Below are 55,883 nucleotides of genomic sequence, written 5' to 3'. Positions count from 1 at the left end.
GTCTTCAGGCCCTCGGCCGCGGCGTCGGCGACGATGCGGGTCAGGAGACCGACGGAGCGGATCGCGTCGTCGTTGCCCGGGATCGGGTACGTGATCTCGTCGGGGTCGCAGTTGGTGTCGAGGATGCCGATGACCGGGATCCCGAGCTTCTGCGCCTCGTCGATCGCGAGGTGCTCCTTCTTGGTGTCGACGACCCAGAGCGCGCTCGGGGTCCGCGTGAGGTTGCGGATACCACCGAGGGTCTTGTGGAGCTTGTCCAGCTCGCGCTTCTTGATGAGGAGCTCCTTCTTGGTGAAGCCCTTCGTCGTGTCGTCGAAGTCGATCTCCTCGAGCTCCTTCATGCGCGCGAGGCGCTTGGAGACCGTCTGGAAGTTCGTGAGCAGACCGCCGAGCCAACGCTGGTTGACGTACGGCTGGCCGACGCGGGTCGCCTGCTCGGCGATGGAGCCCTGCGCCTGCTTCTTGGTGCCCACGAAGAGGATCGTGCCACCGTGCGCGACCGTCTCCTTGACGAAGTCGTACGCGCGGTCGATGTAGGCCAGCGACTGCTGCAGGTCGATGATGTGGATGCCCGAGCGCTCGGCGAGGATGAAGCGCTTCACCTTCGGGTTCCACCGACGGGTCTGGTGTCCGAAGTGGACGCCGCTGTCGAGCAGCTGGCGGATGGTGACGACGGCCATGCCGTCCCTCCTTGTTCTCGGCGCACGACTGTTGGGCCGTGCGCACGGTTGCGGTTGTGTCGGTCACGACCGGTGGTCGTGGCCCCTGGCGCCCTGCCCGCGCGGCCGCCCGCTCGCGAGAACGGGACCGGTGGCCGCGGGACGTGCCGTTGGACGAGCGGTGTCGTTGCAAGCACTGTGGACGCGCGAAGTCAGCGCGCTGGAGCGCGCTGCGGTGGCAATGCTAGCAGGTCCCGGTGACCTGCCCGACGCGGGATGGGATGCGGACCGTGGACGCACGGGAGGGGGGGGGGGGGGGGGCCCCCCCCCCCCCCCCCCCCCCCGGGGGGGGGGGGGGGGGGGGGGGCCCCCGGGGGGGGCGGGGGGGGGCCCCCCCCCCCCCCGCGCCTCCCGTCAGGTGGTGACGCCGGTGGACGCTACTTCGCCGAGACCGTGTCGCCCTCGGCCGAGATGCCCATCTCCTCGAGGGAGCGGCCCTTCGTCTCGGGGATCTTCGCGATGACGAAGAACAGGGACAGCAGGGCGAACAGCGCGTAGATGCCGTAGGTGACCGTCAGGTTGAAGCCGGACAGCACCGGGAAGGAGATCGTGACGAGGAAGTTCGCGATCCAGTTGGCCGCCGAGCCGACGCCCAGCGCGGTCGCGCGGATGCGGTTCGGGAACATCTCGCCGAGCAGCACCCACATGAGCGGACCCCAGGTCGCGCCGAACGACACGACGAAGAGGTTGGCGAAGACGAGCGCGATGAGGCCCCAGGCGCCCGGCAGCTTCGGCTCACCGTCGACGATCGTGGCCTGGGAGAAGGCGATCGCGACCATCGTGAGCGATACGAACATCCCGGAGGAACCGGCGATGAGCAGCGGCTTCCGACCGAGCTTGTCGACCGTGAAGATCGCGATGAAGGTGACGGCGACGTTCACGACGGAGGTGATCGTCGAGATGAGGAACGACTGCTCCTCCTTGAACCCGACCGCCTGCCAGAGGGTCGTCGAGTAGTAGAAGATCACGTTGATGCCGACGAACTGCTGCAGCACGGCGAGGATGATGCCGACCCAGACGATGGGCTGCAGGCCGAAGCGGTTGCCCCGGATGGAGCCCTTCTTCTCGTTGGCTTCCTTCTTGATGCCGTCCTGGATCTCCTCCAGGCTCGTGTTCACGGTGTCACGCGGGACGATCTTGCCCATGACCTCGCGGGCGTCGTCGGCACGGCCCTTCGAGAGCAGGAAGCGCGGGGACTCCGGCAGCGTGATCGCGAGCACGCCGTAGACGACGGACGGCACGACACCGACGAGGAACATCCAGCGCCAGGCGGCCAGGCCGAGGACCTGCTCCGACGCACCGCCGGCGGTCACCGCGAAGATCTGGTCGGAGAGCAGCGCGGCGAAGATGCCGAGCGTGATGGCGAGCTGCTGGAAGGACGCCAGACGGCCACGGATCGCCTTCGGGGACACCTCGGAGATGTACGCGGGGGCGATGACCGACGCGGTCCCGATGCCGAGGCCGCCGACGAGGCGCCAGACGACCAGGTCCCAGGTCGCGAACGCGAACGCCGAGCCGATCGAGCTGACGAAGAACAGCACCGCTGCCCAGAACATGACGCGGGTGCGGCCCCAGCGGTCGGCCAGGCGGCCGGCGAAGTAGGCGCCGAACGCGCAGCCGATGAGCGCGGAGGCGACCGCGAAGCCGCTCGCGGCCTCGGACAGGCCGAACTCGCCCTTGATCGCGTCGACGGCTCCGTTGATGACGGAGGAGTCGAATCCGAAGAGGAAGCCGCCGACTGCCGCCGCGATGGCGAACAGGGTGACCTTCCCCTTGAACGCACGGTCCTCGCCGTGCTGGGTGGACGTGTTCGACACGGTGCTCCAGGTTCTTGCCGCCGTGCTGGGTGGCGCACGGTGCCCCGGCGGTCGGCTGGTTCGCCGTCCGAGCGGCGTTGCGTGTTCCGGAGCGGCCCCGACTGTACTCGCTGGCGGCTCGTGGGGCACATCGAGGTGCGGCGGGGCGCGGCGGGCGGTGGGTCGTGCGGGGTCGCACGCGTTCTGGGGTCGTCGTGGATCGCGCGGGTTCTCCGACGTTGCGCGCGTCGATCGACGCGCGTCGTGTCGCAGCCGGCACCTGGCGCGCTGCTCCGCCGCCGCCCCTGCACAGGCCTGGAGGCAGCGGGCACCGTCCCCAGGTCGGCTCGCCGCCGCCGATGGGCCGGTCCGGCTCGACGACCCTCGTCACATGAGACGGTCACCGTTCCTCCTCCCCCGACCCGAGCGGCCGTTCGGGTTCCTCGTCCTCGCGGTCGCGCTCGTGGTCGCGCTCGTGGGCCCGCGTCTGCCGGGGCGTCCGGCGACCTCCGACGAGGCAGGCCGGTCGACTGCGACGATCGTGGCGGGCGAGGCCGAGGCCCCGCCGCCGTGGGTCTGGCCGACGGGCACGCGCGAGGTCGTCCGACCGTTCGAGGCGCCCGCGGACGACTACTCGGCCGGACACCGCGGCATCGACCTGGCGTCCCCACTCGGGGCCTCCGCCGTGGCCGTCGCGGACGGCACGGTGTCGTTCGCCGGCCAGGTCGCCGGCAGGGCCGTCGTGACGATCGACCACGGGGAGGGCCTCGTGAGCACGCTCGACTCCGTCGAACCCTCGGTGGCGCCGGGTGACGCCGTCCAGCAGGGGACGGTGGTCGGTGTCGTCACGGTCGGGCACTGCCCGGCCACCGATCCGTGCGTGCACCTCGGTACCCGGGTCGACGGTCAGTACGTCGATCCGCTGCGGTTCCTGTCACCGGCAGCCTGGCCCGTGCTGCTCCCGGAGTCGGCGTGGCCGGGGTGACGTGACGGAGGCCGCGAGGCGGTGCGGCGGGACGGCGTCGAGACCCCCGCCCGGCCGTTCGCCGTCAGGCGCGGGGGTGCGCCGTCCGGTAGACCTCGCGGAGGCGTGCGGACGACACGTGCGTGTAGATCTGCGTCGTGCCGAGGCTCGCGTGCCCGAGGAGCTCCTGCACGGCCCGGAGGTCCGCTCCCCCGTCGAGCAGGTGCGTGGCCGCCGTGTGCCGGAACGTGTGCGGCCCGCTCGGCCCGGCACCGGGCAGGTCCTCGAGGGCCCGCGCGACGACCCGGTACACGCTCCGGACCCCCAGCCGGCCGCCCCGGTCGCCGAGGAACAGTGCGTCGCCTCCGGAGCGCTGCGCCCGCACCTGCCCCGGGGACCGGTCCGGCGTCTGCGCCGCAGCCCGGGCCGCCAGGACCGGACGCCCCCGGTCGAGCCATGCGTCGAGCGCGTCCCTGGCGGGTACGCCGAACGGCACCACGCGTTCCTTCCCGCCCTTGCCGAGCACGCGGACGGTCAGTCGGGAACGGTCGACGTCCTCGACGTCGATGCCGACGAGCTCGCTCACCCGGATCGCCGCGGCGTAGAGCAGTTCGACGACCGCCAGGTCCCGGAGTGCACCCGGGTCGTCCGTCCCGGCACGGGCGGCGAGCCCGTCGAGCACCGACCGGACCTGGTCCGTCGACACGACGCGGGGCAGGTGTGCGGACCCCTTCGGCGCGCGGAGCCGAGCGGCCGGGTCGGTGTCGAGCACACCGGTCTCGCTCGCCCAACGTGTGAAGGCACGGACCGAGGACGACCGGCGCGCGATCGTGGACCGCGCCAGTCCGCGCTGGTCGGCGTCCCAGAGCCAGTCGCGGAGCGCCTCGAGCCCGAGGCCGGTGGTGGTGCCGATCCCCCGCTGCGCGGCGAACTCCACCAGCTGGTCGAGGTCGTTCGCGTACGCGCGGACGGTCTGCTCGCTGAGGCCACGGGCACTGCGGACGTGGTCGAGGAACGACTCCACCGCCGCCACGAGTCGCGCGTCCGTCTGCTCCGCCACGGGCCCAAGGGTAAGCGCCCACCGTCGTCACGACCTGGCCCACCCGCCGCCGGTGTGCCGGACGAGTCCCTGCAGCTCGGCCAGCGCGAGGGCGTCCGCCACCGCTCCGGTCGACATGCCCGACCGGACGGCGATCTCCTGCTCGCCGAGCGCCCGCCGTCCCAGCGCGTCGAGCACCCGGACCACCTCGGGGTCCTGCCGCCCACCGCCGAGCGGCTCGTCGCTCCGGGGCGCACCGCCCCGACGTGTCCAGCGGCCTCGGCCGGACCGGCCGCGCGGACCGACGACGGCGTCGACGGGGTCGTCCGGGCCCACGACGATCTGCGCGCGCCCCTCGGCGACCAGCCGGTGGCACCCCACCGACGCGGGCGACGAGAACGCACCCGGGACGGCGAACACGGGCCGTCCGAGCTGCGCGGCGTGGTGCGCGGTGTTCAGGGCTCCGGACCGGGCGCCGGCCTCGACCACGACGGTCGCTGCGCTGATCGCCGCGATCAGCCGGTTGCGCGCGAGGAACCGCCAACGCGTCGGTCGGGTCCCCGGCGGTGACTCCGCCAGCAGCGTCCCCTGCCGCGCCACGTTCCGGAGCAGCTCGACGTTGCCCGTCGGGTAGAGCTGGTCGATCCCGCCCGCCAGCACCGCGACCGTCGGGGTGCCTGCGGCGACGGCGACCCGGTGGGCGGTGGCGTCGATGCCGTACGCTCCACCGCTCACCACCGTGCACCCGGCATCGGCAGCGGTCGAGGCGATCTCCGCCGTCGCCTCGGCCCCGGCCGCGGTGTTCGCACGCGACCCCACCACGGCCAGGCCCGGCCCGGAGGCGCGCCGACCCGAGCGGGTCCAGAGCACGACGGGCGCGTGCGGGCCCAGGTCGTCGATCCCGGCCGGCCACGCTGCCGTGCCCGGGACGACGAGTCGCGCGCCGACCGTGCCCGCGGCGGCCAGCGTCGTCAGGACGTCCACCCGTCCGAGCCGCGGGTTCCACCGTTCGAGGGCGACCCGCAGCGTCCGGGCGAAGGACCCCGGGGACTCCGTTCCGGGCACCTGCCGATCGGCGCACGCGTCGAGCAGGTTCCTCGGCCCGTCGTCTCCGGCAGCGCGCACCAGCGCGAACGAACGCTCTGCTCCGAGCTCCTGCACGAGCAGTCCGGCCACGGCATCACCGGGCTCGACGACGGTCGACCACGCAACCCGTGCCGCTGCCTCGACCGGGTCGACCGCGTCGGCACCGCCCGGACCGAGGGCTGCCGCGACCGTCCCGAGCAGGTCCTGCGCCTCGTTCACAGCGCACTCCGCAGCGCGAGCGCCTCGCGCACGTGCCGTGCACCCGGACGGTCGTCGCCCTGCAGGTCGGCGAGGGTCCAGGCGAGCCGCATGGTCCGGTCCCAGCCGCGCATCGTCAGCGTGCCGAGGTCGAGCGCCCGGTCGAGTGGCTCCGTGGCGCCCGGCTCCGAACGCCCCTGGCCGCGGAGCCAGGCGCCGGACACCTCGGCGTTCCGGGTCCACCCCGTGCCGGCGAGCCGGGTCCGCATCGCGCCCCGCGCCGCCTCGACCATCGCCCGTGCCGCAGCCGTGGTGGGGGTCGTCCCGTCTTCACCGCGGATGAGCCCGGTCGTCACCCGCGGGACGCGCACCCGGATGTCCATGCGGTCGAGCAGCGGCCCGGACATGCGGCCGAGGTACCGACGGACGGTCGCCGGCGGGCACTCGCACGGCTGCTGCACCGACCCGGCGTTGCCGCACGGGCACGGGTTCGCGGCGAGCACGACCTGGCAGCGTGCGGGGAACTCGGCGGCCCCGGCCGCGCGGTGGACGGTGATCCGACCGGACTCCAGCGGCTGTCGCAGTGCGTCCAGCACCGCGCGCGGGAACTCGGGTGCCTCGTCGAGGAACAGGACGCCCTGCGTCGCGCGCGACACGGCTCCCGGCCGGACCGTCCCGGAGCCCCCGCCGATCAGGGACACCGCCGACGCCGAGTGGTGCGGGGCCTCCCACGGCGGCCTGGTCGTCCACGACGCGACACCGTGCCCGGCGACGGACCGGACGGCCGCGACCTCGAGGGCCGCGTCGTCGTCGAGGTCGGGGAGCAACCCGGGCAACCGTTCGGCGAGCATCGTCTTGCCGGCACCCGGCGGTCCGACGAGCAGGGCGTGGTGGCCCCCGGCGGCAGCCGCCACGACCGCCCGGACGCCGGTGGGGTTGCCCACGACGTCGGCCAGTTCGGCGACGGGCGAGCGTTCGGGGAGCACCGGCGGAGCGGTGACCGGATCGACCTCGACCGGCGGCAGGAGCGCTCCGGCGTCGATCGCCGCGGCGCGGAGCGAGTCCACGGCACGCACCTCCACGCCACGCACGAACCGCGCCTCGTCGAGGTTGCCCGCGGGCAGCACGACCCGCTCGGCTCCGGCGTCCCGTGCCGCGAGCAGCATCGGGACCACTCCGGGGACGGGTCGGACCCGGCCGTCGAGCCCCAGCTCCCCGATGTACACGACCCGCTCGCTGACGCGGGGTGCGACCTCGGCCCCGGCGAGCACGGCCATGGCGATCGCGAGGTCGAACCCGGACCCGCGCTTCGGGATCGCCGCCGGCGTCAGGTTCACCGTGATCCGTCGGGCCGGGAGGGGCGCACCGGCGTTCGCCGCTGCTGCCCGCACCCGTTCCCGGGCCTCGCCCAACGAGGTGTCCGGCAGCCCGATGATGCTGAACGCGGGCAACTGACTCGTCAGGTGCGCCTCGACCTCGATCCGTCGCCCGGTGACCCCGAGCAGGGCGACCGCCGCGGACCGGCCGATGCCGGTCACAGGATTCCCTCCAGGTGCTCGATCCCGAACACGTCCCCGGCGACGTGCACCGCCACCGCGTCGAGTCGGACGGCCGGGGCGTGCGTGTCCGGGTGCGCGGCGAACCACATCGGCACCAGTCGTCGGAGCCGCGCGGTCTTCCCCGCGGTGATCGCCTCGAAGGGGTGCCCCGTCGCCGTGCCCGCTCGCGTCTTGACCTCGACGAAGACCAGGGTCCGCCCGTGCCAGGCGACGACGTCGACCTCGCCCCGGGCACACCGCCAGTTCCGCTCCACCAACCGGTACCCGCGCGCCGTGAGCCATTCCACCGCGCGGTCCTCGCCGTACGCACCGAGTGTTCGTCGTTCCATGTCGTCGCCTCCACCGACGACGATGCGGCAATGCATCCCCGTGCCATCGGCCGCACACCAGAACTGTGGACGAGCAGTTGGGATGGAAATGCTGTGCAGGAATGACGAGACCCCGGACGCCGTCAGGGCATCCGGGGTCTCGTGCGGTCGTGCGTCAGTGCGCGGCTGCGTACGCTTCCTGCACCTGGGTCGAGATACGGCCGCGGCTCGAGACCTCGTAGCCGTTCTCCTTGGCCCATTCGCGGATCTTCGCGAGTTCCTCGGAGTTCCCGCGCTTCGGCGCGGACTTCGGTGCAGAACCGTTGCTGCTGCCGGAACGACGACCGGAGACCTTCCGCGCCGCCGCGACGTAGTCGGAGATCGCTTCGCGGAACTTGTCGACGTTGTCGTCGGACAGGTCGATCTCGTAGTTCGAACCGTCGAACGCGAACTCGACGGTGCGGCCTTCGCCTGCGGCGATGGGCGAGTCGTCGAGGTCGTCGACGAGCTGGACGGTGACCTTCTGTGCCATGTCGTGCTCCTGGTGTGAGGGATTGTGGCCCCCGTGACGACGAGTCACGGGGAAAGCTTCCCCACCACCGTAGCGCGACAATTGCAGGAATGTGTTCGGAAAAGCACCTGAGTCGCAATTCCGAAGAAACTGTGGATCACTCGTCGAGTGCGAGTTCCTTGGGGAGTTCGAGTTCACGAGACGTGAGTTCCTCGACGTTCACGTCCTTGAACGTGAGCACGCGGACGGACTTCACGAAGCGATCCGAACGGTAGACGTCCCAGACCCACACATCGTTCATCGTGAGTTCGAAGTAGAAGTCGTGCTCGGTGTCACGGCGGACGAGGTCGACCTCGTTCGCCAGGTAGAACCGCCGCTCGGTCTCGACCACGTACCGGAACTGCGACACGACGTCGCGGTACTCGCGGTACAGGGCAAGTTCGACCTCGCGGTCGTAGTCGTCGAATTCGTCGTCATCCATCGCCCGCACAGTCTACGGCGAGTCGAGCGGGCGTGGACGCAGCCCGATCAGCCCGCGACGGAGAGCTCGTCGAAGCCGTCGAGCGCGACGCTCGACGCCTGGTGCAGCCAGCTCTTCCGGTGCAGCGGGTGCGCGCCGACGGAGCGGATGCCGTCGTAGTGCGCGGTGGACCCGTACCCCTTGTTGGACGCCCAGCCGTAGTGCGGCGCGTCCTCGTGCGCGGCGACCATCAGGGCGTCCCGTTCGACCTTCGCCACGACCGACGCGGCAGCGACCGAGGCACAGTCCCGGTCCGCCTTGACGCGCACCACGACGTCGAGCGGACCACCGGTGGCGACGAGGTCGGTCGGGACGGCCCGCGACAGCCAGTCGAACGACCCGTCCAGCACCACGACGGCATCGTCGAGGCACAGCCCGTCGCCGACGAGCGCGCCGAGTGCCGCCGCGCCGGCCTGCCCGAGCGCGGGCACGATCCCCTGCTGGTCCACCACGTCCGCCGACGCCATGCCCACGGCGGTGTGCGCCCACCGTCGAACGACCGGCACGAGTTCGGTGCGGCGAGCAGCGGACAGCAGCTTCGAGTCGGCGAGCCCCTGCGGCACGCGCCCGATGTCGAGCGTCACCGCCGCGACCCCGACGGCCACCGGGCCGGCGATGGCGCCGCGGCCGACCTCGTCCATGCCGATCACCGTCACCCGACCGGAGCCGAGCAGCTTCTTCTCGACCCGCAGCGAGGGCCGGACCGGGGTCACCGGTCCTTCTCCTCCACGCCCGCGAACACGTCGGGGTAGTCGTCGAGCCAGGTCCACCGGCTGGTGGGCCACGAGATGACGAAGGCCCTGCCGGTCACGTCGGACAGCGGCACGAAGCCCTTGGACGGGGTGTCCCGGTTGTACCGGGAGTCCTTCGAGTCGTTCCGGTTGTCGCCCATCACCCAGATCGTGCCCTCCGGCACGGTGACGGAGAACGGGTCCGCCGAGGCCGGCGCGCCGCTGGGCAGCAGTGTGTACGGCTCCTTGAGCGGGACGCCGTTCACCGACATCTGCCCGAGGTCGTTGCAGCACGTCACCTTGTCACCGGGCAGGCCGATCACCCGCTTGATCAGGTGGTCGTCGCTGTCGCCGGTCCCCAGGCCGACCTGGGTGAGGAGCCAGTCGATCGCCTTCGCCGGCTGCGTCGTGGGCGCGACACTCGGCACGTCCGCGCCGCTCAGCCACCCGCCCGGGTCCTTGAAGACCACGACGTCGCCCCGCTTGAGCGACACCACGTCCGGCACCAGCTCGTTGACGATCACCCGGTCGTTGACCTGCAGTGTGTTCTCCATCGACTCCGACGGGATGTAGAACGACCGGATCAGGAACGTCTTCACGAGGAACGAGACGAGCAGTGCCGCGAGGAAGATGATGACGAGGTCCCGCAGGAACGTCAGGACGCCGTTGCCCTGCTTCTCGGCCCGTGGGCGGCGCCCCGATCCTTGCGTGGTGTCCGTCATGTCCGCTCTCGTTCACGAGCACGCTCGAGCAGCGTGCCGACCCACGCCCGTACTCGTCGGGCGTGGAAGACCCGGCGCCCCGTGGGGCGCGCTCAACGGGAAAGCCCCCCGTCGATGCACAACCGTACATCGGCGGGGGGCGTCCAGTGGAACCCGGCTCGCGGGCCCTCACTGTGAAGGCGATCAGGCGTCGCGCTTCTCCTTGATCTTGCGGCGGGCCGCCTTGCCGCGGAGCTCGCGCAGGTAGTACAGCTTCGCGCGACGGACGTCACCGCGGGTGACGACCTCGATGTGGTCGATGATCGGCGAGTGCACCGGGAACCAGCGCTCGACGCCGACCTGGAAGCTCACCTTGCGGACCTTGAAGGTCTCGCCGAGGCCGTGGCCCTGACGGGCGATGACGACACCCTGGAACACCTGGACACGCGAACGCGTGCCTTCGATGATGTTGACGTGCACCTTGATGGTGTCGCCGGGGCGGAAGTCCGGGACGTCGGTGCGCAGGGACGCTGCGTCGACGTGGTCGAGGAGCTGCATGTTCGTTCACTCTCTGCGGACGCGCACGGGTCGCCGCGGATCGGTGTGTGGAAAGAAGTGTGCGTGCCCGGAATCGGCGACTCCCCCGTGGCAGAGTCCAGCCAGGGCACAGCGGTCCATCATGCCACAGGGACGCCCGCACGCAAAACGACCAGGATGGACGCATGATCGAACTCCGCACCCCCGCCGAGCTGGAGGGCCTGCGCGCCGCCGGCCGGTTCGTCGCCGACGTCCTCGACGAGCTGCTCGAGACCGTCGACGTGGGCGTGAACCTGCTCGACCTCGACCGCGTGGCCGCGGGGATGATCGCCGACCGCGGCGCGGTGAGCTGCTACGTCGACTACCACCCCTCGTTCGGCAACTCCCCCTTCGGCCGCAACCTGTGCACGTCGGTGAACGACGCAGCGCTCCACGGCCTGCCGCACGACCGCGTGCTCGTCGACGGCGACCTCGTCAGCCTCGACTTCGCCGCGAGTGTCGACGGCTGGGTCGCGGACTCCGCCGTCACGGTGCAGGTGGGCACGGCCCGCGACGAGGACCAGCGACTCGTCGAGACGGTGGAGCGCGCACTGTCCGCCGGCATCGAGCAGTTCCGGCCGGGCAACAAGCTCGGCGACGTCTCGTACGCCATCGGCCGGGTCGCGAAGGACGCCGGCTTCACCGTCAACACGCAGTTCGGCGGACACGGCGTCGGGCGCACCATGCACGGTGACCCGCACGTCCCGAACGACGGGCGTCCGGGCCGCGGTCTGAAGCTCCGCCCCGGTCTCGTGGTCGCGATCGAGCCGTGGCTGATGCAGGGCACCGACGAGCTGGTCCAGGACGAGGACGGCTGGACGCTGAAGAGCGTCGACGGCTCGCGCGCGGCACACGTCGAGCACACGGTCGCGGTCACCGAGGCCGGTCCCGAGGTCCTCACCCTGCGTCGCGCCCAGCGCGGCGAGGCGACCGCCTGACGGACGGGAGGCGCGGTGCGACCCCGCCCCGCGCCTCCCGTCCGGACACGTCCGCGGGAGCGCCAGACCACTCCGAACAGTCGGCGGCAGACTGTCGCCCTCGCGGTACGGACCGACAGCCGGGCCGAACGACAGCCAGACAGCCGGACAGGCGGGCAGCGACCCGGCGCTACGCGTCGGGCAGCAGGTCCGGACGGACCCGACGAGTCCGCTCCACCTGCTGCTCGTGCCGCCACGCGGCGACGCGGGCGTGGTGCCCGCTGAGCAGGACGTCCGGCACCTCGAGGTCCCGCCAGACCGAGGGCTTCGTGTACGAGGGGTACTCGAGCAGGCCGTCCTCGTGCGACTCCTCGACGAGCGACTCCGGGTTGCCGACGACGCCGGGGACCAGTCGGCCGACCGCCTCGATCATCGCCATCGCGGCGACCTCGCCGCCGTTCAGCACGTAGTCCCCCAGCGAGAGCTCGACGACCGAGCACCGTTCCGCCGCCCACGCGAACACGCGCGCGTCGATGCCCTCGTACCGTCCGCAGGCGAAGACGAGGTGGTCGTGCTCGGCGGCCAGTGACCGGGCGATCGACTGGCGGAAGGGAGTCCCGGCGGGGGTGGGGACGACGAGCGTCGACGACCCGTCCTCGCGGAGGATCGACGACAGTGCCTGCGCCCACGGCTCGGGCTTCATGACCATGCCGGCCCCACCGCCGTACGGGGTGTCGTCGACCGTGCGGTGCCGGTCGGTCGTCCAGTGCCGCAGGTCGTGCACGTGCACGTCGAGCAGCCCGTCGACGCGGGCCTTGCCGAGGAGCGAGACGTCGAGGACGGAGAAGAACTCCGGGAAGATCGTGACGATGTCGATCCGCACGATCAGCCCTGCGGGTCGGTCGGGGTGACCGTCTCGGGCCGCGAGGTGTCCTCGGGGTCCTCGAACAGTCCCGTCGGCGGCGTCACCGTGACGGTGCCCGCCGCGATGTCGACCGTCGGCACGATCGCCGAGACGAACGGCACCAGCACCTCGCCGCGCGACGGGGTGTCGATCGCGAGCAGGTCCTGTGCGGGCAGGTGGTCCACGCGTGCGACCGTCCCGACCTCGACGCCGTCGCGGAGCACGCGCAGGCCGACCAGCTGGTGGTCGTACCAGGCGTCGTCCTCGCCGGTCTCGGCGTCGGCGTCCTGCTCCACCCAGAGGATCGCCCGCGCGAGGGATTCAGCAGCGGTGCGGTCCGCGACGCCCTCGAAGAAGGCGACCGGGTGGCCGTTGTACCAGCGGAGTTCGTCGATGGTCAGGGTCTTGCCCGACCACGGCGAGTCCGAGGGGACCTGGAGCGTGAACTCCGCCCCCGGCGTGAACCGACGATCCGGGTCGTCGGTGTAGAGCTCGAGCTTGATGCCGCCCTTGAGCCCGTGCGCCTTCGTGATGCGACCCACCCGGAGTTGGGTCGTCTCCCTAGGAATCGGTGTCGACCACGTCGACCCGCACCCGCTTGCCGTCGGCGAGAGCCGACACGAGGGTGCGGAGCGCCTTTGCGGTCCGTCCGGCGCGACCGATCACGCGACCGAGGTCCTCGGGGTGCACACGCACCTCGAGGACCTCGCCACGCGCAGAGGTGGAACTGGCGACGCGGACGTCGTCCGGGTGATCGACGATCCCCTTGACGAGGTGCGTCAGCGCAGAGTCGAGCAAGGAATCAGGCCTCGGTCGTCTCGGCGGCGTCGTCGGCCGACTCGGCCGGAGCGGCGGCGGGGGCCGTCTTCTCCGACTTCGGCTTCAGGACGGCCTTCTTGGCGGTGTCCGCGACGAAGGCCTGCTTCGGCTCGGCGACCTTGACGGTGGACTCGGTGTTGCCCTCGCCCTTGAACTTGCCCCAGTCGCCGGTGAGCTTGAGGAGCGCCGCGACCTGCTCGGTCGGCTGCGCGCCGACGCCGAGCCAGTAGAGCGCACGCTCGGACTCGATCTTGATGACCGAGGGCTCCTCGGTCGGGTGGTACTGACCGATCTCCTCGATCACACGACCGTCGCGCTTGGTGCGCGAGTCGGCGACGACGATGCGGTAGTAGGGCGCACGGATCTTGCCGAGACGCTTGAGACGGATCTTGACAGCCACAATTACTCCTGTTGCGTGTTGTTGTGGTTGAACCGGAACCGCGGGCGTGGGGGCACGCGCGGTGGAAGCTCGAAGGAAGTCGCGACCTGCTGGATAGAGGGTCGAGCAGACGCGATTCGACCGTTCATTCTTGCAGGTTTCCGCCGCAGAAGCGAGCCGGGACGCGCCGTGGTCGCCGTGGTGTCACGGCGCAAGGGTACGGACGGCGTCGATCGCCTCGCTCGTGGCGCGGACCGCGTCGACGCTCCGGGCGTCGCGGGCACCACCGACGACGGCGAACGGCACCCCGGCGGCAGCCAGGCCCGGTGCGAGCCCCGCCCCGGCGACGCCCTCGGTGACACCCTCGACCGCGGGCGAGCGTTCCTGTCCGGCGCACACGACGACGTGGTCGGCGGACACCGCGGTCTCCCGACCGTCCTCGTCGCGGATCCACAGCGTGCCGGGCTCGATGCGCAGGTACTCCTGCACCCCGCCGATCATCCGCACCCCCGCGTCACGGAGCCGTCCGACGGCCACCCAGCGGGACGTGATGCCGATCCCCTGGCCGAACTTCCCGGACCGTCGGAGCACCGTCACGTCGGCACCGGGTCGGAGCGTCCGTCCCACCGCGGGCAGCCGTTGCGGGACGTCGCCGACCAGGTCGTCGGCCACGGTGACGTCCCACCGCGCGGCGAACTCCGCCGCACGCACGGCCTCGTCGGGCGACTCGACCAGGAAGGCCGCGGTGTCGACGCCGATGCCACCGCCGCCGATCACCGCCACGGTGCCCGGCGGCACTCCATCGCGCAGGGCGTCCTCGTAGGAGACCACGTGCGGCAGCTCGGCGCCCGGCACGGCGAGGCGTCGCGGAACCACGCCGGGCGCGAGGACCACGGCGTCGCTGTCGAGCAGGTCCGCGGTGGTGGCCGTCCGACCGAGGCGCACCGTGGCCCCGCGCTCGTGGAGCTCGGCGCGGGCCGCCTCGACCGTGGCGGCGTAGTCCTCCTTGCCGGGGACGGCGGCGGCCAGCGCGAACTGGCCGCCGAGCGTGTCCGAGGCCTCCCAGAGCGTCACGGCGTGACCCCGCCGAGCAGCGTCCACCGCGGCAGCGAGCCCGGCGGGGCCACCACCGACGACGTCGACGCGCTTGGGTTCGGTCGTCGGACGCAGCGGCAGGGCGAGCTCGCGGCCGGCGCGCGGGTTCACGAGGCACGACACCGGCTGCCCGACGATCGAGCGGTCGAGGCACGCCTGGTTGCAGCCGATGCACGTGTTGACGAGGTCGAAGCGGCCGTCGAGCGACCGGCGGACGATGTCCGGGTCGGCGAGGAACGGACGGGCGAGGGCCACGGCGTCGACCTGCCCGTCCCGGAGCACCGCCTCGCCGTCGCGCAGGTCGGTCATCCGGTTCGACGCGATCACCTGCACGTCGGGGTGCGCGGATCGGCGGACCACGCCAGCGATGCGCTCGGCGTAGGCGAGCCAGGCTCCGTGCGGCACCGAGGCCTGGACGGTGGGCGTGCGCGACTCGTGCCAGCCGATGCCGACCGACACCGCGTCGAGGCCGAGCGGCAGCAGGTCGTGCACGAGCGCGTCGACCTCGTCGTCGGTGGTCGACCCGGGCATGAGGTCGGCCCCGGACAACCGGATCGTCACCGCGAGGTCGGGGACGGCCGCACGGACGGCTCGGACGACCTCGATCGCGAAGCGACGGCGTCGGACCGCGTCCCCGCCCCACTCGTCGTCGCGGAGGTTCGTCAGCGGCGACTGGAACTGGTTGACCAGGTACCCCTCGGACGCCATGATCTCCACGCCGTCGAAGCCGATCGCAGCAGCGGACCGTGCAGCCGCGGCGAAGTCCTCGATCGTGTGGCGCACCTCGGCGTCGGTGAGCGCGACGGGCTGCACCCCGCGTGCAGCGGCCCACGGCAGCGCCGAGGGAGCCACGACGCGCTGGGGTCGCCCGTGCCGGTCGACCATGCCGTTCGCGAGGGCGTACCGGCCGGCGTGGAAGAGCTGCGCGAGCACCGCCCCGCCCTCGTCGTGCACCGCGTCGACCGCGACCCGGAACCGCTCGTCCGCTCCCCCGACGCCGAACACCGCGAAGTCGGGGCCGCCACGCGCCTCGTCGCTGACCGCGATCCCCCCGGTGACGATGCACCCGACCCCGCCGGCGGCCCGCTCCCGGTAGAACGCTGCCATCGCGGCGCCACCGTCGTCGAGGACCTCGAGCCCGGTGTGCATCGACCCCATCACCACGCGGTTCCGCAGGTGCAGCGGACCGAGGGCCCACGGCGACGAGAGGACGGCGAGGTCGGACACGGCAACGCTGCTCATGGCCACCACTCTGCCGGACGACGTGCCCGGGACGGAGTTCCTTGTGCCGACCCTCCAACCCGACGGGCAGGATGGCCCCATGGACATCCGCTTCACCGAGTCCCGCCCGTCGACCATCGGCGTCGAGTGGGAGCTCCCGCTGGTCGACCGCGGCACCGGCGACCTCGCGCCCCGCGCCCCCGCCGTGATCGCCGCCGTGCAGGAGCGTCTCGGTGACCACGACCGGGTGACCGAGGAGCTCCTGACGAACACCGTCGAGGTGGTCACGGGCGTGCACGAGACCGTCGGTGGGGCGACGAGCGAGCTCGCGGGCATCATCGGCGAGGTGATCGACGCCGCCGAACCGCTCGACGCGCAGGTGATGTGCTCCGGAACCCACCCGTTCGCGCTGTGGGACCAGCAGGAGATCACCGCGGACAGCGAGCACTACACCACCCTGATCGACCGCACGCGGTGGTGGGGTCGGCAGATGCTCATCTGGGGCGTCCACGTGCACGTCGGCATCGACGACCGCGACAAGGCGGTGCCGATCATGAACGCGATGCTCGCGTACGTGCCGCACCTGCAGGCGTTCACCGCGTCGAGCCCGTTCTGGGGCGGGACCGACACCGGCTACGCCTCGAACCGCGCCCTGATGTTCCAGCAGCTCCCCACCGGCGGGCTGCCCCCGGGCATCGACGACTGGCGCGGTTTCGAGACCGTGGTCGACGACCTGACGAGGACCGGCGTGATCGACGGGTTCAAGGACCTGCGCTGGGACATCCGCCCCTCGCCGGGGTGGGGCACGCTCGAGAACCGCGTGTCCGACGGGGTCTCGACGCTGCACGAGGTCGGCGCGGTCACCGCGTTCGTCCAGTGCCTCGTCACGGCGCTGTCCGACCGGCTCGACCGCGGCGAGAGCCTGCCGTCGATGCAGCCGTGGTTCATCCGCGAGAACAAGTGGCGCGCCGCCCGGTACGGCATGGAGGCGGAGATCATCACGAACGCCGCCGGCGACGAGCGCCTGGTCACCGACGAGGTGCACGACCTGGTCGCACGGCTCGCTCCCGTCGCGGAACGTCTCGGCTGCCAGCAGGAGCTGCACCACCTCGACACGATGATCGCCGAGGGCGCGTCGTACCAGCGGCAGCTGCGGGTGGCGCAGGAGAACGGCGGCGACCTCCGCGCGGTGGTGCGCCACCTGGTCACGGAGCTGCGGGAGTCGCTCTAGACGCGACCCACGGACGGACGGGAGGCCCGGTGCCAGCTGGCACCGGGCCTCCCGTCCGTCATCCGGTCGCGGCTAGCGACCCAGGAACTTCTGCAGGCTGGCCAGCTCTTCCTCGGTGGGCGCCTTGCCACCCTTCGGACCGCCGAGCCCGAGACCGGAACCGGTGGGTGCCTGCTGCTGGGGCTGCGCCGCCGCACCCGACGCGAGGGCCGCGCGCTTGGCGGGGTTGCCGACCTTCTTCTTCTTGGCGCCGCCCTGCTGCTGCTTCTTCTTGCCGCCGTGCATGCCGGGGATCGGACCCATGCCGGGCATCTGCGGGACGCCACCGCGCGCGACCGTCTTCATCATCTTCGCGGCCTGCTCGAAGCGGTTCACGAGGGCGTTGACCTCGGTCACCGTGGTGCCGGAACCCTTCGCGATGCGGAGTCGACGGGAGCCGTTGAGGAGCTTCGGGAGCTCGCGCTCCTGCTTCGTCATCGACTGGATGATCGCCTCGGTCCGGACGATCTCGCTCTCGTCGAAGTTGTCGAGCGCCTCGCGCATGCCCTTCGCGCCCGGGAGCATGCCGAGCATGCCCTTGATCGAGCCGGCCTTGCGGAGCTGCTGCATCTGCGCGAGGAAGTCGTTCAGCGTGAACGAGTCGGTCGCGATCTTCTCGGCGACCTTGCGCGCCTCGTCCTCGTCGAACGCGGACTGCGCCTGCTCGATGAGCGACAGGATGTCACCGAGGTCGAGGATGCGGCTCGCCATGCGGTCCGGGTGGAAGGGCTCGAAGTCGTCGAGCCCCTCGCCCGTGGACGCGAACATGATCGGGCGACCGGTGACGCTGGCGACCGACAGGGCCGCACCACCGCGGGCGTCGCCGTCGAGCTTCGACAGGACGACGCCGGTGAAGTCGACGCCCTCCTGGAACGCGCGGGCGGTCGTGACGGCGTCCTGACCGATCATCGCGTCGATGACGAAGAGGACCTCGTCCGGGTCGACGGCCTTGCGGATGTTCGCCGCCTGCTTCATGAGCTCGGCGTCGACACCGAGTCGACCGGCGGTGTCCACGATGACCGTGTCGTACTGCTGGTCGACCGCGGCCTTGATCGCGTTCTTCGCGACCTTGACCGGGTCGCCGACGCCGTTGCCCGGTTCGGGAGCGAACACGTGCACGCCGGCCTGCTCGCCCACGACCTGGAGCTGCTGCACGGCGTTCGGACGCTGGAGGTCCGCCGCGACGAGCATCGGGGTGTGGCCGTCCTTCTTGAGCCACTTGCCGAGCTTGCCCGCGAGGGTGGTCTTGCCGGCGCCCTGGAGGCCGGCGAGCATGATCACCGTCGGCGGCCGCTTCGCGAACTCGAGCCGGCGCTGCTGCCCGCCGAGGACGCCCACGAGTTCCTCGTTGACGATCTGGACGACCTGCTGCGCGGGGTTGAGCGCCTTGTTGACCTCGTCCGAGAGCGCGCGTTCGCGCACCGAGCCGGTGAAGGCCTTGACGACCTCGAGCGCGACGTCCGCGTCGAGCAGGGCCCGGCGGATCTCACGGACGGTGCCGTCGACGTCGGACGGGGACAGACGACCCTTGCTCCGCAGGTTGCGGAAGGTCTCGGTCAGCCGGTCGGAGAGTGAGCCGAATTGTGCCATGGTCCGACGATTCTACAGGGCGACCCCCGACCGCCCCGGACCGCCGGTGGACCAGTTGTTGGACTGCGTCCAGGAACCGGGGTAGCGTGCTCGACGTGCCCCAGCTCGAGATCATCCGCTGGCCCGGGCTCCTCGACTACGAGGAGGGCCTCGCCGTCCAGCGGTCGTTCCACGCCGACGTCGTCGCCGGCGACTCCCCCGGCGTCGTCGTGCTCTGCGAGCACCCGAGCGTCTACACCGCCGGGCGCCGCACCGAGCCGGCTGACCTCCCGACCGACGGATCCCGGGTCGTCGAGGTCGACCGCGGCGGACGCATCACCTGGCACGGACCCGGACAGCTCGTGGCCTACCCGATCGTCCGGCTCGCCGAGCCCCTCGACGTCGTCGCGTGGGTCCGCGACCTCGAGCAGGTCCTCGTCGACGCCGCCGCCGCCGTCGGTGTCCGTGCCGAACGGGTCGACGGTCGGAGCGGCGCCTGGGTCCCCGGTCCCGCCGGCGCGCCGCACGCGAAGGTCGGTGCGATCGGGCTGCACGTGGCGGAGGGCGTGACGAGCCACGGCATCGCGCTCAACTGCACGAACGCGCTCGACGCCTACGGCGCCATCGTCCCGTGCGGCATCGCCGACGCCGGTGTCACCACGCTGAGCGCCGCCGCAGGGCGCACCGTGACGGTGGACGAGGTCGCCGCCCTCGTCGGGCCGCGAATTCAGCAGGCGGTCGACGGCATGCACGCCGGTCGTCGCATCAGCTCCACCAGCACCACGCGACAGGAGGTCGCCGCATGACCCTCGCCCCCGACGGCCGCCGCATGCTCCGGGTCGAGGCCCGCAACGCCGCGACACCCATCGAGACGAAGCCCGCCTGGATCAAGACCCGCGCGACGCAGGGCCCGGAGTTCCGCGACCTCTCCGCACTGGTCCGGGACAAGCAGCTGCACACCGTCTGCCAGGAGGCCGGCTGCCCGAACATCTTCGAGTGCTGGGAGGACCGCGAGGCCACCTTCCTGATCGGCGGCTCGCAGTGCACCCGGCGCTGCGACTTCTGCCAGATCGACACCGGCAAGCCGAGCCCGCTCGACCGCGGCGAACCCCGGCGCGTGGCGGACTCCGTCGTGTCGATGGGCCTGAAGTACGCGACCGTGACCGGGGTCGCGCGCGACGACCTCGACGACGGCGGTGCCTGGCTCTACGCGGAGACGATCCGGCAGATCCACGAGCACTCCCCCGGCACCGGCGTCGAGATCCTCGTGCCGGACTTCAACGGCCGCCCCGACCAGCTCGGGCAGGTGTTCGACGCCCGCCCGGAGGTCTTCGCGCACAACGTCGAGACGGTCCCCCGGATCTTCAAGCGCATCCGCCCCGCGTTCCGCTTCGAGCGCTCGCTGGACGTCATCACCCAGGGCCGTGACGCCGGGCTCGTGACGAAGTCGAACCTCATCCTCGGCATGGGCGAGGAACGGGACGAGGTCGTCGACGCGCTCGAGCAGCTGCACGAGGCCGGCACCGACATCATCACCCTGACGCAGTACCTCCGGCCGTCGCCGCGGCACCTGCCCGTCGCACGCTGGGTGCGGCCGGAGGAGTTCGTCGACCTGCGCGAGATCGCCGAGGACATCGGGTTCTCCGGCGTGCTCGCGGGCCCACTGGTGCGCTCGTCCTACCGGGCGGGCCGGCTGTGGGCGCGCGCGACGGTCGCGCGCGGGGGCACGGTACCGCCGCACCTCGCCCACCTGCTCGAGGCGTCACCGGGGCGCCAGGCCGTGTAGCGCAGCTCCGGGCCGCCAGGCCGTACAGCGCAATCCCGGGGCGCCCGGCCGTACAGCGCAGCTCCGGCGACCGACCGACGGACGGACGGGAGGCCCGGTACCAGCTGGTACCGGGCCTCCCGTCCTCGCGGGGTCACGTCCGACGTGACCGGCCGTCGCTACGCGCGACCGCGGATGCTCCGGAGGAGCCAGCCGATGACCGCCAGCAGGATGAGCACGATGCCCACCCAGAGCAGGAACTTCAGCGCACCGACGAAGATGCCGCTGAAGAGCAGGACGAGGCCGACGATGATCGCGATGATCAGCAGTGCGGGCATGAGGGTCTCCAATCCCTGGAACGAGACCGAGCGGATGCCCGGGCCGTCAGGGACGCTACTCCCCGCCGCGTGGACGCGTTCGCCGGGAGCGTGACGGAGGCGCCGCGACGGTCAGCCGACGAGGTTCTGGACGAAGACGTGCGGCGTGAAGCCGGTGAGGTCGTTGATGCCCTCGCCCTGGCCGATGAGCTTGATCGGGATGCCGGTCTTCTCCTGCACGCTGAGCACGAACCCGGCCTTCGCCGACCCGTCGAGCTTCGTGATGACGAGCCCGGTGACCCCGGCGCCCTCGATGAAGGCCTGCGCCTGGGCGAGACCGTTCTGCCCGGTCGTGGCGTCGAGGACGAGCAGCACCTCGGCGATCTCGGTCTGCTTCTCGACGACGCGCTTGATCTTGCCGAGCTCGTCCATCAGACCGGCCTTGGTGTGCAGGCGGCCGGCGGTGTCGATCACGACGATCTCGGTGCCGTCGCGCATGGCCTTCTCGACCGTCTGGTACGCCACCGAGGCCGGGTCCTGACCGGGCTGCGCCGGACGGACGACCTCGACCCCGGCGCGCTGCGCCCACGTCGCGACCTGCTCGACCGCTGCCGCGCGGAAGGTGTCCGCCGCGCCGACCACGACCGTGCGGTCGTAGGTCTTGAGGAACTTCGCGAACTTGCCGATCGTCGTGGTCTTGCCGACGCCGTTCACGCCGACGACGAGCACGACCGCCGGGCGGTTGCTGAGCTTGAGCGTCGTGTCGAGCTTCGACAGGCGCTCCTCGAGCACCTCGCGGAGCATGCGCTGCAGGTCGGCGGGGTCCGTCGTGCCGTACCGGTCGACCCGGGCGTGCAGGTCCTCGATGATCTCGTCCGCGATGTCGGGGCCGAAATCCGCACCGATCAACGCGGTCTCGAGGTCGTCCCACGTGGTCTCGTCGATGGTCTTCCGCTGGAACAGGCCGCGGAGACGGGAGGACAGTGACCAGGAACTCGCCATGCTCCCAGCTTAGGGCGCGACGAGCAGCACCCGCGCCCGGTATCCTCGGTTCCTGAAGGGGAGTACTCCCGCGCGGCGCACCCGTCAGTACGGTCTGGGACGATCCAGACCCGGGACGCCGGTCGTGTCGGACCAGTCGGTCGACACGGCGGAGGAGACCTTCAGGCATCGGCGTACCCGCTCGGCGGGACGCCCCGAACCTGAAGGACATCCATTGGACGTTCCCCTCTTCGTCTGGCTCCTCACCATCGCGGGCATCCTCGCGCTGCTGGTGTTCGACTTCTACTCGCACGTGCGCACCCCGCACGTGCCGCACATCAAGGAGTCCGCGTTCTGGTCGGCGTTCTACGTCGGCCTGGCGATCCTGTTCGGTGTCGGGATCCTGGTCTTCGGCGGCGGTCAGGCCGGTGGCGAGTACTTCGCCGGCTGGTTGACCGAGAAGGCCCTGTCGGTCGACAACCTCTTCGTCTTCCTGATCATCATGTCGAGCTTCGCGGTGCCGAAGGAGTTCCAGCAGAAGGTCCTGCTGGTCGGCGTCGCGATCGCCCTCGTCGCCCGCGGTGTCTTCATCGCCCTGGGCGTCACGATCATCGAGAACTTCTCGTGGGTCTTCTACCTGTTCGGCGCGCTGCTGTTCTGGCTCGCCTGGTCGCAGGCGCGCAGTGGGAACGACCACGGCGCCGAGGAGGGCGACTCCCGGCTCATCCGTGTCCTGCGTCGCGTGATCCCGACCACCGACGACTACCACGGCGACAAGCTCACCGCGAAGGTCGACGGCAAGCGCCTGTTCACCCCGATGCTGCTCGTCATGGTCGCGATCGGCCTGACCGACGTGCTGTTCGCACTCGACTCGATCCCCGCGATCTTCGGTCTCACGCAGGACGCGTTCATCGTGTTCACCGCGAACGCGTTCTCACTCCTCGGTCTGCGTCAGCTGTACTTCCTCATCGCGGGCCTGCTCGAGCGGCTCATCTACCTCGGTCAGGGCCTGGCGGTCATCCTCGCCTTCATCGGTGTGAAGCTCGTCTTCCACGCGATGCACGTCAACGAGCTGCCCTTCATCAACGGCGGCGAGCACATCGAGTGGGCCCCGGAGATCCCGATCTGGTTCTCGCTGAGCTTCATCGCGCTGACGATCGCCGTGGCCACCGCCGCGTCGCTCATCGTGTCGAAGAAGCGCCAGGAGCGCGGCCTGACCCCGACGGGACAGCCGAAGGAGGCCGTGGAGGCCGACGCGAAGTAGTCGTCACCACCTGACGGACGGGAGGCGCAGTGCCAGCTGGCACCGCGCCTCCCGTCCGTCCGCGGCGGAACCGGGTGCTCGAGACTCACGCTGAGCGACGGTCCTCGGGCTCAGGGGCGCGAGAACTGTCGCTGAGCCCGAGACTCGGGCCGCCCGGCGCCGGCCAGCCGCGCTACGCGACCGCGTCGGCGGGCTCGCGCCGCTGCACGCGCTGGCCGACCACGGCGGACACGCCGTCCTGGCGCATCGAGACGCCGTACAGCGCGTCGGCGATCTCCATCGTGCGCTTCTGGTGCGTGATCACGATGAGCTGCGACGACTCCCGCAGCCGCTCGAACACGGTCAGCAGCCGCCCGAGGTTCGCGTCGTCGAGCGCCGCTTCGACCTCGTCCATGATGTAGAACGGCGACGGTCGGGCGGTGAAGATCGCCACGAGCAGGGCAACCGCCGCGAGCGACCGCTCCCCGCCCGACAGCAGCGTGAGACGGTCGATCTTCTTGCCCGCGGGCTTCACCTGCACGTCGAGCCCCGTCGTGAGCATGTCGTCCGGGTTCGTCAGCGTGAGCGAGCCCGTGCCGCCCGGGAACAGGATCGGGAAGATCACGTCGAACGCGGCCTTCGTGTCGTCGTAGGCCGCCTCGAAGATCGTCTGCATCTTCGTGTCGAGCTCCTCGATGATCGTGAGGAGGTCGGCGCGGGTCTTCTGCAGGTCGTCGAGCTGCTCGGCGAGGAACGCGTGCCGCTGCTCGAGCGCCTGGAACTCCTCGAGCGCGAGGGGGTTCACCTTGCCGAGCCGACCGAGGTCCCGCTCCGCCGCCGCGAGCCGCTGCTCCTGCTCGGCCCGGACGTACGGCACCGTCGCGACGTCGGCCGGGTCGACCTCGTCGGTCGTGTCGAGCTCGGGCAGCGCCGGGCCACCGGGGAGGGTCGACTCGGCGTCGACGAGCTCGGGCACGTCGACGTCGACGTCGGCGGCGCCCGCTCCGAGCGCGTCGGCGGCGCCCGCACCGAGCGCGTCGGCGTCGTCGGAGCCGTCGGCGTCGTCCGGTGACGGGGCGGAGGAGTCCGCACCGTCGGCCGCCGCCCGCGCCCGCTCCGCCTCGCGGTGTCGCCGTGCGAGCACCCGCGGGTCGACCAGGACGTCGACCGGCACCGGGACGTCGGGCCCGTACTCCGCGACGAGCACGGCCTCGTTCAGACCGAGGTCGCTCTGCGCACGGTCGAGCACGCCGGACACGTGCAGCTTCTTCTCGTAGATCTCCATCTCGAGCGAGTGCACGCCGTCGGTGATGGTCTGCAGCCGCTCACGGAGCTCGCGCTCCTCGTTCCGGACGACCTGCAGCTCGGTGTTGCGCTTCGTGCGCTCGGCCTCCTCGGTCGCGAGCAGCACGCGGGCCTCGGCGAGCGACCGGTCGACCGCCCCGAGTACGCCCGGCAGGTCCGCGAGGACGCCCTCGGCCACGGCGATCTGCCCGCGGCGGACCACCGCCTGCCGCGCTGCCTCCTCCGCAGCCGCGCGCTCCGCCTCGAGCTGCCGCTGCAGGCCGGCCGCCCGGTTCCGCTCCGACCGAGCGCGCTCCCGCACGGTCTCGACCTGGATGCGCTGCTCGATCTCCGCGGCCCGCGCAGCCTCGACGGCGTCCTGAAGCGCCGGGCGCCCGGACGCGTCCACGACGGGTCGCGGTCGCTCCTCGAACACCCGCAGGGCGTCCTCGGCCTCCGCCAGCGCGGAGTCGGCGGCCTCGACCGCGCCGTCCGTCTCGGCCAGGGCGGCGCGCAGGCGCTCCACCTCGGCCGCGGCGTTCTCGGCGCCGGCCCGGACTGCGGCACTCGAGCGGTCGTACTCGGCGACCGCCGCGGTGTGCGCACGCAGTGCACGGTCGGCCTCGTCCGCACCGCGGCGCGCCTCGTCGACCTCCTGACGCGCGGTCTGGAGGTCCGTGGCAGCGTCCGCCGCGTCGGCCGCGACTGCGTCGCGCCGGCCCTGTGCGTCGTCCCGCTCCGCCACGAGCTCGATGCGCGACACCGTGCGGGCGCCGCCACCGGTGACCCGGACGGTCCGGACGAGGTCACCGGACCGCGTCACGACCGTGGCGTGCGGGGCGGCGGCGAGCACGGCCTCCAGGTCGACGTCGTCCGCCACGGCGACCAGCGTCGTGCGGAGCACCGCGGTGACCGCAGGCGGTCCCTGCACCACGTCGAGGGCCGGTCGCACGCCCGGCGGCAGCGCGTCGGGCAGCCCCGGCCCGTCGAGCTCGGCGTCCGCGACGACGACGTCCACGCGGCCGAGGTCGGCGTCGCGCGCGTGCGTCACCGTGGCGAGGGCCGTGTCGCGGTCGGCGGCGAGCACCGCGTCGGCCAGCCCGTCGAGCGCGGTCGCGACGGACGCCTCGAAGCCGGCCTCGACGGTCAGGGCGTCGGCGAGCCGACCGAGCACGCCGGCTCGCCGCGCGTCGATGACCGCCTGGGACCCGTCGCGGACGTCGATCGACATCCCGAGCGCGGCGACCCGGGCGTCGAGGGCGTCCCGCTCGCGCTCGAGCGTGTGGAGCCGGTCACGCAGGGCGTCGCGCGCGGTCTGCGCTGCCTCGAGCCGCTGCCGCGCGGTGTCGTGCGCGGTGGCCAGGGCGTCCGCGTCGACACCGTCGGAGGGGTCGTCACCGATCTCGCGCAGGGCCGCGGCGGCGCGGGTCGCGCGGTCCTCGGCCTCGGCGAGTGCGCGGGTCCGACGGTCACGGTCCGCGGCGACGGCGGTGCGGCGCGACCGCTGCACGTCGACGGCGTTCCGGAGGCGCTGGGCGTCGAGGTCGTGCTGCGACACGCGTGCGGCCTGCGCGGCGATCTGCTCGTCGAGCGCGTCCAGGTGACCCCGGGCCTGTTCGACCGCGGCCGCCGCAGCGCCGGAGCCCGCGGCCATCTCGGCGGCACGGGCCTCGAGCCGCTCAGCCTCGGCACGGACGCCCTGCACACGTTCCGGCGTGATCGTCGGGCCCTGCTGCGGCGCGTCCGCCTGCTGGGCGAGGAACATCAGGCGCTGGTTCGCCAGGCTCGACAACCCGCGGAGCCGCTCCTGCACGCTCTCCAACCGGTGCACGACGGTCCGGGCACGGTCGACGGCGTCACCGACCATGCTCTGCTCGACCTGCTGCTGCCGGACACGCGTCTGGTCGAGCCGTTCCTGCAGGACGATGCGCTCGGACTTCCGTCCGGCCTCGACCTCCTGGTGCTCGTGGAGTTCGCGGCGCAGCCGGACGACGTCGTCGGCCAGGATCCGGGCCTTCGCGTCGCGGGCCACCGCGGCGACGGACTGCGCCTTGCGCGCCACCTCGGCCTGTCGACCGAGGGGCTTCAGCTGGCGCCGGATCTCGCCGGCCAGGTCGGAGAGCCGCGTCAGGTTCGTCTGCATGGCGTCGAGCTTGCGGAGGGTCTTCTCCTTGCGGCGCCGGTGCTTGAGGATCCCGGCAGCCTCCTCGATGAAGCCGCGGCGGTCCTCCGGGGTGGCGTGCAGCACCTTGTCGAGCTGCCCCTGTCCGACGATGACGTGCATCTCGCGGCCGAGCCCCGTGTCGCTGAGGAGCTCCTGCACGTCGAGCAGGCGGCAGTTCTCGCCGTTGATGGCGTACTCGCTGCCGCCGTTCCGGAAGAGCGTGCGGGAGATCGTCACCTCGGAGTACTCGATCGGCAGCAGGCCGTCCGTGTTGTCGATCGTCAGGAGCACCTGCGCGCGACCGAGCGGTCCGCGGGTCGAGGTGCCCGCGAAGATGACGTCCTCCATCTTGCCGCCGCGGAGGGTCTTGGCACCCTGCTCCCCCATCACCCAGGCGAGGGCGTCGACCACGTTCGACTTGCCGGAGCCGTTCGGACCGACGATGCAGGTGACGCCGGGCTCGAACGCGAACGTCGTCGGCTGCGCGAAGGACTTGAACCCCTTGATGGTGAGGCTCTTCAAGTACATGCGGGTCTCCGGGTGCTCGGTTGCGCGTCAGGCTAACGCGTGCGTCGGCGCGGAGCGGGTTGGCACACGGGGCACCGGTGGCTCGACCGGTTCATGAACGCCTCGCGCACGATCGTCGCGCCGCACCGCGGGCAGGGCTTCCCCTGCTGCCCGTACACCGCGAGGCGCTGCGAGAAGTACCCGGACTGCCCGTTGACGTTGACGTACTGCGCGTCGAAGCTCGTGCCGCCGTCCTCGAGTGCGCGGCCGAGGACGCTCCGGACCTCGGCCAGGAGCCGGTGCAGGTCGGCCCGGGGCAGCCGGTCCGCAGGGCGGTCGAAGTACAGCTTCGCGGCCCACAGCGACTCGTCGGCGTAGATGTTGCCGATGCCGCTCACGACACCCTGGTCGAGCAGGACGCGCTTGATGCCGCTCGATCGCTTCCGGGCCATCGCGACGAAGCGGTCGTCGTCGAAGGCCGGGTCGAGCGGGTCCCGCGCGATGTGCGACACCTGTGTCGGGATGCTCCACCGCCACGCTGCGTCCGGGTCACGGGCGTCGACCGCGCCGGCGGACCCGGCAGGCGCGCCGTCCACCGTCGGCACCATGGCGTCGATCGCCATCGAGCCGAAGGTCCGCTGGTCGACGAACTCGAGCTCGACCGGTGCCTCCGGACGGCCGTCGCGATCGGTCCCGGTCGGCTGCACGTCGATCAGGATGCGGCGGTGCTTCGCGGCCGGGCGACCGCGTCCGAGCAGGACCTGGCCGGACATCCCCAGGTGCGTGACGAGCGCCTCGGGACGGTCGCCGTCGTGTCCGGGCACCAGGGGGAACCACATGAACTTGCCCCGGCGCACCGCGGCGGCGATCGTGCGGCCCGTCAGGCGTTCGGCGAAGTCCTCGGCCGGACCGTCGTGCCGGGTCAGGGCGCGGTCGTCGACGACGTCGACGTGCAGCACCCGGGCACCGCTGACGGCGGGTTCGAGGCCGGCGCGGACGACCTCGACCTCGGGGAGTTCGGGCACGCGGTCAGGCCGCCCGGCCGGAGAGCCGCGTCCACGCCTCGAGCGCGGCGGCCATCTCGGCGGCCTTCTTGCTCGTACCGGACCCCGTCGACACGTCCTCGCCCTGCAGCACGACCGTCGCGTGGAAGGTCTTGTCGTGGTCGGGGCCCTCTTCGGTCACCCGGTAGGCCGGGTTGCCGAGGGACAGGCCGGCCGCGAGCTCCTGCAGGCTCGTCTTCGGGTCCATGGCGGCGCCGAAGCGGTCCGGGTCGACGAGCAGCGGCTCGACCAGTCGCAGCACCAGGTCCGTCGCTGCGTCGGGACCCGCGGACAGGTAGGTCGCTCCGATGACGGCCTCGACCGTGTCGGCCAGGATGGAGGCCTTGCCGCGACCGCCGGTCTGCTCCTCACCCTTGCCCAGGCGCAGGTACGAGCCGAGCCCGATCATCCGGGCGATCTCGGCCAGGGCGACCGTCGAGACGAGGCTGGCACGCCGCTTGGCGAGCTCGCCCTCGTCGAGGTCGGGGAAGGACCGGAAGAGCTTCACGGTCACGGCCTGGCCGAGGATGGAGTCCCCGAGGAACTCGAGGCGCTCGTTGTGCTTGATGCCCCCGTGCTCGTACGCGTACGAGCGGTGCGTGAGGGCGAGCTGCAGGAGCTCGGCGTCGATGTCGACGTCGAGGATGCCCTGCAGACGAACGACGTCCGGCCCCACGGGGCGGGACCCCGTGGCGCCGGACGTCGCTGTCATCGGTCGAGTCCGATCAGACGTCGGCGACCTTGCGGCCCTTGTACTCCATGTACAGGGCGGTGCCGGCCGAGTCCTCGACGACCTTCGCGCGGTGCGGGAGGCTGTAGGTGACCTTGCCGTTCTCGATCGTCTTCACGAGCTGGACCGGCGCGGCCTTCCACTGCGAACGACGGGCGTGCGTGTTGGCACGGGACTGCTTGCGCTTGGGAACGGCCATGGTGGTTCTCTTTCGGTTGGTCGGTGGTCGGTGTCGAGGTGCGTCAGGCCGTGCGGCCGTCGCCCTCGGGGCTCTGGGTGGGAGTGCTGTCGTCGGCGCCGCCGCGTTCCGCGTCGGTGCCCTGGAAGCCGCTCAGCGCGGCCCAGCGCGGGTCCAGGACCTCGTGCGGGGTGGTCTCGCCGAGGTCGGCCAGCCGCTCGCCCGTGACGGGGTCGAGGCCGGGGCAGTCCGGTCGGCAGACCGGCTGGAACGGCAGCGCCAGCACCACCGCATCTCGAACGACCGGTTCACAATCCACGTGGTCATCGTGAACGAAGAAGTCGAAATCCTCCGAGACATCGTACGCGAACAGCTCGGCGAAGTCGACTTCGACCGGTTCGCTGATGTCGATGAGGCAGCGCGAGCACTCCCCCGTGGCCTCGGCCGAGGCGTGTCCGGAGACCAGGACGCCCTCGTGCAGGCCCTCGAGCTTCACGTCGAGCTGGAGCGTGGTGCCCTCGCGCACGGCGATGACGCCGGCGCCCATCGGGTCCGGCACCTCGATGTCGAGCGAGTGCTCGCGCATCTCGCCCGGCCGGTGCGCGAGGTCGCGCACGCGCAGGGCGTAAGGGCTGTTCACGGGGGAAGACACGATCGACGAGTCTACCGCGATGTCGTGCGCACGTCGAGGAGGCCAGGAGCGCGGCGTGTCAGCGGCCGGGTGCTCGGCCGCGCAGCGCCCGGAGTGCTCGGCCGGTCAGCGCCCGGAGTACTCGGCCGGTCAGCGCCCGAGGTGCTGGGCCAGCGCGTCCGCGACGACAGCCGGCACGTACGGCGTGACGTCGCCGCCGAGCGTCGCGACCTGGCGGATGAGCGAGCTCGACACGTGCGCCCGCGACGCCTCGGGGAGCAGGAAGACCGTCTCGACGTCGGCCAGGTGCCGGTTCATGATCGCCATGGGCGTCTCGTAGGCGACGTCCTCGCCGGAGCGGACGCCCTTCACGAGCACCCCGGCTCCCACCTGGCGGCAGTAGTCGACGAGCAGCCCGGAGGTCCACTCCCCGACCCGCACGGTGTCCGGGAGGCCGGTCTCGACGAGCGACTGCTCGATGAGCCGGACGCGGTCGGCGGCGGCGAACATCGCCGGCTGCTTGTCCGGGTTGTGCACGACGAGCACGTGCACCTCGTCGAACAGCCGCGCGGCACGTCCGATGACGTCGAGGTGCCCGAGGGTCACGGGGTCGAAGGATCCGGGGACGACGGCGATCTGGGCCATGCCCGTCACGCTACCGGCCGCCCGGGTCAGTTCTTCCCGAGGAACGCGGCGTCCGACTCGTCGAGTCGCCGCGCCAGGGCCTCGCGGAGCGCGGGGTGGTCCCGCAGCTCGGGGTCCGGCTCGAGCACGCGCTCCGCCTCGCCCCGGGCGTCGACGATCAGGTCGGCGTGCTCGACCACCCGGAGCAGGTTCAGCGAGGACCGGCCGCCGGACTGTCGCTCGCCGAGCACGTCGCCCTCACGCCGGAGCTCCAGGTCGACGCGCGCGAGCTCGAAGCCGTCGTCGGACGCGGCCACCGCGTCGACGCGTTCGCGTGCGGTCGTCTCGGCCTCGGCGGTGGTGACGAGCAGGCACACCCCGGCGTACTGACCGCGACCGATGCGTCCGCGCAGCTGGTGGAGCTGGGAGACGCCGAAGCGGTCGGCGTCGAGCACCGCCATCATCGAGGCGTTCGGCACGTCCACGCCGACCTCGATCACGGTCGTCGCGACGAGCACGTCGACGTCGCCGGCCGCGAAGGACGTCATGACGCGGTCCTTCTCGTCCGCGGTCATCCGTCCGTGCAGGACCTCGATCCGGCGACCCTGCAGGACCGGCATGGCGCGCATCCGCTCGACCGTCGCGAGCACCGTCGCCGGGGCGTGCTTCGGCGTGTCGTCCTCGGCGGGCTCGGGGCCGCCGTCGTCCTCGGCGTGGGCGTCGTCGATCGCCGGGCAGACCACGAAGGCCTGCCGACCGTCGGCGAGTTCCTCGGCCATCCGGGTCCAGATGCGCCCTTCCCACCCGGGGTGCTCGGCCAGCCCGACGGCGAAGGTCTCGACCCCGGCACGGCCGGACGGCAGCCCGGTGATCGTCGAGACGTCGAGGTCGCCGAACACCGTCATCGCGACCGTGCGCGGGATCGGGGTCGCGGTGAGCACGAGCACGTGCGGCGGGGTCACGCCCTTGGTCCGCAGGGCCTCGCGCTGCTCGACGCCGAACCGGTGCTGCTCGTCGACCACGACCAGACCGAGCTCCGCGAAGTCGACCCGGTCGCCCAGGAGTGCGTGCGTGCCGACGACGAGCCGTGAGCTGCCGGACGCCGCCGCGAGCAGGGCACGCCGTCGTTCGTCGGCCGACTGCGAGCCCGTCAGGATGACCGGTCGGAGCTCGGCCGCGAGGTCGGGGCCGAGGAACTTCACGATCGAACGGAGGTGCTGCGCGGCGAGCACCTCGGTCGGCGCGATGAGGGCGGACTGCCCGCCGGACTCGGCGACCGTCAGCATCGCCCGGATCGCGACCAGCGTCTTGCCGGAGCCGACCTCGCCCTGCACCAGCCGGTGCATCGGCCAGTCCCCCGCCAGGTCGTGCGCGATCTCGGCACCGACGGCCTGCTGGTCGTCGGTCAGGGTGAACGGCAGCGACGCGTCGAAGCGCTCGAGGATCCCGTCGGGGGCCGCCCGACGCGGGGTGGCCGCGGTCGCCCGGGCGGCGATGCGTCGCTGCACCAGGGCGGTCTGCAGCACGAACGCCTCGCGGTAGCGCAGGGCGTCCTGTGCCCGCTTGAAGTCGGCGACCTTCTCGGGACGGTGCAGGAGCTCGAGCGCGCGGCGGAACGGCACCAGGCCGAGTCGCGTCCGTGCGGGTGCCGGGATCGGGTCCGGCAGGTCCGGCAGGGTGTCGAGGACGACCGCGATCGCCTTCGCGATCTGCCACGAGGTCAGCGACGCCGTGGCCGGGTAGATCGGGATCGGCTGCCGCGACCAGCGGATGGCTTCCTCGTCCTCGGGGTCGGCGGTCGCGCGGGGGTCGTCACGGTCGAACAGCTCGTAGTCCGGGTGGGCGAGCTGCCTGGCGCCCCGGTAGTCGCCGACCTTGCCGGCGAAGATCCCGCGGGCACCGGGCACGAGGTCCTTCGTCCGCCACCCCTGGTTGAAGAACGTCAGCGTGAGCAGGCCCTTGCCGTCGCCGATCTTCGCCTCGAGGATGGAGCCGCGACGCGCACGCATCGTCCGCTCGCGCACGTCGATGACCTCGGCCACGATCGTCACCGATTCGCCGATCGCGAGCGAGTCGAGCGCCGTCAGCGCCCCGCGCTCCGCGTACCGCCGGGGTGCGTGCTCGAGGAACTCACCGACCGTGCGGTACCCGAACGCCTTCTCGATCGCCGTCGCGGTCCGGCCGCCGAGGACCCCGCTCAGCCGGGCGTCGAGCGGCGCGGGACCGAGGTCGGGCCGCACCGGGGGTACGGCGGTGTCGGGGGTGTCGGAGGTGACCACGCCACCACGGTACCGGGCGGGTCCGACGCGCTGCGAGCCTCCCGGCCGACCTGTGGAGACCACGCACGCCGCTACGGTGGCAGCATGACCCGCATCATCGCCGGCGCCGCCGGTTCCACGACGCTCCGGGTGCCGAAGTCCGGCACGCGGCCGACGAGCGACCGCGTGCGCGAGGCCCTCTTCTCGTCGCTCGGCTCGCGCGGGCTCGTGGAGGGCACCTCGGTCGCGGACCTCTACGCCGGGACGGGCGCGCTCGGGCTCGAGGCAGCGTCGCGCGGGGCCGCGGAGGTCGTGCTCGTCGACCGGGCGTCCGCCGCCGCACAGGCGTGCCGGGCGAACGCGAAGGCCGTGCAGCAGCGGGTGCCGGGCGTGCGCGTCGACGTGCAGCCGCAGCCGGCACTCGGGTACCTGCGGAGCACGGTGCGGACCTTCGACCTGGTCTTCATCGACCCGCCGTACGACGTCGCCGAGCAGGAGATCGCCGACGTGCTCGAGGCGCTCGTGCCACGGCTCACCCCCGGCGCGGTGGTCGTCGTCGAGCGGAGCAAGCGATCGCCGGAACCGACGTGGCCGGTCGGGCTGGAGCCGTTCAGCAAGCGCAGCTACGGCGAGACCGTGGCGTGGGAGGCCGTCACCCCGGCCTGACGCTGGCGTGCACGCACGGCGCGTCCGGATGGCGCGCTCGCGGGCGGCGCGCGGTGGACTGCAGCGACACAACCGCTGTCGTACGACGTCAGAAGTGTCGTTGTGGGCGGCACCTGCGCACCTGGCCGCGGACGACCGGCCGGGAGGCTCGGCGCAGCCCCGGCGGTCAGCCCCCGGCACCGTCCCAGTCGGCGTACGGGTCCCACCCGGTCGTCGGGACCGGCTCGCCGCCGCGCACCAGGTCGGCGCTGCCGCTGCCGACGACCGTACCGATGCGCCGGAAGCCGCCGGGCAGCGCGACGTCGGGCGGGAAGGCCGCGAGCAGGCCGTGGTCCTCGCCGCCGTGCAGGGCGACTTCGTCGAGCCGGGGTCCCGGGTCGAGGTCGAGCGTCACCCGGCTGGCACGGGCGAGCCGTCCGCCGTCGATCGCCAGACCGTCGGACAGGTCGAGCATCGCCGTGGCACCGGCGGCGGCAGCGTGCACGCCGTCGGCGATCGGCGGGACCGGGCGCCGCTGCCGGTCGACGTCCGGGTCCGCGTCCGCCCCGCTCGCGACCACGGCCGAGCGCGACGGCTCCCCGTGCGCGTCGACCCCGTCGCGGAACAGCCGGGCGAGCCCCCGGGCGGCGCGGCCGAGCTCCCCCGAGACCGCGAGGACGTCCCCGGCCCGGGCTCCCGAACGCAGCACCGGCGCTCGCCCGCCGAGGTCGCCGAACGCCGTCACCGAGACCGTGAAGGTGGCCGAGGTCGACAGGTCCCCGCCGACCACGCCGCAGCCCGGCGCGAGGGCGTCCACTGCGGCACGCACCCCGTCCGCGAAGGACTCGAGCACCGCGACCGGGGTGTCCTGCGGTGCGGCGAGGGCGATCACGAGCCCGCTCGGCGTCGCGCCCATCGCGGCGACGTCGGACAGGTTCGTCGCTGCGGCCTTCCACCCGACGTCGGCCGGCGTCGACCACGCCCACCGGAAGTCCGGCCCGTGCACCATCATGTCCGTCGTGACGACGAACCGGCCGTCCGGCGCCGCGACCACCGCGCAGTCGTCGCCGGGGCCGACCACCGGCGCGCCCGCGGGCAGCCGGCGGACGATCCGGTCGAGGACGGCGAGCTCCCCCACCTGTCCCACGGTCGGTCCTGCCCAGGCGTCGTCCATCTCGTCCACGTCCGCAACGGTAGCCTGGACGTCGATGGACACCGTGCGCCGACCCCTCCGCTGGACCGCGATCGCGGGCGTCGCCGTGGCACTCGCCGCCGGGCTGACCGGGTGCACGAACGCCGTGTCGATGGCTCCCGCGCCGTCGGCGGACAGCGCAGCGTGCGCCGCCGTGCAGGTCCGGCTCCCCGCCACCGTCGGGAACGACCTGCCCTTGCGCGAGACGAACGCGCAGTCGACCGCCGCGTGGGGCGACCCGGCCGCTGCGTTGTACCACTGCGGTGTCGCGGTGCCGACGGTCTCCGACCTGCCGTGCTTCAGCCAGGGCGGCGTCGACTGGATCCGCGACGACCGCGGCGAGCAGGTCGTCTACACGACGTTCGGCCGCTCCCCCGCGGTGCAGGTCGTCATCGACTCGGCGAAGACGACGAACCAGGTCGTGCAGGACCTGTCGGACGTCGTGTCGATCCTGCCGGAGGACGGACACCGCTGTCTCGACCCCTCGGACGTGCAGGGCTGACCCCTCGACGTCCCGCACGGCGCCGGTCGTCAGCGGACGGCGACGCGTCCCAGCTCGATGAGCTCGGTGACCAGCTCGCCGTAGGAGACCCCGGACGCCGCCCAGCAGCGCGGGTACATCGACAGCGGGGTGAACCCCGGCATGGTGTTGACCTCGTTGACCACGAAGCCGTCGTCGGTCAGGAAGCAGTCGACGCGCGCCAGTCCGGCGCCGCCGATCGCCTCGAAGGCACGGGCACCGACGGAGCGGATCGCCGCGGTCTCGTCGTCGGTCAGGGGCGCGGGGCAGAGGAGCGCCTCGTCGCCACCCAGGTACTTCGACGCGAAGTCGTAGAAGCCGTCCTCGGCGACGACGATCTCGCCCGGCAGGCTCGTGCGCGGGACACCGTCGCGACCCTCGAGCACCGCGACCTCGACCTCGCGGCCGACCACGCGCGGCTCGACGATCACCTTCGCGTCGTGCTCGAACGCCAGGTCCATCGCGGCGGCGAGCTCCGCCGGCTCGTCGACCCGCGAGACCCCCATGCTCGAGCCGGCGCGGGCGGGCTTCACGAAGAGCGGCCAGCCGTGCACCGCGACGGAGTCGGCGACGGCGTCGGGGTCGGCGGTCCACTGCCGACGCAGGACGGTCGTCCAAGGGGCGACCCGGAGCCCGGCGTGCTCGAGCACGGCCTTCGCGGTGTGCTTGTCCATCGCCAGCGCGCTCGCCAGGACGCCGTCGCCCACGTAGGGCAGCCCCGCGACCTCGAGCAGGCCCTGCACCGTGCCGTCCTCACCGAACGGTCCGTGCAGGATCGGGAACACCACGTCGACCGCGATCGTCGTGACCGACCCGTCCGGGTGCGAGACGACGAGCTCGTTCGTCGCGGGAGAGGTCGGGAACGCCACGCGGGTGCCGTTGTCCGGCACGACGGGCAGTGCCCCGTCGCGGAGCGCCCACTGCGCGGGGTCGTCGGACTGAAGGGTGAACGCGCCCTCCTTCGTGATGCCGATCGGCACGACCGCGTAGGCCGACCGGTCGACGACGTCCATGATGCCGCCGGCCGTCACGCAGCTGATCTCGTGCTCGCTGGACCGTCCACCGAACAGCACGGCGACGGTCGTGGGGGCGGGAGCGATCGTGGGCATGGGAGTCCCCTCGGGGGTCGGGAGCGGACCGGTCACTCGCCCTGGGGCTCGTCGGTCTCGGTGAGGTGCGGCGCGATGTTGCGCGGGTCGAGCCTACCGGCGAGGACCTCGGCCACCTGGCCGACGATGGGCATGTCGACGCCGTTCGCCGCCGCCAGCTCGAGGATCGGGGCGACCGACGCCAGTCCCTCGGCGGTCTGGTTCATCTGACGGACCACCTCGTCGAAGCGGTACCCCTGTCCGAGCAGCCGACCCGCCGTGTTGTTCCGCGACAGCGGTGACTGGCAGGTCGCGATCAGGTCACCGAGTCCCGCGAGCCCGGACAGCGTCGACGGCTGCGCACCGAGCGACACCGCGAAGTCCGTCATCTCCGCGAGGCCGCGGGTGATGATCGACGCCTTGGTGTTCTCGCCGTAGCCGACACCGTCGACGATGCCGATCGCCACCGCGATGAGGTTCTTCAGCACGCCGCCGAACTCCGTGCCGATGACGTCGGTGTTCGTGAACGAACGGAAGTACGGGTTCGTGGCCACCGCGGCCACGGCGATGGCGGTCTCGAGCGACGTCGACGACACGACCGCGGCGGTCGGCTGTCGGCGGGCGATCTCGAGCGCCAGGTTCGGTCCGCTGGCGACGGCGATCCGGTCCCGGTCGATGCCGAGGCCCTCGTGCAGGACCTCGCTCATCCGCTTGCCCGTCGCCTTCTCGACGCCCTTCATCAGGCTGACGACCGGGACGCCCTCGGGCAGCAGCGGCGCGATCGCGGCGAGGTTCGAGCGGAGCGTCTGGGACGGCACCGACACGTAGACCTGCTCGGCGCCGTCGAGCACGGCGGACAGCGAGGTCGACGCGGTCAGCGTGCGGGGCAGGTTGATGCCGGGCAGGTAGTCGGAGTTCCGCTTCGTCTCGGTGATCTCCCGCGCGACCTCGGGCCGACGGGCCCAGACGACCGTGTCGGCGCCGCCCTCGGCGAGCACCTTCGCGAAGGTGGTGCCCCAGCTGCCGGCACCGATCACGGCGACACGCGGCTTGTCGGTGGACTGCATGACCACGCGGATGGCCGCGGTGTCGACGGCCCCGGGGGCGGCGACGGCGGGGTCCGGGTGGTCGTCGTGCGGGCGCAGGCCCGGGCGCTCGTCACTCAAACTTGCCGGTCTCCTTCTGGTTGTTCGCGGCGGGGTCCCACCGGGTCGCCGGTGCCTGCTCGCCACGGAGCTCCTCGAGCAGCTCGGTGATGCGCTGCATGAGGAGGTCGGTGGCCTCGAGCAGGGTCTTCTGGTCGAGCGGCCTGCCGCGGAACGCCGACAGGTCGACGGGGTCACCGACGATCACGTCGACGCGCGACGGCGGGAACAGACGCAGCTTCTTCGCGTACCGCGCCATGATCCGCTGGGTGCCCCAGTGGGCCATCGGGATGAGCGGGACGTCGTTCTCGAGCGCGATCCGCACCGCGCCGGTCTTCCCGCGCATCGGCCAGAGGTCGGGGTCGCGGGTGAGCGTGCCCTCGGGGTAGACGATGATCGCGCCGCCCTGCTCGATGACGGACTTGCCGCCACCGAGCGGGTCGTTCAGTCGCGTCCGCCCGGAGCGCTCGACGGGGATCTGACCCATGCCGGCCATGAGCTTGCCGACGACCGGGACGCGGAAGATCGACGCCTTCGCGAGGAACCGCGGCGCCCGGCGGGACAGCCAGACGGCCGTGCCGACCACGAGCGGGTCGATGTTCGTGAAGTGGTTCGGGGCGAGCACGAAGGCGCCGCCCTCGGGCAGGCGCTTCGGTCCGTGCCAGTGGTACCGGGCCGTGAACCGAAAGACCGGGATCACCACGGAGGCGGTGATGCGGAAGGCGGTGTTCAGCTCGCCGCGCCGCCACCGCCGCCCCGGGTTCGGGAGGCCCGTGGTGACGTCCGAGGCGGACGCGCGCCGCGCCTCCAGGCCGTCACCCGTGCCGCCGTCGTCGCCGCCGGCCGCGCCGCCGCCCGTCACGCCGCTGCCCGTCGTGCCAGCCACGTGCCTAGCCCGCGAAGTCGAAGTCGGCGCCGAGCTTGCGCAGCTTCGGGATGAAGTGCTCGTAGCCGCGGCTGATGATGCCGACGTTCGTGATGTGCGACTCGCCCTCGGCCGTCAGGGCCGCGATGAGGTGACTGAAGCCGCCGCGCAGGTCGGGGACGCGGACGTTCGCCGCGTGCAGCGTCGTCGGGCCGGTGATGACCGCGGCCTGCTCGAACGGCCGGCGGGCGACACGGCGGTCGTGGCCCGGGAGGCCCTCCTTGTGCACCACGATGTCGGCACCCATCTCGTTCAGGGCGTCGGTGAAGCCGAACCGGTTCTCGTAGACGGTCTCGTGCACGACGCTCGTGCCCTCGGCCTGGGTCAGGGCGACGACGAGCGGCTGCTGCCAGTCCGTCATGAAGCCGGGGTGGACGTCGGTCTCGACGACGACCGGGCGCAGGGTGGCGCGCTCGCGGTAGAAGCGGATGCCGTCCTCCTGGATGTCGAACCCGCCGCCGACCTTGCGGAAGACGTTGAGGAACGTCATGAGGTCCTGCTGGTCCGCACCCTCGACGAAGATGTCGCCGTTGGTGGCGAGCGCGGCGGAGGCCCAGCTGGCGGCCTCGTTGCGGTCGTTGATCGCGCGGTGCGTGTAGCCGCGGAGCGACTCGACGCCCTCGATGAAGATGGTGCGGCTCGGCTCGACCGTGACGATCGCGCCCATCTTCTGCAGGATCGCGATGAGGTCCATGATCTCGGGCTCGATCGCCGCGTTGCGCAGCTCGGTGACGCCCTCGGCCAGCACCGACGAGAGCAGGACCTGCTCGGTCGCGCCGACGCTCGGGTACGGCAGCTCGATCTCGGCGCCCTTGAGACCGTTCGGAGCCGTCAGGTGGATGCCGTTGAGCTGCTTGTCGACCACTGCCCCCATCGCGCGCAGGGCGTCGAGGTGGAAGTCGATCGGACGGTCGCCGATGCGGCAGCCGCCGAGGTCGGGGATGAAGGCCTCGCCGAGCTTGTGCAGCAGCGGACCGCAGAACAGGATCGGGATGCGGCTCGAGCCGGCGTGCGCGTCGATCTCGGCGAAGTGCGCCGACTCGACGTTCGACGGGTCGAGGATGAGCTCGCCTCGTGCAGGGTCCGTGATCCGCACGCCGTGCACCTCGAGCAGGCCGCGGACGACCTTCACGTCGGAGATGTCCGGGACGTCCTTGAGGATCGACGGGGTGTCGCCGAGCAGCGAGGCAACCATCGCCTTGGTCGCGAGGTTCTTCGCGCCACGGACCTCGATGCGTCCCACGAGCGGCTTGCCGCCCCGGATGACGATCTCGTCCGACTTGAGGCCGACGCGGGCCCCTGCTGCTGCTGCGTCCTGTACGAGGGAGTTCACTACTTCACCGGCAATGTCTTCGGCCGCCATCGGGAGCGGCGGGATTCGAACTCCGTGATCGAGGACTCGTCACGGAGGGTGAGCCCGATGTCGTCGAGCCCTTCCATCAACCGCCAACGAGTGTAGGCGTCGATCTCGAAGGCCACGTCCACCGCGCCGAGCGACACGCGCTGCGTGACCAGGTCGACCGTCGCCTGCACCCCCGGCTGCCGCTCGATCTCGGCCCAGAGCGCCTCGACTTCCGGTTCGGTCACGATCGCGGTGACCAGGCCCTGCTTGCCCGCGTTGCCCTTGAAGATGTCCGCGAAACGACTCGACACCACGACACGGAACCCGAAGTCGCGGAGCGCCCAGACCGCGTGCTCACGGCTCGACCCGGTGCCGAAGTCCGGTCCGGCGACGAGCACCTGCGCCCCCTGGTACGCGGGCTGGTTGAGCACGAACTCGGGGTCCTGGCGCCACCCGGCGAACAGGGCGTCCTCGAATCCGGTCTTCGTGACGCGCTTGAGGTAGACCGCGGGGATGATCTGGTCGGTGTCGACGTTCGAGCGCTTGAGCGGCGCGGCGATCCCGGTGACGGTGGTGATCTCGTCCATCAGTTGGCTCCTTCAGCGGTCGCTGCCGTCGCGGCGTCGTCGGTCACCGATGCGATCGCATCGTCGGTCTCCAGGTCCCACGGGCTCGACAGGGTCCCGCGCACGGCGGTCGCCGCGGCGACGAGCGGCGAGACCAGGTGCGTCCGTCCACCCTTGCCCTGGCGGCCCTCGAAGTTGCGGTTCGAGGTGCTGGCGCAGCGCTCCCCCGGTGCGAGCTGGTCGGGGTTCATGCCGAGGCACATGGAGCAGCCGGCGAACCGCCACTCCGCGCCGAAGTCGGTGAACACCCTGTCCAGCCCCTCGGCCTCGGCCTCGAGCCGGACCCTGGCGGACCCCGGCACGACCATGACCCGCACGCCGTCGGCCTTCTTCCGCCCCCGGATGACCGACGCGAAGGCGCGGAGGTCCTCGATGCGCGAGTTCGTGCAGGACCCCATGAAGACCGCGTCGACCGCGATGTCCTTCATGGGCGTGCCGGCCTCGAGGTCCATGTACTCCAGCGCACGCCGCGCGGCGGCCTGGTCGTTGGGGTCGCTGTAGCTCGCGGGGTCCGGGACCGTCTCCGACAGCGACACGCCCTGACCGGGGTTGGTCCCCCAGGTGACGAAGGGCTCGAGCTCGTCGGCGTCGATGAATACCTCGGCGTCGAAGACCGCGTCGTCGTCGGTCGCCAGCGTGTCCCAGTAGGCGACGGCGTCGTCCCAGTCCTCGCCGGTCGGCGCGTGGTCGCGGCCCTGCACGTAGTCGTAGGTCGTCTGGTCGGGGGCGACCATGCCGGCGCGCGCACCGGCCTCGATCGACATGTTGCAGATGGTCATGCGGCCCTCCATCGAGAGCGCACGGATCGCGGAGCCGCGGTACTCGAGCACGTAGCCCTGCCCACCGCCGGTGCCGATCTTCGCGATCACCGCGAGGATGATGTCCTTCGCCGTGACGCCCGGGCGCAACGTGCCCTCGACGGTGATCGCCATCGTCTTGAACGGCTTGAGCGGCAGGGTCTGGGTGGCGAGGACGTGCTCGACCTCGCTCGTGCCGATGCCGAACGCCATCGCGCCGAACGCACCGTGGGTCGACGTGTGCGAGTCACCGCACACGACCGTGATGCCCGGCATGGTCAGGCCGAGCTGCGGGCCGACCACGTGGACGATCCCCTGCTCCTTGTCGCCGAGCGAGTGCAGGCGAACACCGAACTCGGCGCAGTTGCGGCGCAGGGTCTCGATCTGGGTGCGGCTCGTCGGGTCGGCGATGGGCCGGTCGATCGCGAGGGTCGGGGTGTTGTGGTCCTCGGTCGCGATCGTCAGGTCGAGGCGACGCACCGGGCGGCCGGCCTGGCGGAGGCCGTCGAACGCCTGCGGGCTCGTCACCTCGTGCACGAGGTGGAGGTCGATGTAGAGGAGGTCCGGGGTCCCGTCCTCACCCTTGACCACGACGTGGTCGTCCCACACCTTCTCGGCGAGCGTCTTTCCCATCGGCTCGGCCCTTCCTCATCGACGTTGCGGTACCGCTCTCGCGGCTCGGTCCGGCGAGTCTAGCAGGTTGGTATACCAACGCGGGTCGCGACGGACGGGAGGCGCGGGGCCGCGCCGCCACGCGCCTCCCGTCCGGTACGGCGTGCGTCCCACGCGACGTGCGCCGTCTCCGCGACACCCGTCGCGGTGGGAGGATGGGAACGACATGACGACAGCTGCGCACTCGACCCGGACCACCAACCTCGAGGGCGCGGCCCGCGCCGCGATCGCGGGCGGCGCACCGCTCGCGCTGCTCATCGCCCTGGGCATGCCCGGCTACGCGGCCTTCGCGATGTTCGCCGGCTTCACCGCGATCTTCGGCGCGACCGAGCCGTACCGGCAGCGGATGGTGACCACCGGTGTCGCCGGCGCCCTGCAGGCAGCGTGCATGTTCGCCGGCCTCGCGGTCTCGCTGTCGGGGGCGCCGCTGTGGCTGCAGGGCGTCGGGCTCGTGGTCGTCCTGGTGGTCGCGGTCTGCACGCTGAGCACCCTGCAGACGATCCCGGCCCAGCCGATCTTCCCGGTGTTCGCGTTCTGCGTCTCGGCGCTCGTGCCCGTCCGTCCCGCCGACCTGCCCCTCGTCGCGACGATCATCGTCGGCTCGATCGCCTGGGCGTGGCTCGTCGCGATGTCGGGCGCGCTGATCCGACTCGTCCTGCACCCGCGAGCGCCCCACGTGTTCCGCCCGATAGCACCGCGGAAGCACCGGTCGTTCGCGATCCTGCGCAGTGCGGCGCTGTGGGAGACGGTCGGGCTCAACGTGGTGGGCGCCGTCGTCGCCGGAGCAGTCGCCGAGACGATCCCCTGGCTCGGACACCCGTACTGGGCGGTCATCGCACTGGTGTCCACGCTGCCGGCGATCCGACAGCGGCACACCGTGGTCCGCGCGGTGCAGCGGTTCGTCGGCACGATCGGCGGCACCGTCGTCGCCGTCGGCATCCTGCTGCTCGAGCCCTCGGTGTGGTGGATCGTGGTGATCGCCGTGGTCGGCCAGTTCTTCGCCGAGATCTTCGTCGCGCGGCACTACGCCGTGACGCTGCTCTTCCTCACGCCCCTCGCGCTCGCGGTCTCCTGGCTGAGCGTGCCCGAGGCCCCGGAGCTCCTGGCGGTGGACCGCATCGCGCAGACGCTGCTCGGCGCGCTCGTGAGCGTCGCGCTGCTGGGCGTCGGCCGGGCGATCGAGCGCCGGCGCGGCCGGGCGCTCGGCGCGACGAGCGCGATCCGCACCGTCTGACGCGGGGCGCGGGGCGGCGCGGGCGGCGCGGGGCGCTTTGCGCCCCCGGACGGACACTGCACCCGGGTGTGCGGGGGTGCGATGTCCGTGCGGAGGCGCAGTGCGCTCTGGCGCGCGCACAACCGCGAGCACCTCGTGCCACGGAACCACGGGGCGCGACGCGCCCCGGGTGGTGCGCGAGCACGCCGCACCAGCGGGCAGCCGCCGGTCGGGAGGCGCGGAGCCAGCCCGCACCGCGCCTCCCGACCGCGACTGGGTCGCCAGCAACGCGCACAACCGCGAGCACGTCGCGCCACGGAACCACGTGGCACGAAGTGCCCCGCGTTGTGCGGAAGCACGCCGCACCAGCGGGCGTCAGTCGCGCGGCGCGACGTTCCAGGAGTCGATGACCGGGCGGCCGTGCTCGTAGCCGAGCGAGCTCACCGTCGCGGTACCGAGCTTCAGCACGGCGCCGTCCTGCGGAGCCAGGCGGATCCACGCGGCGCCGAGCGCGCGGAGCACGTGTCCGTGCGCGACCACGATCGCGTCGTCACCCTCGGCGAGCACCGGCCGGACGCGGTTCAGGACACGCTCGACGCGGACCCGGACCTCGGCGGCGTTCTCGCCCGGGGTGTCGCCCGCCGGCACCCCGTCGGTCCAGAGGTCCCACGGCCCGTGCCGCTTGACCTTGATCTGCGGGGTGGTCAGGCCCTCGTAGGCGCCGTAGTCCCACTCGTACAGGTCCTCGTCGGGCTCGGGGTCGACGCCGACGAGCTCAGCGGTGTCCCGCGCACGCTGCAGCGGGCTCGAGAGCGCGAGCGCGAAGGTGCGGTCGGCGAGGTACCGGCCGGCGCGCTTGGCCTGCTCGATGCCGTTCTCGGTGAGCGGGATGTCCGTGCGGCCGGTGTGCTGTCCGCTCTTCGACCACTCCGTCTCTCCGTGGCGGACGAGGACGAGTTCGCCGGGTCGTTCCGAGGTCATGTGTTCCTTCCGATGAGCAGGCCGAGCGCGGCTGCGCCGACCGAGACGACGAGCATCCCGAGGCCGTTCAGGACGGCGGTCCGGGTCTTGCCGGATCGGAGGAGCTGCACGGTCTCGACGCTCGCCGTCGAGAACGTCGTGTACCCGCCCATCATGCCCGTCCCGAGCACCGCGACGACCGGCAACGGCAGCGCACCCGACTCACCGGCACCGGTGACGAGTCCGAGGACGAGTGACCCGGTGACGTTGATGACGAGCGTGCCGAGCGGGAAGCCGCCGAGCACGGTGCCGCCGATCCGGCCCTTCACGATTCCGTCGAGCCAGAACCGCAGCGCCGCACCGACGCCCCCGCCGAGGGAGACCAGCAGCAGGTCGAGCGCGCTCACCGCGGGTCCCCGGTCCCGGAGCGCCGGGCGGTCCGGGAGCGTCGGGCACCGGCGACCCGCGCGCCCGCCGCCGCGGCGACGAGCCCGAGCACGACCGAGAGCAGCGCGTACCCGCTGCCGGCTCCCCACCGCCCGACGTCGAGCAGGCGGGCCGTGTCGTCGGCGAGGGTCGAGTACGTGGTGAAGCCGCCGAGGTTCCCCGTACCGACGAACAGCCGGGTCGCCCGACGCCGACCGAGGTCCGGCCCCGCGTGCGCCAGCGACTCGAGGAGCAGCCCGAGGCAGAACGCCCCGACGACGTTGATGGCGAGGATCGTCCAGCTGATGCCGTCCACGGCGGGGAGCGCGTAGGCGAGCGCCGCACGCACGCCGGTACCGATCGCCCCGCCGAGTGCGACGAGTCCGAGGTACCGCCAGCGCAGGTGTGGGGGCCGGTCAGCGTGGGTGGTCACCCGGCCAGCCTGGCACGACCGGACCCGCGGGAGCGCGTCCACCGCCCGCGGGACCGGTCCGTGCGCGCTCGTGTGAACGGACCCTCAGCGTGCGATCGGGTTCGGCATGCGCCCGGCCCGGATGAGCGAGTCGGTCTGCGCTGACAGGTCGACCATCTGCAGGGTGTTCCGCAGCTGCAGCCGGTTGAGGCACGAGTGCTCGAAGTCCGGTGCCCGGAGGTCGATCGGTCGCGCCCGTCCCGCCGCGGCACCGTCCACGCAGGAGCCGACGAGCCGCCAGAACACACCGCTCGGCAGGACCCCGTCGTCGTCGAGGATCGCCGCGAGGTACCGGAGCACCCCGTCGAACACGTCGGTGAAGACGCCGAGCGCCGCCTCGTCGTCGTCGACCGGGTGCACGATCCGCTCGATCCCGGCGGGCACCGGGACGTCCCCGACGACCACGACCTCCTCCCCGATGTCCTTCATGAACACGCGGGACACCGCACCGTCGCGCAGCACGAGCACGAGGTTCTCGCCGTGCGGCATGAACAGCAGCTGGTGCTCGGTGAGGCAGTGCACGACGGGGCGGAGGTACGCGTCGAGGTACCGCTCGACCCACGACGCGGCGTCGAGCCCCGACTCCGCGACGAGCGCAGCAGCCACCGACCGCCCTCTCGCGTCCCGGTGGAGCAGCGCCGCCATGGTGATCGGCCGCTCCCCCGGCTGCAGGCGCGGCACCGGGCTCTCCCGCCAGAGCGCCGCGAGCATCTTCCGCTGCGGTGCGCCCTGCTGCGCGGGCACCGACCCGATCCGGTGCCAGACGTCCCCGGTGTACCCGATCGCCGCGTGCTCGCGCAGCACCCCGAAGCCGGCGTCGGCCAGGACCGGGTCGGCCTCGACGAGTCCCGCGACCCAGTCGTTCACCGCGGGCGCAGTCCGCATGTACGCGGGAGACATCCCGCGCAGGAACCCCATGTTCTGCACGGCGAGCGCCGTCTTCACGTACGACCGCCGCGGGTGCGAACGGTTGAAGGCGGTGCGGATCGACTGCTGCGGCTGGTGGTCGTCGGGGCCCTCCCCGAGGTCGACGAGGTCCTGCCGCCCGAGGTCCGGCGCGAACGTGACCGCGATCCGGTGCTGCCACTGCCACGGGTGCACCGGGAACCACGTGTACTCGGCCGGGTCGAGGCCGCGTCGGGCGAGCACCTCGTGGAAGCGCGAGACCGTCGTCGCGTCGAGTTCGGCGTCCCAGTGCTGCTCCTCGGTCCGGTCCGCGGCGAGCGCCAGGTGGGTGTGCTCCCGCCGGGCGGCGAGCCACCGGTACCGGAACCGGCCGCCCGACTCGGGTGCGTACGCGCGGTACTCGTCGAGCCCGAACCCGATCCGCCCGTTCGCCGCGACGAACGCCGGATGCCCCTCGGTCATCGCGGCCTCGGCGTCCTGGAACCCCGCGACGACGTCACCGTCCGACCGTCCGCGGGCGAGCTGCGCGGCGGAGGGGCCGCCGCGCCGGTGCTTCGCCGCGGCGCTGGCGAGCGTCGACGCGATCTCCTCCAGGTAGGTGCCGAGCAGCGCGTCCGGGATCCCGAGCTGCTCGTGCAGCGCGAGCACGAGGTCCTGCGCGTCGAGCGGCGCCGGACGGCCTGCACGGGTGCGGGTGAGCGAGGCCTCGTCGACGACCCAGTGCTCGAGCGTGTGCACCCGTGCACGGAACCGGTAGGTCGAGTCCCCCGCGTCGAGCACCCACCCGGGGCCGTCGGATCGCGGGGTGGTCAACCGCTCGTGGGTGAACTCGGCGATCGCCTTGGCCACGAGGTGCCGCTCGGCCGGTTCCAGGTGCTCCGGTCGCAGGTGTGCCGCAGGACCGTCGTCGTCGGGCTCCCCGATCCGCGCGGTGTCGAGGACCGACAGCAGCGCACGCTTGCCGTCGACGTCGACCACGCGGAGCGCGCGGAAGCCCACCTCGGCGTTCTTCCGCTGCACCGCCGTGTTGCGGACGTCCGGTTCGACGACGACCCGCCGCGCACCGAGGGCGTCACGGCAGTGCTCGACCACGGCCCGCATCACGGCGCTCGTCAGTCCGTGCACGCGACCACCCGCCGCCGGCGGTGGTGCCACGAGCAGGTGCATGCCGACGTCGCCGGGCTGGGCGTCCCACACGTCGGTGAGCAGCACCGCCGCCGGGTCGTACGTCTCGGCGTACGCGATCGGCTCGCCGTCCCGCCGCAGCACCCAGCCCGCCTGCGCGGGGTCGTCGTGCACGGACCGCAGGTACGACCGGACGGCGTCGACGTCGTGGTCGGGCATCGCCCACCACGAGGATGCCGGGTGGGCGAGCCACGACTGCACGACGGCGGCGTCGCCGTCCGGGTCCACCGGGCGGACGGACGGGAGGCCCGTGGTCGCGTCCGCGGACGCAGCGACCGGCATCCGGGCGCTCACGATGCGGCCCCGGCGGTCGCGGCCCGGCGGTCTGCCGGGGCGCTCGCCGCGGCGTCGGCGACGGGACCGGTCGTGCCGGCAGGCTCGACACCGACCGCAGCGTCCGCGCCGGGCACTGCAGCGGGGTCCGGCGCCGACCGCCCACCGGGCAGACCGAACTCCTGGAAGGCGATCCGCTCCTCCAGGCCGTACACCGAGCGCCCCGTGACGGACCGGATGATCGATGCGTTCCGCCAGGCGCCCATCCCGAGGTCGGGCGCCGTCAGGCCGTGCGTGTGCTCCTCGGCGTTCTGCACCCAGATCCGACCGCCGATGGTGTCGACGTGCAGGTCGCGCGCGACGGCGAAGCGTCCGCGGTCGTCGCGCGCCACCAGGTGCTCGACGGGCCCGAGGAAGTGCGGCGTCCTCGGCCGGTACCCGGTCGCGAGGACGAGCCGGGCGACCTCGTGCACCGCCTCGGTGCCGAGCTGCGCGTGCCGGAGCGTCAGACGGAAGCGGTCCTGCTCCGGCAGCCACTCGGCGGCGACGACGCTCGTGTCCGTCCGGAGCGTCGTCGGGACCGGACCCCGGGCGCTGATCCGGTAGAGGGTGTCGTAGACCTCGTCGACCAGGTCGGCGCTGATGCCCTTGTAGAGCCCACGCTGCTCGCGACCGAGACGATCGCGGACGTCGGTCGGCAGGGCGTGGAAGTGGTCGGTGTACTCGGGGCTCGTCATCTCGAGGGTGAGCTTGGTGTCCTCCATCGGGAAGAACCGCGGTGACCGGGTGATCCAGTCGAGGCGGTACCCGCCGTCGCGGATGCCCTCGAGCAGGTCGCGGTAGACCTCGGCGGCGGACTGCCCGCTGCCGATGACGGCGATCGAGTCGGCACCCCGGAGCGCGTCGCGCGCCGGCAGGTAGCCCGCGGAGTGCACGACCGGACCGTCGAGGTCCCGGAGCGCCTCGGGCACCGCGGGTTCGGTGCCGATGCCGAGCACGACGTGCCGCGCCACGTACCGCTCGGGCCCGTCCGGCGTCTCGGCGTGGACGGTGAACAGGTCGGCGTCCTCATCGTGCGCGACGGCGACGACGCGACGGCCCCAGCGCAGCGTGTCGAGCCGTTCGGCGGCCCACCGGCAGTACGCGTCGTACTCCACCCGCAGGGGGTGGAAGTCCTCGCGGATGTAGAAGGGGTAGAGCCGGCCGGTCTCCTTGAGCCAGGCGAGGAACGAGAAGGGCGACGTCGGGTCCGCCATGGTCACGAGGTCAGCGAGGAACGGCACCTGGATGGTGGCGTCGTCGAGCATCATGCCGTGGTGCCAGGCGAAGCCGTCCGCCTGGTCGAGGAAGACCGCGTCGAGGTCGTCGAGCGGGTCGGTCAGGCAGGCGAGCCCGAGGTTGAAGGGGCCGATGCCGATGCCGACGACGTCGTGGACACGTCCGACGTCGGTGGCGGTGGCGGTGGCGGTACCGGTGCCGGTGCCGGTGCCGGTGCCCGTGCCGGTGCTGGCGCTCGTGCTGGAGGTGGTCATCGGGCCGCTCCCGTCGTCGTGCCGACGTGACCGTCGACGAGGTCGGTGTGCAGCCGCGCCGCGGTGCGGACCACGTGGTCGAGCGATGCCACGACCTGCTCTGCACTCGTGGTGGGGTTCAGCAGGGTGAGCTTGCTGCACGCACGGCCGTCGATCACGGTCTTCGCGACGAGCACCCGCCCCTCGGCGAGCAGTGCCGCGCGCAGCGGGGCGACGAGCGCGTCGGCCTCGGCGTCGGACACCCCGTCCGGCTGCCAGCGGAACAACACCGTGCTCAGCTGCGTCGGCGCGACGAGCACGAGGTCCGGGTGTGCCGTGACGTGCTCGTGCACCCGCTCGGTGACGTCGAGCACGGTGTCGAACGCCTGCCCGATCGCCTCGGCGCCGCTCGCCCGGAGCGTCGCCCAGAGCTTCAGGGCGTCGAAGCGCCGGGTCGTCTGCAGGGACTTGTCGACCTGGTTCGGCTCGTCGGCGTCCTCCGGGTTGAGGTAGTCCGCGTGCCACGAGGCCCGGCGCAGGTCCTCCGGGTCGCGGACGAGCAACGCGCTCGACGACACCGGCTGGAAGAACGACTTGTGGAAGTCGGCCGTGACGCTCCGCGCGCGTTCGATGCCGTCGAGCAGGTGCCGACGGGTCGGGGACACCAGCAGCCCGCAGCCGTACGCGGCGTCGACGTGCAGCCAGACGTCCTCGAGGTCGCACACGTCGGCGATCGCCTCGAGGGGGTCGATGCAGCCCCGGTCGGTCGTGCCCGCGGTGGCGACCACGGCCATCGGGGTCCGCCCCTCGCGCCGGGCGTCGGCGATCGCGTGCGCCAGGGCGTCCGGTCGCATCCGGCCCGCGGCGTCGGCGGCGACGTCGACGACGGCGCGCTCCGGCAGGCCCAGCACCATCGCCGACTTCCGGACGCTGAAGTGGCTCGACGCGGTGGCGAACACGACGAGGTCGTCGAGCGCCGGCAGGCGTCCGGCGGGGCCCTGTGGCGCTGTCGTCGCCGCCTGGCGTGCCAGCAGGAGCGCGTGCAGGTTCGACTGGGTCCCGCCCGACGTGAAGACGCCGTCCCCGGCGGCGAACCCGATCGTCCCGGTGACCCAGGTCACGACCCGGCGTTCGATCTCGGTACCGATGCGCGACTGGTCCCAGGTGTCGACCGACGGGTTCACGGCCGCGAGGACCGCCTCCGCGGCCACCGCGGGCACGGCGACCGGACAGTTGAGGTGGGCGAGGTAGCCGGGGTCGTGGAACCAGACGGCCTCGGCGGTGAAGAGTTCGTCCACCTCGGCGACGGCGGCCCGGGCCGATCCGAGGGGTCGCGCGAGGTCGATCGCTGCGACCCGGTCACGCAGGGTCGAGGCGGGCGTGTCGGTGGTCGGCGTCTCGACCTCGGCGAGCCGGTCAGCCGTGCGGTCGACGGCACCGTGGACGATGTTCCGGTACCGCTCGGCGGCAGCGGAGGTCAGGATCTCGAGCAGTGGTGTTTCGCTGTTCACATTAGGTGAGGCTAACCTAACCGAATCGCGATCGGAACCTCGAACGGGGGAAGACCGCTCGTTCCACCCGGTCGGAGCGTCGCCGCCGGTACGCTCGCAGGGTGGACAGCACCGCGGCGGGGAGCGCCACCGTCGCCGTGATCGGCGCCGGTCAGGCCGGCCTGTCCGCCGCGCACCACCTGCGCCGCAGGGGCTTCCGGGCCCTGCAGGACGCCGAGGACGTGGCCGGCGAGCGTTCCGTGGTCGTCCTCGACGCGAACCCTCGGCCGGGAGGCGCGTGGCAGCACCGGTGGGCGTCGCTGCGGATGGCGACGGTGAACGGCATCCACGACCTGCCGGGCATGCCGCTCCCACCCGTCGACCCCGCCGAGGCGGCCCGCTCCGCGGTCCCCCGCTACTTCGCCTCGTACGAGGCACACGAGGACCTCCCGGTGCTGCGCCCGGTGCGGGTCGGGTCGGTGACGCCCCTCGACGACCGCGCCGACGGACCGCTCACGGTGACGACCGACCACGGCTCGTGGCGCGTCCGGGCGATCGTCAACGCGACGGGGACGTGGAACACGCCGGTGGTGCCGGACGTCCCCGGCACCGCGACGTTCCTCGGCGAGCAGCTCCACGGTCGTGAGTACGTCGACGCCGAGCACTTTCGCGGGAAGCGCGTGGCGGTCGTCGGCGGCGGGATCTCCGCCGTGCAGCTCCTCGACGAGATCAGCCTCGTCACCTCGACCGTCTGGTACACCCGCCGCGAGCCGGTGTTCCTGCCGGGCGACTTCGTCCACGAGGTCGACGGTGTCGACGTGGAGCGGCGGGTCGCCGCCGACGTCCGGGCCGGGCGTCCTCCGGCGAGCATCGTCTCCTACACCGGACTGATCTGGACCGACGCCCTCCGTGCCGCCGCGCGGCGCGGCGTGCTCGAACGGCGGCCGATGTTCACGCAGGTCCGTCCGCACGGCGTCGTGGAGGCCGACGGCAGTGACACCTCGGTCGACGTCCTGCTCTGGGCGACCGGCTACCGCCCGGACCTCGACCACCTGGGACCGATGCACCTGCACGGCCCGCTCGGTGGCGTCCCGATGTCGGGCACGCAGGTGACCGGCGAGCCGCGCGTGCACCTCGTCGGGTACGGCCCCTCGCAGTCGACGGTCGGGGCGAACCGGGCCGGACGAGCCGCCGCCCGCGACCTGGACCGTTGGCTCACCGTCCACGAAGGCGCACCGGCGCACGCCTGACCAGGGACGGCGGGGCCCCACACCGTGCCTCGCAGCCTCAGGCAGTCGGTACCGGCGGCAGCTCGTGATCGGTCTCGGCGACGCGGGTGGCCTTCGCCGCGAGGCCCTGCAGCAGCCCCTCGAGCAACACCTTGTCCGCCACGTGGCGCAGGGCGAGACCGAGCCGGGTGCGGCGTCGGTCGACCCCGTCCACTCGAGCACCTGCTTCGCGAAGCCGCGCACGTCGACGTCCCGACCGCCGTCGCGGAAGGCCCGTGGCCCTGTGGCCCATCGACGCGAACGCACTCGGGCAGGTGCTCCGGGCAGAACGAGCGGGCACGCCGCTGCCCCCCGCGCAGCTCGCGCGGCAGATCGGCATGACGTCCGGAGCGACCTCCGCGCGCGTCGACCGGTTGGAGGCCGCGGGCCACGTCACACGCCACCGGGAGAGCGTCGACCGACGCCGGGTGACCTCCGGAGCAGCGAGACCGCCCGGGCGGCGAACGAGGCGTTCGTCGACCGCATGACGACAGCGGCGACCGCGGCCGACAGCCGACTCGCCGCACACGAGCGCGGCGGGCGAGCCGGACGGGGTGCTCCGCAACGACGGAACCCCCTCCGAGCCAGAGCTCGGAGGGGGTTCTGCGGTGGTGACCCCAGCGGGATTCGAACCCGCGTTACCGCCGTGAGAGGGCGACGTACTAGGCCGCTATACGATGGGGCCGCACGTCCCGCTCGGGAGCGGGACACACTCGTTGTCGGACTCGGAGGCTAGCCACCTGTGGTGACCCCAGCGGGATTCGAACCCGCGTTACCGCCGTGAGAGGGCGACGTACTAGGCCGCTATACGATGGGGCCGTTCCGACAACCCGATAAGTATGGCACACGGCTCGCGCACTGCCAAAACGGGGCGTGTCGCCCGGGTGTGCCGCGCCTCCAGCCCGGCGTGCAGTGCCTCAGATCGTGAGCGTCTCACCGGGCCGGAGCACCACGAGTTCCCCGTCCCCGAGGGCCTCGCGCTGCCGGTCGGTGTGCATGGCGAAGCCGACCTCGGACAGCGTCGCCTCGTGCACCGGGTAGGCGCGCCGGGGCCCCACCGCGGCGATCCAGTCCATCATCTCCCCGACCTTGAGCCACGGTGCGCCGACCGGCGCAGCGAGGACCTCGACGGGGACCCCGGGCACCGTGTACGCGTCGCCGGGGTGGAAGAGACGACCGTCCACGAACACACCGGTGTTGTCGACGAGGGGCACCGAGGAGTGGATGCGCTGGTGCCGGACCCCATGGAAGTCGAGCGTGAACGGGCCGACCTCCAGGTGGTCACCGTCACCGACCACCTCGACCGCGATCCCCGCGCCGGCGAGGGCCGCTCCCACGCCCGACGGCCCGAGGACCACCGCGTCCGGGTTACGGTCGAGGATCCCGCGCAGCTGGTCCGGGGTCCCGTGGTCCGGGTGTTCGTGCGTGACCACGACGGCCACGACCCCCTCCACGTCGACCGGGCGGGTGAAGTCGCCGGGGTCGATGACGAGCCGCGCTCCGCCCTTCGCGACGACCTGGCAGGCGTGTTCGAGCTTCGTGACCTCCATGCCGGTGACCCTACGCGCGCGGCTGTGGGGTACGGCACGGGTCCCGCCACGGTCGACCGCTGCCGCTGCCGCTGCCGCTGCCACTGCCGCTGCTGCCGCTGCTGCCGCTGCCACTGCCGCTGCTGCCGCTGCTGCCGCTGCCGCTGCCGTGGAGCGGAACGGCGGCTCGGCGATCTCGATCTCCTGCGGAGGTCGGGCGTGTCTCGCTCGGACCGGGCATCGGCCCGGGAACGGGAAAAGCCCCCGGGATCTCCCGGGGGCTTTTCCTTCGAGCTGGGGTACCTGGACTCGAACCAAGAACGACGGTACCAGAAACCGCTGTGTTGCCAATTACACCATACCCCAAAAGGCCTGCTGGCCTTCCGTTCCCCGTTGTCCGGGGCACGATCAACTACTGTACAGCATCCCGGAGGTCCTCGAGACCACCCACGAGGTCCCGGTGCACCGCAGCGGCCGTCGAGGCACCGTGACCGGCCGCCACGACGAGCTGCTCCGGTCCCGGAGGGGTGACGTCGCCGACGGCGTACAGCCCCGGCACACCGGTGCGGCCGAGGCGGTCCACGCGGACGAGTCCCTCGGCGTCACGGTCCACGGGCGCCTCGAGCCAGTCGAGGTCGGCGTGCCAGAGCGGGCGCACGAACGCACCCGTGTGCGGCCGCACGTCGCCGTCCGCGAGGCGGACGCCGGTCAGGCCGTCCCGGCCGCCCTCGAGGTCGGCCAGCGGCCGCTCGTCGACCGACACGCCCGCCGCCGCCAGGCGCGCACGGCCGGCCTCGTCGAGCACCGCGGCACCGTTCGTGTAGACGACGAGATCGTCCGTCCAGGACCCGACGAGCAGCGCGCGATCGACCACGTCGGGCGTCTCGCAGAGGAACGCCAGGGGTTCCCCCGCGTGCTCGTACCCGTCGCACTCGACACAGCTGTGCACGGAGGTGCCGTAGAGGGCCCGCAGCGACGGCAGCGACGGGAACTCCTCACGGAGCCCCGTCGCGACCACCACGGCCCGTGCTCGGGCGCGCAGCTCGGAGCCGCGGGAGGAACCGTGCACGCTCCACCCGTCGCCGTCCGGTGACACGCGGTCGACGACCGACTGCACCACGGTCGCCTCCGGGTAGGACTCCACCTCGACCCTGCCGAGCTTCCGGAGCTCGAGCGGCGAGATCCCGTCACGCGTGACGAAGCCGTGCGACCGCAGGGTGGCGGCGTTGCGCGGCCGGTTGGCGTCGACGAGCAGCACCGTGCGCCGGGCGCGGACCAGGTTGAGCGCAGCACTCAGCCCGGCCGGACCGGCACCGATCACCGCGACGTCCACGGACAGGACGTCGACCGCGTCCTGCTCGCCCGGGTTCGTCACCACGGCGACGTCAGCGGTCCGCGAGCCGACGGAGTCGGGCCAGCGTGGAGTCCTTGCCGAGGATCTCCATCGACTCGAACAGCGGCGGGCTGATCCGACGCCCCGACACCGCGACGCGCAGCGGACCGAACGCGACGCGTGGCTTGAGCCCCATGCCGTCGATGAGGGACGAGCGCAGTGCTGCCTCGATCGCCGCGGTCGTCCAGTCCTCGACACCCTCGAGCGCGGCGACACCCGCACGGAGCACCTCGCCGGCGTCGCCCTTCAGCGTCGCGGCGGCGTCGTCCTCGACCACGAGCGCGTCGTCCGCGGTGAAGAGGAAGCCGAGCATCGCCGGCGCCTCGCCCAGGAGCTGCATGCGCTCCTGCACCAGCGGGGCGGCTGCCGCGAGGACCCGCTCCTGCTCCGCGGTCGGGGGTGCCGAGACGAAGTCCGTCAGGTAGGGCAGGAGACGCTCGCGGAAGTCGTCGGCGGGGAGCAGACGGATGTGGTCGCCGTTGATCGCCTCGGCCTTCTTGTGGTCGAAGCGCGCCGGGTTCGGGTTGACGTCGACGACGTCGAACGCGGCGACCATCTCGTCGGACGAGAACACGTCGCGGTCCGGCCCGATGGACCAGCCGAGCAGCGCCAGGTAGTTGAGGAGTCCCTCGGGCACCATGCCGGCAGCACGGTGGTGGAACAGGTTCGACTCGGGGTCGCGCTTCGACAGCTTCTTGTTGCCCTCCCCCATCACGTAGGGCAGGTGACCGAACAACGGGACGGAGTCGGTGATGCCGACCTCGACGAGCGCCTCGTACAGGGCGATCTGCCGCGGTGTCGACGAGAGCAGGTCCTCACCGCGGAGCACGTGCGTGATGCCCATCAGGGCGTCGTCCACCGGGTTCGTGAACGTGTACAGCGGCTTGCCGTTCGGTCGGACCACCACGAAGTCCGGGAACGTGCCCTGCTTGAAGGTGATCTCCCCGCGCACGAGGTCGTCGAAGCTGAGGTCGCGGTCGGGCACGCGCAGCCGGAGCGCCGGCTCACGGCCCTCGTCGCGGAACGCCTGGCGCTCGGCCTCGGTCAGGTCCCGCTCGTGGTTGTCGTAGCCCTGCTTCGGGTCACGGCCGGCGGCCCGGTTCCGGGCCTCCATCTCCTCCGGCGTCACGTACGACTCGTAGACGTGTCCGGACGCCCGGAGCTTCGCGATGACGTCCTCGTACACGTCGGAGCGTTCCGACTGGCGGTACGGGCCGTGCGGTCCGCCCACCTCGACGCCCTCGTCCCAGTCGAGGCGGAGCCACCGGAGCGCGTCGAGGATCTGCTCGTACGACTCCTCGCTGTCGCGGGCAGCGTCGGTGTCCTCGATGCGGAACACGAGCTTGCCGCCGGTGTGGCGCGCGTACGCCCAGTTGAACAGGGCCGTCCGGATGAGCCCCACGTGCGGGGTCCCGGTCGGGCTCGGGCAGAAACGGACTCGGACGTCGGAGCCGGTGGCGGTGGTGAACGGTGCAGTCATGACGCCACGATCCTACCGGCGCTGGAGTGGCCGGCAGTTGGACTGTGGAACGGGGCGTCAGGCCCTGTAACGCAGGAAACCCCTGACCGATCACGGTCAGGGGTTTCCTGGTGTTGCTGGAGTTTGAGTCCGGCGGCGTCCTACTCTCCCACAAGGTCCCCCTTGCAGTACCATCGGCGCTGAGAGGCTTAGCTTCCGGGTTCGGAATGTGACCGGGC

At 72.3% G+C, this 55,883-nt stretch carries 54 protein-coding genes, 3 tRNA genes and 1 rRNA gene (1 of these 58 running past the window's edge); 11 read left to right on the top strand and 47 right to left on the bottom strand.

All coding sequences use genetic code 11. From position 1 onward, the window contains the following. Positions 1-680: the 5' portion of a 30S ribosomal protein S2 gene (gene rpsB, locus ABIC52_RS00290; RefSeq protein WP_126892277.1), read on the bottom strand. The gene continues 229 nt to the left of window position 1, outside the view; 680 of the gene's 909 nt are visible here — the first part of the coding sequence; the start codon lies at positions 678-680; its stop codon lies off the left edge, out of view. A 416-nt stretch (positions 681-1,096) separates the two neighbouring features. Next, the gene (locus tag ABIC52_RS00285; protein WP_126892276.1) at positions 1,097-2,536 is read right to left on the bottom strand and encodes a sugar porter family MFS transporter; all 1,440 of its coding nucleotides are present in this window, start codon (positions 2,534-2,536) and stop codon (positions 1,097-1,099) included. 370 nt (positions 2,537-2,906) lie between these two features. Between ABIC52_RS00285 and ABIC52_RS00280 the strand changes: the two genes are divergently transcribed. Beyond that, entirely contained in the window at positions 2,907-3,500 is a 594-nt protein-coding gene (locus ABIC52_RS00280; protein ID WP_354026345.1) for a M23 family metallopeptidase, read from the top strand. Positions 3,501-3,564: 64 nt separating this feature from the next. Here the strand turns inward: ABIC52_RS00280 and ABIC52_RS00275 are convergent, their stop codons facing one another. The 9 genes from ABIC52_RS00275 to rplS all read right to left on the bottom strand — a co-directional run bounded on the left by ABIC52_RS00275 (position 3,565) and on the right by rplS (position 10,690). Then, complete coding sequence (locus tag ABIC52_RS00275) at positions 3,565-4,539, bottom strand: tyrosine recombinase XerC (RefSeq protein ID WP_354026344.1); 975 nt, start codon at positions 4,537-4,539, stop codon at positions 3,565-3,567. 27 nt (positions 4,540-4,566) lie between these two features. After that, a complete protein-coding gene (gene dprA, locus ABIC52_RS00270; RefSeq protein WP_354026343.1) occupies positions 4,567-5,823 on the bottom strand; it encodes a DNA-processing protein DprA in 1,257 nt (418 codons plus the stop codon). Continuing rightward, positions 5,820-7,340 (bottom strand): YifB family Mg chelatase-like AAA ATPase, encoded by a 1,521-nt coding sequence (locus ABIC52_RS00265; protein ID WP_126892416.1) that lies wholly within the window; start codon positions 7,338-7,340, stop codon positions 5,820-5,822. Before ABIC52_RS00265 ends, dprA begins: the two co-directional genes overlap by 4 nt. Beyond that, the gene (locus tag ABIC52_RS00260) at positions 7,337-7,690 is read right to left on the bottom strand and encodes a YraN family protein (RefSeq protein ID WP_209677435.1); all 354 of its coding nucleotides are present in this window, start codon (positions 7,688-7,690) and stop codon (positions 7,337-7,339) included. Before ABIC52_RS00260 ends, ABIC52_RS00265 begins: the two co-directional genes overlap by 4 nt. A 154-nt stretch (positions 7,691-7,844) precedes the next feature. Then, entirely contained in the window at positions 7,845-8,201 is a 357-nt protein-coding gene (locus ABIC52_RS00255; protein ID WP_126892414.1) for a histone-like nucleoid-structuring protein Lsr2, read from the bottom strand. A 136-nt stretch (positions 8,202-8,337) separates the two neighbouring features. Beyond that, on the bottom strand, positions 8,338-8,661 hold the full coding sequence (locus ABIC52_RS00250) for a DUF2469 family protein (RefSeq protein ID WP_058730091.1): 324 nt from the start codon (positions 8,659-8,661) through the stop codon (positions 8,338-8,340). Positions 8,662-8,708: 47 nt separating this feature from the next. Further along, complete coding sequence (rnhB, locus tag ABIC52_RS00245) at positions 8,709-9,413, bottom strand: ribonuclease HII (RefSeq protein ID WP_354026342.1); 705 nt, start codon at positions 9,411-9,413, stop codon at positions 8,709-8,711. Further along, positions 9,410-10,153: a signal peptidase I gene (gene lepB / locus ABIC52_RS00240; RefSeq protein ID WP_058730093.1), complete on the bottom strand. Its 744-nt coding sequence runs from the start codon at positions 10,151-10,153 to the stop codon at positions 9,410-9,412. Before lepB ends, rnhB begins: the two co-directional genes overlap by 4 nt. A 183-nt stretch (positions 10,154-10,336) precedes the next feature. Then, positions 10,337-10,690: a 50S ribosomal protein L19 gene (rplS, locus tag ABIC52_RS00235; RefSeq protein ID WP_058730094.1), complete on the bottom strand. Its 354-nt coding sequence runs from the start codon at positions 10,688-10,690 to the stop codon at positions 10,337-10,339. A gap of 164 nt (positions 10,691-10,854) precedes the next feature. On the opposite strand from rplS, the gene map reads away from it, so the two are divergent. After that, complete coding sequence (gene map / locus ABIC52_RS00230; protein WP_354026341.1) at positions 10,855-11,646, top strand: type I methionyl aminopeptidase; 792 nt, start codon at positions 10,855-10,857, stop codon at positions 11,644-11,646. Between the two features lie 169 nt (positions 11,647-11,815). Here the strand turns inward: map and trmD are convergent, their stop codons facing one another. The 5 genes from trmD to ABIC52_RS00205 all read right to left on the bottom strand — a co-directional run bounded on the left by trmD (position 11,816) and on the right by ABIC52_RS00205 (position 16,064). After that, a complete protein-coding gene (gene trmD / locus ABIC52_RS00225) occupies positions 11,816-12,508 on the bottom strand; it encodes a tRNA (guanosine(37)-N1)-methyltransferase TrmD (protein WP_126892412.1) in 693 nt (230 codons plus the stop codon). A gap of 2 nt (positions 12,509-12,510) precedes the next feature. Then, the gene (gene rimM / locus ABIC52_RS00220) at positions 12,511-13,071 is read right to left on the bottom strand and encodes a ribosome maturation factor RimM (RefSeq protein ID WP_209823444.1); all 561 of its coding nucleotides are present in this window, start codon (positions 13,069-13,071) and stop codon (positions 12,511-12,513) included. 19 nt (positions 13,072-13,090) lie between these two features. Next, positions 13,091-13,327: an RNA-binding protein gene (locus ABIC52_RS00215; RefSeq protein WP_058730104.1), complete on the bottom strand. Its 237-nt coding sequence runs from the start codon at positions 13,325-13,327 to the stop codon at positions 13,091-13,093. A 4-nt stretch (positions 13,328-13,331) separates the two neighbouring features. Beyond that, positions 13,332-13,748, bottom strand: coding sequence for a 30S ribosomal protein S16 (gene rpsP, locus ABIC52_RS00210; RefSeq protein WP_066654835.1), 417 nt, complete (start codon positions 13,746-13,748; stop codon positions 13,332-13,334). Between the two features lie 183 nt (positions 13,749-13,931). Further along, complete coding sequence (locus ABIC52_RS00205; RefSeq protein WP_354026340.1) at positions 13,932-16,064, bottom strand: oxidoreductase; 2,133 nt, start codon at positions 16,062-16,064, stop codon at positions 13,932-13,934. Between the two features lie 79 nt (positions 16,065-16,143). On the opposite strand from ABIC52_RS00205, the gene ABIC52_RS00200 reads away from it, so the two are divergent. Further along, on the top strand, positions 16,144-17,274 hold the full coding sequence (locus ABIC52_RS00200; protein WP_250368504.1) for a glutamate--cysteine ligase: 1,131 nt from the start codon (positions 16,144-16,146) through the stop codon (positions 17,272-17,274). Between the two features lie 72 nt (positions 17,275-17,346). Here the strand turns inward: ABIC52_RS00200 and ffh are convergent, their stop codons facing one another. Next, entirely contained in the window at positions 17,347-18,903 is a 1,557-nt protein-coding gene (gene ffh / locus ABIC52_RS00195; RefSeq protein ID WP_354026339.1) for a signal recognition particle protein, read from the bottom strand. Between the two features lie 95 nt (positions 18,904-18,998). Here ffh and lipB point away from each other — a divergent pair, with 95 nt between their 5' ends. Continuing rightward, positions 18,999-19,688: a lipoyl(octanoyl) transferase LipB gene (lipB, locus tag ABIC52_RS00190; RefSeq protein WP_435526047.1), complete on the top strand. Its 690-nt coding sequence runs from the start codon at positions 18,999-19,001 to the stop codon at positions 19,686-19,688. Beyond that, a complete protein-coding gene (gene lipA, locus ABIC52_RS00185) occupies positions 19,685-20,668 on the top strand; it encodes a lipoyl synthase (RefSeq protein ID WP_354026338.1) in 984 nt (327 codons plus the stop codon). The genes lipB and lipA overlap by 4 nt, the downstream gene beginning before the upstream one ends. Positions 20,669-20,826: 158 nt before the next feature. Here lipA and ABIC52_RS00180 read toward each other — a convergent pair whose 3' ends face one another. After that, positions 20,827-20,985, bottom strand: coding sequence for a DUF4175 domain-containing protein (locus ABIC52_RS00180; RefSeq protein ID WP_137767577.1), 159 nt, complete (start codon positions 20,983-20,985; stop codon positions 20,827-20,829). Between the two features lie 111 nt (positions 20,986-21,096). After that, complete coding sequence (ftsY, locus tag ABIC52_RS00175; RefSeq protein ID WP_137767578.1) at positions 21,097-21,966, bottom strand: signal recognition particle-docking protein FtsY; 870 nt, start codon at positions 21,964-21,966, stop codon at positions 21,097-21,099. A gap of 214 nt (positions 21,967-22,180) precedes the next feature. Here ftsY and ABIC52_RS00170 point away from each other — a divergent pair, with 214 nt between their 5' ends. Further along, positions 22,181-23,209 (top strand): TerC family protein, encoded by a 1,029-nt coding sequence (locus ABIC52_RS00170; RefSeq protein WP_126892327.1) that lies wholly within the window; start codon positions 22,181-22,183, stop codon positions 23,207-23,209. A 172-nt stretch (positions 23,210-23,381) separates the two neighbouring features. Here ABIC52_RS00170 and ABIC52_RS00165 read toward each other — a convergent pair whose 3' ends face one another. The 7 genes from ABIC52_RS00165 to ABIC52_RS00135 all read right to left on the bottom strand — a co-directional run bounded on the left by ABIC52_RS00165 (position 23,382) and on the right by ABIC52_RS00135 (position 32,589). Further along, on the bottom strand, positions 23,382-27,164 hold the full coding sequence (locus tag ABIC52_RS00165; protein WP_354026337.1) for a chromosome segregation SMC family protein: 3,783 nt from the start codon (positions 27,162-27,164) through the stop codon (positions 23,382-23,384). Between the two features lie 32 nt (positions 27,165-27,196). Then, entirely contained in the window at positions 27,197-28,168 is a 972-nt protein-coding gene (gene mutM / locus ABIC52_RS00160) for a bifunctional DNA-formamidopyrimidine glycosylase/DNA-(apurinic or apyrimidinic site) lyase (protein WP_354026336.1), read from the bottom strand. 4 nt (positions 28,169-28,172) lie between these two features. Continuing rightward, positions 28,173-28,898 carry a ribonuclease III gene (gene rnc, locus ABIC52_RS00155; RefSeq protein ID WP_126892456.1) on the bottom strand — a complete coding sequence of 242 codons (726 nt, stop codon included), beginning with the start codon at positions 28,896-28,898 and terminating at the stop codon, positions 28,173-28,175. A gap of 13 nt (positions 28,899-28,911) precedes the next feature. Then, positions 28,912-29,115: a 50S ribosomal protein L32 gene (rpmF, locus tag ABIC52_RS00150; protein WP_058728177.1), complete on the bottom strand. Its 204-nt coding sequence runs from the start codon at positions 29,113-29,115 to the stop codon at positions 28,912-28,914. Positions 29,116-29,158: 43 nt separating this feature from the next. Further along, a complete protein-coding gene (locus ABIC52_RS00145; RefSeq protein ID WP_354026468.1) occupies positions 29,159-29,734 on the bottom strand; it encodes a YceD family protein in 576 nt (191 codons plus the stop codon). Between the two features lie 141 nt (positions 29,735-29,875). Beyond that, a complete protein-coding gene (gene coaD / locus ABIC52_RS00140) occupies positions 29,876-30,370 on the bottom strand; it encodes a pantetheine-phosphate adenylyltransferase (RefSeq protein WP_354026335.1) in 495 nt (164 codons plus the stop codon). A 26-nt stretch (positions 30,371-30,396) separates the two neighbouring features. Then, positions 30,397-32,589 carry an ATP-dependent DNA helicase RecG gene (locus ABIC52_RS00135; RefSeq protein ID WP_354026467.1) on the bottom strand — a complete coding sequence of 731 codons (2,193 nt, stop codon included), beginning with the start codon at positions 32,587-32,589 and terminating at the stop codon, positions 30,397-30,399. A gap of 123 nt (positions 32,590-32,712) precedes the next feature. On the opposite strand from ABIC52_RS00135, the gene ABIC52_RS00130 reads away from it, so the two are divergent. Beyond that, complete coding sequence (locus tag ABIC52_RS00130) at positions 32,713-33,273, top strand: RsmD family RNA methyltransferase (RefSeq protein ID WP_126892458.1); 561 nt, start codon at positions 32,713-32,715, stop codon at positions 33,271-33,273. Between the two features lie 166 nt (positions 33,274-33,439). Here ABIC52_RS00130 and thiL read toward each other — a convergent pair whose 3' ends face one another. After that, positions 33,440-34,426, bottom strand: coding sequence for a thiamine-phosphate kinase (thiL, locus tag ABIC52_RS00125; RefSeq protein ID WP_354026466.1), 987 nt, complete (start codon positions 34,424-34,426; stop codon positions 33,440-33,442). 34 nt (positions 34,427-34,460) lie between these two features. On the opposite strand from thiL, the gene ABIC52_RS00120 reads away from it, so the two are divergent. Next, on the top strand, positions 34,461-34,946 hold the full coding sequence (locus tag ABIC52_RS00120; RefSeq protein WP_126892203.1) for a DUF3515 family protein: 486 nt from the start codon (positions 34,461-34,463) through the stop codon (positions 34,944-34,946). 29 nt (positions 34,947-34,975) lie between these two features. Here the strand turns inward: ABIC52_RS00120 and ABIC52_RS00115 are convergent, their stop codons facing one another. The 6 genes from ABIC52_RS00115 to leuC form a co-directional block, all read right to left on the bottom strand. After that, on the bottom strand, positions 34,976-36,073 hold the full coding sequence (locus ABIC52_RS00115) for a D-alanine--D-alanine ligase family protein (protein ID WP_354026334.1): 1,098 nt from the start codon (positions 36,071-36,073) through the stop codon (positions 34,976-34,978). 32 nt (positions 36,074-36,105) lie between these two features. After that, the gene (locus tag ABIC52_RS00110) at positions 36,106-37,119 is read right to left on the bottom strand and encodes an NAD(P)H-dependent glycerol-3-phosphate dehydrogenase (RefSeq protein ID WP_354026465.1); all 1,014 of its coding nucleotides are present in this window, start codon (positions 37,117-37,119) and stop codon (positions 36,106-36,108) included. 91 nt (positions 37,120-37,210) lie between these two features. Continuing rightward, positions 37,211-38,083 carry a lysophospholipid acyltransferase family protein gene (locus ABIC52_RS00105; RefSeq protein ID WP_238638226.1) on the bottom strand — a complete coding sequence of 291 codons (873 nt, stop codon included), beginning with the start codon at positions 38,081-38,083 and terminating at the stop codon, positions 37,211-37,213. Positions 38,084-38,087: 4 nt separating this feature from the next. Beyond that, positions 38,088-39,455, bottom strand: a complete 1,368-nt coding sequence (gene murA, locus ABIC52_RS00100; protein ID WP_354026333.1) for a UDP-N-acetylglucosamine 1-carboxyvinyltransferase — start codon at positions 39,453-39,455, stop codon at positions 38,088-38,090. Beyond that, a complete protein-coding gene (gene leuD / locus ABIC52_RS00095; protein WP_126892200.1) occupies positions 39,455-40,051 on the bottom strand; it encodes a 3-isopropylmalate dehydratase small subunit in 597 nt (198 codons plus the stop codon). The genes murA and leuD overlap by 1 nt, the downstream gene beginning before the upstream one ends. After that, the gene (gene leuC / locus ABIC52_RS00090; protein ID WP_126892199.1) at positions 40,051-41,520 is read right to left on the bottom strand and encodes a 3-isopropylmalate dehydratase large subunit; all 1,470 of its coding nucleotides are present in this window, start codon (positions 41,518-41,520) and stop codon (positions 40,051-40,053) included. The genes leuD and leuC overlap by 1 nt, the downstream gene beginning before the upstream one ends. A 205-nt stretch (positions 41,521-41,725) precedes the next feature. Here leuC and ABIC52_RS00085 point away from each other — a divergent pair, with 205 nt between their 5' ends. Further along, on the top strand, positions 41,726-42,793 hold the full coding sequence (locus ABIC52_RS00085) for an FUSC family protein (RefSeq protein WP_126892198.1): 1,068 nt from the start codon (positions 41,726-41,728) through the stop codon (positions 42,791-42,793). A 354-nt stretch (positions 42,794-43,147) separates the two neighbouring features. Here ABIC52_RS00085 and ABIC52_RS00080 read toward each other — a convergent pair whose 3' ends face one another. The 6 genes from ABIC52_RS00080 to ABIC52_RS00055 form a co-directional block, all read right to left on the bottom strand. Further along, the gene (locus tag ABIC52_RS00080; protein WP_209677453.1) at positions 43,148-43,753 is read right to left on the bottom strand and encodes a histidine phosphatase family protein; all 606 of its coding nucleotides are present in this window, start codon (positions 43,751-43,753) and stop codon (positions 43,148-43,150) included. Further along, positions 43,750-44,139 (bottom strand): fluoride efflux transporter CrcB, encoded by a 390-nt coding sequence (gene crcB, locus ABIC52_RS00075; protein ID WP_354026332.1) that lies wholly within the window; start codon positions 44,137-44,139, stop codon positions 43,750-43,752. The genes ABIC52_RS00080 and crcB overlap by 4 nt, the downstream gene beginning before the upstream one ends. After that, a complete protein-coding gene (locus tag ABIC52_RS00070; protein WP_354026331.1) occupies positions 44,136-44,591 on the bottom strand; it encodes a fluoride efflux transporter FluC in 456 nt (151 codons plus the stop codon). The genes crcB and ABIC52_RS00070 overlap by 4 nt, the downstream gene beginning before the upstream one ends. 84 nt (positions 44,592-44,675) lie before the next feature. Then, the gene (locus ABIC52_RS00065; protein ID WP_354026330.1) at positions 44,676-47,003 is read right to left on the bottom strand and encodes a GNAT family N-acetyltransferase; all 2,328 of its coding nucleotides are present in this window, start codon (positions 47,001-47,003) and stop codon (positions 44,676-44,678) included. A gap of 8 nt (positions 47,004-47,011) precedes the next feature. Next, complete coding sequence (locus ABIC52_RS00060; protein ID WP_209677462.1) at positions 47,012-48,526, bottom strand: lysine N(6)-hydroxylase/L-ornithine N(5)-oxygenase family protein; 1,515 nt, start codon at positions 48,524-48,526, stop codon at positions 47,012-47,014. Then, positions 48,523-50,016, bottom strand: a complete 1,494-nt coding sequence (locus tag ABIC52_RS00055; RefSeq protein WP_354026329.1) for a pyridoxal phosphate-dependent decarboxylase family protein — start codon at positions 50,014-50,016, stop codon at positions 48,523-48,525. Before ABIC52_RS00055 ends, ABIC52_RS00060 begins: the two co-directional genes overlap by 4 nt. A gap of 101 nt (positions 50,017-50,117) precedes the next feature. On the opposite strand from ABIC52_RS00055, the gene ABIC52_RS00050 reads away from it, so the two are divergent. Then, positions 50,118-51,245, top strand: a complete 1,128-nt coding sequence (locus tag ABIC52_RS00050) for an NAD(P)-binding domain-containing protein (protein ID WP_354026328.1) — start codon at positions 50,118-50,120, stop codon at positions 51,243-51,245. 37 nt (positions 51,246-51,282) lie between these two features. On the opposite strand, the gene ABIC52_RS00045 is transcribed toward ABIC52_RS00050, so the two are convergent. After that, positions 51,283-51,438, bottom strand: a complete 156-nt coding sequence (locus ABIC52_RS00045) for a hypothetical protein (RefSeq protein ID WP_354026475.1) — start codon at positions 51,436-51,438, stop codon at positions 51,283-51,285. Here ABIC52_RS00045 and ABIC52_RS00040 point away from each other — a divergent pair. After that, positions 51,413-51,751: a MarR family transcriptional regulator gene (locus ABIC52_RS00040; protein ID WP_354026327.1), complete on the top strand. Its 339-nt coding sequence runs from the start codon at positions 51,413-51,415 to the stop codon at positions 51,749-51,751. The two genes, ABIC52_RS00045 and ABIC52_RS00040, sit on opposite strands and share 26 nt — an antisense overlap. Positions 51,752-51,872: 121 nt before the next feature. Here ABIC52_RS00040 and ABIC52_RS00035 read toward each other — a convergent pair. The 7 genes from ABIC52_RS00035 to rrf form a co-directional block, all read right to left on the bottom strand. Further along, a tRNA-Glu gene (locus tag ABIC52_RS00035) sits at positions 51,873-51,948 on the bottom strand. Between the two features lie 58 nt (positions 51,949-52,006). Then, positions 52,007-52,082 (bottom strand) — tRNA-Glu (locus ABIC52_RS00030). Between the two features lie 98 nt (positions 52,083-52,180). Then, complete coding sequence (locus tag ABIC52_RS00025) at positions 52,181-52,813, bottom strand: MBL fold metallo-hydrolase (RefSeq protein ID WP_354026326.1); 633 nt, start codon at positions 52,811-52,813, stop codon at positions 52,181-52,183. Between the two features lie 273 nt (positions 52,814-53,086). After that, a tRNA-Gln gene (locus ABIC52_RS00020) sits at positions 53,087-53,158 on the bottom strand. 46 nt (positions 53,159-53,204) lie between these two features. Continuing rightward, on the bottom strand, positions 53,205-54,167 hold the full coding sequence (locus ABIC52_RS00015; RefSeq protein WP_354026325.1) for an NAD(P)/FAD-dependent oxidoreductase: 963 nt from the start codon (positions 54,165-54,167) through the stop codon (positions 53,205-53,207). 10 nt (positions 54,168-54,177) lie between these two features. Continuing rightward, entirely contained in the window at positions 54,178-55,665 is a 1,488-nt protein-coding gene (gene gltX, locus ABIC52_RS00010; RefSeq protein ID WP_209677479.1) for a glutamate--tRNA ligase, read from the bottom strand. 127 nt (positions 55,666-55,792) lie between these two features. Continuing rightward, positions 55,793-55,883 (bottom strand): 5S ribosomal RNA (rrf, locus tag ABIC52_RS00005); the annotation flags it as partial.

This window comes from Curtobacterium oceanosedimentum, from assembly GCF_040545555.1.
In the GTDB taxonomy this organism is placed as follows: domain Bacteria; phylum Actinomycetota; class Actinomycetes; order Actinomycetales; family Microbacteriaceae; genus Curtobacterium.
This window is presented reverse-complemented; position numbering and strand designations above follow the sequence as displayed.

Excerpts from the sequence above, each read along its gene's own strand:
- ABIC52_RS00280 (WP_354026345.1), top strand. The coding sequence starts at position 2,907 with ATGAGACGGTCACCGTTCCTCCTCCCCCGACCCGAGCGGCCGTTCGGG.
- ABIC52_RS00260 (WP_209677435.1), bottom strand. The coding sequence starts at position 7,690 with ATGGAACGACGAACACTCGGTGCGTACGGCGAGGACCGCGCGGTGGAA.
- ABIC52_RS00255 (WP_126892414.1), bottom strand. The coding sequence starts at position 8,201 with ATGGCACAGAAGGTCACCGTCCAGCTCGTCGACGACCTCGACGACTCG.
- ABIC52_RS00250 (WP_058730091.1), bottom strand. The coding sequence starts at position 8,661 with ATGGATGACGACGAATTCGACGACTACGACCGCGAGGTCGAACTTGCC.
- lepB (WP_058730093.1), bottom strand. The coding sequence starts at position 10,153 with ATGACGGACACCACGCAAGGATCGGGGCGCCGCCCACGGGCCGAGAAG.
- rplS (WP_058730094.1), bottom strand. The coding sequence starts at position 10,690 with ATGCAGCTCCTCGACCACGTCGACGCAGCGTCCCTGCGCACCGACGTC.
- map (WP_354026341.1), top strand. The coding sequence starts at position 10,855 with ATGATCGAACTCCGCACCCCCGCCGAGCTGGAGGGCCTGCGCGCCGCC.
- ABIC52_RS00205 (WP_354026340.1), bottom strand. The coding sequence starts at position 16,064 with ATGAGCAGCGTTGCCGTGTCCGACCTCGCCGTCCTCTCGTCGCCGTGG.
- ABIC52_RS00200 (WP_250368504.1), top strand. The coding sequence starts at position 16,144 with ATGGACATCCGCTTCACCGAGTCCCGCCCGTCGACCATCGGCGTCGAG.
- ffh (WP_354026339.1), bottom strand. The coding sequence starts at position 18,903 with ATGGCACAATTCGGCTCACTCTCCGACCGGCTGACCGAGACCTTCCGC.
- lipA (WP_354026338.1), top strand. The coding sequence starts at position 19,685 with ATGACCCTCGCCCCCGACGGCCGCCGCATGCTCCGGGTCGAGGCCCGC.
- ABIC52_RS00180 (WP_137767577.1), bottom strand. The coding sequence starts at position 20,985 with ATGCCCGCACTGCTGATCATCGCGATCATCGTCGGCCTCGTCCTGCTC.
- ftsY (WP_137767578.1), bottom strand. The coding sequence starts at position 21,966 with ATGGCGAGTTCCTGGTCACTGTCCTCCCGTCTCCGCGGCCTGTTCCAG.
- ABIC52_RS00165 (WP_354026337.1), bottom strand. The coding sequence starts at position 27,164 with ATGTACTTGAAGAGCCTCACCATCAAGGGGTTCAAGTCCTTCGCGCAG.
- rnc (WP_126892456.1), bottom strand. The coding sequence starts at position 28,898 with ATGACAGCGACGTCCGGCGCCACGGGGTCCCGCCCCGTGGGGCCGGAC.
- rpmF (WP_058728177.1), bottom strand. The coding sequence starts at position 29,115 with ATGGCCGTTCCCAAGCGCAAGCAGTCCCGTGCCAACACGCACGCCCGT.
- coaD (WP_354026335.1), bottom strand. The coding sequence starts at position 30,370 with ATGGCCCAGATCGCCGTCGTCCCCGGATCCTTCGACCCCGTGACCCTC.
- ABIC52_RS00130 (WP_126892458.1), top strand. The coding sequence starts at position 32,713 with ATGACCCGCATCATCGCCGGCGCCGCCGGTTCCACGACGCTCCGGGTG.
- thiL (WP_354026466.1), bottom strand. The coding sequence starts at position 34,426 with ATGGACGACGCCTGGGCAGGACCGACCGTGGGACAGGTGGGGGAGCTC.
- ABIC52_RS00120 (WP_126892203.1), top strand. The coding sequence starts at position 34,461 with ATGGACACCGTGCGCCGACCCCTCCGCTGGACCGCGATCGCGGGCGTC.
- ABIC52_RS00115 (WP_354026334.1), bottom strand. The coding sequence starts at position 36,073 with ATGCCCACGATCGCTCCCGCCCCCACGACCGTCGCCGTGCTGTTCGGT.
- ABIC52_RS00110 (WP_354026465.1), bottom strand. The coding sequence starts at position 37,119 with ATGCAGTCCACCGACAAGCCGCGTGTCGCCGTGATCGGTGCCGGCAGC.
- leuD (WP_126892200.1), bottom strand. The coding sequence starts at position 40,051 with ATGGACGAGATCACCACCGTCACCGGGATCGCCGCGCCGCTCAAGCGC.
- leuC (WP_126892199.1), bottom strand. The coding sequence starts at position 41,520 with ATGGGAAAGACGCTCGCCGAGAAGGTGTGGGACGACCACGTCGTGGTC.
- ABIC52_RS00085 (WP_126892198.1), top strand. The coding sequence starts at position 41,726 with ATGACGACAGCTGCGCACTCGACCCGGACCACCAACCTCGAGGGCGCG.
- ABIC52_RS00080 (WP_209677453.1), bottom strand. The coding sequence starts at position 43,753 with ATGACCTCGGAACGACCCGGCGAACTCGTCCTCGTCCGCCACGGAGAG.
- ABIC52_RS00065 (WP_354026330.1), bottom strand. The coding sequence starts at position 47,003 with ATGCCGGTCGCTGCGTCCGCGGACGCGACCACGGGCCTCCCGTCCGTC.
- ABIC52_RS00060 (WP_209677462.1), bottom strand. The coding sequence starts at position 48,526 with ATGACCACCTCCAGCACGAGCGCCAGCACCGGCACGGGCACCGGCACC.
- ABIC52_RS00025 (WP_354026326.1), bottom strand. The coding sequence starts at position 52,813 with ATGGAGGTCACGAAGCTCGAACACGCCTGCCAGGTCGTCGCGAAGGGC.
- gltX (WP_209677479.1), bottom strand. The coding sequence starts at position 55,665 with ATGACTGCACCGTTCACCACCGCCACCGGCTCCGACGTCCGAGTCCGT.